This is a genomic window from Vibrio sp. SALL6, assembly GCF_002002385.1.
Classification (GTDB): Bacteria; Pseudomonadota; Gammaproteobacteria; order Enterobacterales; family Vibrionaceae; genus Vibrio; species Vibrio parahaemolyticus.
The window spans coordinates 1-57,671 of sequence record NZ_MQVK01000013.1; the positions used below are offsets into that span (position 1 = coordinate 1).

Sequence of the window (57,671 nt, forward strand, 5' to 3'; positions counted from 1 at the left end):
TTACTCACCCGTCCGCCGCTCGACGCCGTTATCGTCCCCCGAAGGTTCAGATAACTCGTTTCCGCTCGACTTGCATGTGTTAGGCCTGCCGCCAGCGTTCAATCTGAGCCATGATCAAACTCTTCAATTTAAGATTTTGTTCGGCTCAATGAATACTGAACATTACATAAAGTAATGTTTGAATTGACTGTGCTGAATCCGAAGATTCAATGGTCACTTCGTTTCATTGAAACCTAATTTGATACCGAGGTATCGAATTGGATTATCATCAACGAGTGCCCACACAGATTGATAGGTTTATATTGTTAAAGAGCTTTGCTTTTCGAGAAGTTTTTCTCTCAAAGCGGAGGTGCATTCTAGCGATTTGGTTGTTAGTGTCAAACACTTTTTCAACTAATTTTCGTAGAAGCTTTTTACCTCTCCGACCCTGCTGAAGCCTTATCGCGTCTGCCGTGTCGATGGATGCGCATTATAGGGAGAAGAATTTCTTTGGCAATACTAAAAATGCATTTTTTCTAAAAAAACATGCCAAATGGACACTTTCCACTCAACATCTAAATTCACCCAAATTAACACCCAGCATTTCTACAGAATACTCACAAAAACCTGTGGATAACTACTCATCACTGTCAAAGAAATAGGATATTCGCGAGCGTGGGTTTAGGTACTCTTTTATCTTATCTGGCAATTTAGATGGATGAATCGCATTTACGATCCTCAAATCTTTCGATGCAAGCTCAATGATGGGAGCTTGAGTTCTTGGCACTGATGGGTCGTAAACCAGAACATTTGGAAATAGCAGGTTTGAAGCGTTCACTGAGATGACCAATCCCACCATATTATTAGATAACTGAACAACCGTGCCAGGAGGGAAGACGCCCATGAACTTGATCAGGATATTAAGGTTTTCTTCTTTATATAGGTGTTTACAGTTTTTATATAAATGAGAAAGGGCGGTGTATGGGATTTTCTGTTCTGAAGCGATCGGTGTATGGCACAAATTATCAAATGCATTTGCCACTATGACAATTTGAGCCAATTCATCAATTTCATCCCCTTTAAGACCCTCAGGATAACCGGAGCCATCTCTTAACTCATGATGCTGAGCAATCACGGTTTTAGCTGGTTCAGGAAAACCTTCGATCTGATTCGCGAGATCCAAACCATATTTAGTATGTAACTTTAGGTAGTTGGTTTCTGGCTCGGTTAATGGCACTTGCTTTCTTAATATAGCGGTAGGGATTTTGATCTTACCCATATCATGAAACAGAGCAGCGAAAGAGAGCTCTTTTAGTTGCTTGGCAGAATACCCTTTCGCACGCCCAATCATCATGGCAATAACCGCAACGTTTAGAGAATGGAAATAGATATCTTCAAATTCGTTTTTGCCGTTCATTAGATGAAGCGTGACATTATCATCGCACATCAACTTCTCAACAATGTCTTCTATTAACAGTTGAGCTTCATCAACAGCGGCAGTTGGGCGGTTACGAATTTTCGTCATGACTGATCGCATCCGCGCAAGTGAGCGCTCAAACTCTTTCTCACACTGAATCACTCGTCGACGATATGCACTGAGCTTTTCAATTCGTTTCTGTTTTTCTTGCCACAGTTTTTGCGTTTCTAGATCCAACGATTCATTGCTTGTTGTGCTGTCCGTTTGGATTTGATTGACGGGCAATGGTGCGGTGTCGCTTTGTTCGGGATTAAAGTACACGAACTTCACACCGAGATGACGAATCATCTCGATCTGTTCCTGGTCTTTAATTTTAAAGCTATTGAGTAGGAAGGGGTGATCGTTCCACTTTAGCGGAAGGCGGATATGTAATCCCGGCTGAATACGATCCACTGTAAGTTTAATTGCTGCCACTTTTTCACTACTATTAAGTTTTCACGATAAACCAAGAATAGTAGTAGATTCTGTAAATAAATTCATCAATAAGAACTCACAAGTGCGAGTCATTCGCGTTAAGAACCAATGTGTTGTTCATAATTTGAATCAAGCTCATACCTGAGTATCAATCAGAGTCTTGTTTTAAGACTCGATCCGCATGACGCAATTTCAGCTTGGCTTCGAAGACAGGTTTTTCTATGTGCTCCTGTTTTTTTACTAACCCCATTAACGTTTGCACAGCCGCTCGCGCCATATCACTAATAGGAAAATGCACCGCAGATACCGTCGGGTACAAACTTTCACATAGGTCTACACTGTCAAAACTGGTTAAAGAGATTTGCTCCGGCACCGAAATTTTATGCTCATGAAGATATTGCATCGCCCCAACCGTCATTTCTTCGCTGCATGAAAATACAGCAGTTACCTCTGGGTGACGTTTTAAAATGGAAGCCATCGCATCATAACCGCTTTGTCTGCCGTAATTCCCTTCTTCACACCAACTTTCATCAATGTCGATACCAGCTGTTTTCATTGCATCAACATAGCCAAGCTTTCTGAGCAAACTATTGTGACGTAGGGATGGCCCGGTAATACAGGCAATGTTTTTATGGCCACCAGCGATTAAGTGCTCAACAGCGATACGACTTGCATGGTGGTGATTAAACGTAATGCAGCGCTCTTCAATACCTTCGACATAACGATCGAGAAGCACAAAAGGCGTAGGAAGTTTTGCTAACTCACGTAGATCATCATCGGATAAATAGCGACTATGCAGAACATAGCCATCGCAACGAAGATCGTTGAAACGCTGAATCGCTTCTTTCTCTCCTTCAGCAGAATGATGGCCTTGCGCAGTGATGAGAAACTTCTTATGAATGTCTAATTCTGTTTGCACTTGCTCCATCATTTCACCGAAAAATCCACCGGTGTAATAAGTCACCAACAAACCGACCATATTACTTGACGATGTTGCAAGAGAACGGGCGATCGCACTTGGACGGTAATTCAATTGCGCCATAGCTTGTTCTACTTTTTTTCTAGTTTCTTCACGAAACTTTCCTTCCCCATTAATAATGCGAGAAACGGTAGAACGATTTACACCGGCGAGTTCGGCGACATCTTTAATCCTTGCCATAATGCTAATGAATCCGACTGCTAATAAATAATGAATGTTTTTATTCGAAAAATGGCTGCCAGCAATTCGTAAGGTGACTATAGGGGTCGAATCTGGCAGCCTTAATCATACACCTACAACTTGGTTGGTAGAAACGAGTGCGGAGTAATCCGTGACGGCTATACCATGCTGCGCCAATTGCTCTTTTAGAATGGGAGATGTGAGCACTTGTAGCTCTAACTCTCTTTGCAGTGCATAGCCACTTTTCATAATAAGGGGCTGGTCGGCATAAGCAGGATGACACATCACCTCTACCACATCGTAATTCTCTTTTAAGCTCAAAAGGTGTTGCATTAATCCGTCCAAACTTACCTTTTGATCGTAAAACTCATCGGTAAAGAAATAGCTTGTCGTCATTGGTTGGTGACAGATACCACTCCCGCGAAGTGGCACGCGGTGCTCTTTCGCGAGTTTCTGAACAATAGGAAGAATCTGGGGATGCGTATGAGCATGATGATGACTATCAAGGTGGCTGAGCGTTAGTCCAAGTGACAAGAAGTGATCAATTTGAGCTTTAGCTTCATCGTAAACCGCTTGAGCTTCAAAATCTTGCTTGTTCCACAATTCACTGTATTTGACGAAATGCGTTCTACCATTGGTTAAGTTTGGGTGCTCCGTGAGAGGAGCACCTGCTGTAAACCGTAGATGTACGCCAATTTTTAAGTCTGGATTTTGATGAGCTAACTCGATTGCATTCTGCTCGGCATCCATCCCTACCATCATAGTAGTCGATTTCACGACACCATCTTGATGGGACTTTACAATGCCGTTATTAACACCTTGAGTCAGACCAAAATCGTCCGCATTAAAAATGACTTTCATTGACGCTCTTCCTTAGTATTACAACGCTGTAAGTTTAAATTGAGGCAAATAAGGCGCATTAACCGCTAACAGCTCATCCAATATCGCTTTCGCTCGACCAATGTCTGGCACCAAAGGATTATTCGTTAATGCCATCAATGCTTTGTCGTAGTTACCTTCAACAGCGGCTTCTATCGTCAACTGCTCATAAGCTTTCACTTGATGCAGTAGTCCTTTGATGTTGTTTGATAGCTCACCAACAGCAAGTGGTTTTGCTCCCCAACTACCAATCACTGCACTGCATTCAATCACGGCGTCATCCGGTAGACCATTGATCGCGCCGTTGTTTAAGACGTTTACGACATGAATGCTGTTACGGTTGTTATAAATAGAGTCGACGAGATTGAGTGACGCATCTGAGTAATACGCTCCCCCTCGCTCTTCCAACTCTTTCGGTTTGTGGTCTAAGTTCGGATCTTGATAGAGCTTAAACAATGCGTTTTCGGTTTCCATGACTTGCTCTGCGCGAGTCCCTTTTTCACTTGCGCTCTGCTTTTCTTCTGCCAACATAGCGTCTGTTTGGTAAAAATAGCGATGATAAGGACAAGGAATCGCACCAAGCGCTTTTAGAAATGCCGGATCCCACGGCTCTTCCCAAATGTTCTTCATACTGAAGTTAGCGCCATCTCCAACTTTCTCTAAGACGGTTTGAGTGATGTCTTCGCCTTTCAGCCACGCTTTGTGTACCCAGACCAGATGATTTAGACCTGCAAACTCCAACTGTAGCTCTTTGGGCTCGCAATCCATCATCTCTGCAATCATCATTTCCATTGAGACGGGTACATTACATAAGCCGATACTTTTGACTTTAGTATGTTTACTCACCGCTTCTGAGACGAGACCGGCAGGGTTCGTAAAGTTGAGCATCCAAGCGTTTGACGCCAACTCTTCAATGTCTTTACAGATATCAAGAATGACCGGAATGGTTCTCAGTGCTTTAGCAAATCCGCCAGGGCCAGTGGTTTCTTGTCCGATCACATCGTATTTAATAGGAATTCTTTCATCGTTTGCTCGAGCAGCAAGCCCGCCAACACGGAATTGAGTCATGACAAAGTCAGCGCCTTTGATCGCAGCACGGCGGTCAAAATCCGCTTTAATTTCAATATCCGCGCCCGCTTTATCGACCATCCGCTGAGCCAAGCCTCTGATGATTTCTAGCTTTTCCGCGCCGGATTCTATGTCCACAAAGTGAATCTGTTTAACTGGCAAGTAATCCAAGCGTTTGATTACCCCTTCAACCAATTCCGGGGTATAGCTACTGCCACCACCAATAATGGCAAGTTTGATCGCCTCTCTAGACATAATGATTTCCTTACTTATTCGCGAGTTGCTTGTTCAAAGCGACAATCTCAACAGCCATTTCTTGCGCTAGAATCGTTGTCATTAAATGATCTTGAGCGTGCACCATAACCAGAGTCATCGGCACTTTGCCTTCCCCCTGATCTTCTTCGATCAATTGCGTCTGAATTAAATGCGCCTTATTAATGCACTCTCTGGCTTGCAACAATTTCTCTTCTGCTGCTTCAAATTTTTGCTCTCTCGCCAAACGGAGTGCTTCATAACTTAAACTTCTGGCTTCACCCGCATTACAGATGATTTCCATTACAACCAGTTCTTGTTCCATTTTCTCTCTCCAAAAATATGGGCTGCTTGGTAAAACAGCCCATTCATAATTAAGCGGTTACGCCTTCACCAGCAGGTTGTTCTGCCTGTTTCGTTTCTTTGGTTGTTGGTAGTTCTTGCTCAAGCATTTGCTTCTCAAACATTTTGAAGAATGGGAAGTAGATAAGAAGGTCAAGAATCAACAGACCCACTACGAGCAGTACCGGAGAAAACGTCCAGCCGCTTCCCCAAGACGCACCAATAATTGCCGGCGTCGTCCATGGTGTAGTAGCCACCCCCATACCTACGAAGCCAAGATGCACAGCAAAGTAAGCAATCGTTGCGTTAATTACTGGAGCAAAAACAAATGGGATGAACAATGTTGGGTTCATTACGATTGGGCTACCAAAAATCACTGGTTCATTAATTTGGAAGAAGCCAGGAACCGCACTCATTCGGCCGATACTTTTTAGGTGAACAGAGCGGCTAAATGACATCAGTAGAACCAACGCTAACGTCGCACCAGAACCACCAATGAAGATATAGAAGTCCCAGAACGGCTGAGTGAAGATATTCGGAACAGGTTGCCCAGCAACAAATGCGTCGATGTTTCCACTGATGTTTGTTAGAAAGATTGGCGATAGAAGGCCAACCACAATCGCGGCACCATGAATCCCTGCAAACCAAAGTAATTGACACATGAGTAGTGCACCAATGATGGCAGGCAAAGTATTTGATGCGCTGATTAATGGCTTGAACATCGCCATAACTGCATCAGGAATCAACATGTCGTATTGGGTTTGAACGAAGATGCTTAATGGATAAAGCGTGACAAACACAGCTAGAACAGGCAGTAACACCTCGAAAGAACGCGCGATCGCAGGTGGCACCTGCTCTGGCATGCGAATCGTGATGTTGTGCTTTTTCATAAATCGATACAGCTCAACAGCAAAGAAGGCACACATTACTGCAGTGAAGATCCCTGTACCGCCCATGTGTTTCATCGCTAACGTGCCATCTTGAGCTGGTGCGGCCACCAGCAAGAAACACATTAAAGATAAAACCGCGCTAGTGATCCCATCCATTTTGTACGCTTTCGCCAAACTGTAGGCGACACCAAGCGACACGAAGATGGTCATGATCCCCATCGACATATTGAAAGGCATCATAATGGTGTCAAAGTGAGTGGTAGCAAAGTCAAGCCAAAGACGACCAAAGGTAAACGTCGTATCTTCAGCAAATGGTGGAAATGCAAAAATCAAAATGAAACTGCCCACGATGATAAACGGCATAGCGACAATAAAACCATCTCTCATTGCGCGAACGTGGGGTTGATTACCCACTTTTGCAGCGATAGGGGCTATATGCTTTTCGACTGTTCCTATAATCGCGTCATAAAGCTTCATAGAGTCCATCCTTATTTCAGACAAAATAATCCCGCATCAAATATTTATATTTGATGAACAATTTTCTTTTATTTCAAATTATTGGCTTAGTTAATTAATTCTAATGCTTGTTCTAGTACTTCGTCCCCTTTCATCATTCCATATGCTTGGGGAGATATCGCATCGATATTTTTTCCGTACTCTTGCGCTGTTTTTCTTAACTCTTCCAGTTGAAAGCGTACCTGAGGACCTAGTAAACAAACGTCATACTCTTTAATCGCCTCTTCAAATGCATTCACTGACATCGCATCAATTTTGCATTCAATTCCTTTAATTTCAGCAGCTTGCTCCATTTTTTTAACAAGCATACTGGTCGACATCCCTGCGCTACAGCATAAAAGGATCTTTTTCATAGCCTTACTCCCGTTGTGTAAATTTCAACCTGCAAAAACTGTAGCAAAAATAATCAGCACAAAAAAGCGCAACCGGTTGCGTTATTCGTGAACAGAATCTCACTTTAGAAAATAAGGTCTATTTTTTAATAATTATTTAGGTCTAGGATAAAAGTCAGAGAATTAAGGAAGATTACGAATTTACATTTACAACTATCAATATATTACTACTGACAACGTCATTATTAATTTCGAAAAGGAATCGAAAATGAAATTAAATAAACTGGCTATTGCAACGCTTGTAAGTGCCGCTCTATCTCAATATGCATTTGCCCAAACTGACACCAAAGGAACCATTTATCTGACGTTTGATGATGGCCCAATCAACGCCTCAATTGACGTCATTAATGTGCTAAATCAAGAAGAAGTAAAAGCGACGTTTTACTTTAATGCGTGGCACCTAGATGGTATCGGTGATGAAAACGAAGACAGAGCGTTAGAGGCACTAAAACTGGCGTTGGATAGCGGCCACATCGTCGCAAACCACAGTTATGACCATATGGTTCACAACTGTGTTGAAGAATTTGGCCCAAACAGTGCGGCAGAATGTAATGCAACGGGTGATCACCAGATCAACTCTTATCAAGATCCTGCCTACGATGCCTCGATGTTTGCAGAAAACTTGTCAGTACTAGAAAAATATTTGCCGAACATTACGAGCTACCCAAACTATAAAGCGAATGAGTTTGCTCGTTTGCCTTATACCAATGGTTGGCGCGTTACGAAAGACTTCAAAGCGGACGGCTTATGTGCCACGTCCGATGATCTTAAACCTTGGGAGCCTGGCTATGCATGTGATACGGCAAACCCATCTAACAGTGTAAAAGCAGCCATCGCGGTTCAAAATATCCTAGCGAATAATGGCTATCAAACTCACGGTTGGGATGTGGATTGGGCCCCTGAAAACTGGGGCATTGCGATGCCAGCAAACAGCCTTACAGAAGCTGAACCATTCCTTGGGTATGTCGATTCCGCGCTAAATACTTGTGCGCCTACGACAATTAACCCTATCAACTCCAAAGCACAAGAGTTCCCATGTGGTACACCTTTGCATGCCGATAAAGTTATTGTACTAACTCACGAGTTCCTGTTTGAAGACGGTAAACGTGGCATGGGTGCAACTCAAAACCTACCGAAGCTCGCGAAGTTTATCCAGCTAGCCAAACAGGCTGGTTATGTCTTCGATACCATGGATAACTACACGCCGAACTGGCAAGTTGGTAACAACTACAGCGCCGGCGACTACGTTCTACACCTCGGTACGGTATATCAAGCAGTAACAAGCCATACAGCGCAACAAGATTGGGCTCCATCACCAACATCTAGCTTGTGGACGAATGCGGATCCAGCAACTAATTGGACTCAGAATGTTTCATACAAACAAGGCGATGTGGTGACTTATCAAGGTTTGCGTTACCTAGTTAATGTACCGCACGTATCTCAAGCAGACTGGACTCCAAACTCACAGAACACCTTGTTCACAGCTCTATAAGCTGTTCCCTACTATCATCATGTAGTAGTTTGCGCGAGGCATACCCCTCGCGCTTTTTTCTTTTGAAACGCGGAAAATCGGTATTCAACTCGAATCTCCAAACACACGTAAATCTAAGCACATAAACACCCCAAACGACGAAAGGCCGCTATAAAAGCGACCTTTCTATGTATGGTACTGATAAGTGAGGTGACAAGGCTTGCATCCAACTGGGCAGGCACTCCTGACGCCACGCTGGATTTGAATTCACAAACGCCAGATACAACAAAGCCCCGACTTTCGTCGAGGCTCTGCCTTAGAATATGGTACCGGTGGACGGACTGATTGGACAGGCATTCCTGCCGCCACCGCGAAGGCAACGTTAACTTTCTTTTGATATTTACAAGCACCTAAAACGACGAGAGGCGGCTACAAAAGCGATCTTTCTATGTATGGTATTGATAAGTGAGGTGACTGGACTTGCATCCAACTGGGCAGACACTCCTGACGCCACGCTGGATTTGAATTCACAAATGCCAGAAACAACAAAGCCCCGACTTACGTCGAGGCTCTGTCTTGGAATATGGTACCGGTGGGCGGACTTGAACCGCCACGCCCGAAGGCAACGGATTTTGAATCCGTCGTGTATACCAATTTCACCACACCGGCATCTCTGGGCTATTGCCCTTTGATGGTTGGCATTATACGGAAGCTTTTGACCTGCGCAAGCAGAAAAACCTTAAATAACTATCGTTTGCTGATAATTTCGCCACAAAGTGTGACAAAGCTAAGCTCGGAGGAGAAAATCAAATTCATCTTCACAAAAAACCGTGCAAAATTCTCTCGTTTAGAAAAGATTTACAGTCGATTCACTGTAATATCAGAAACGTAGCCATTGCCAATGTTAGCTAGCGAACCATGTATCATTAATGCTGCATCTTCTGCGCTCATAAAGCTACTCGTATCCAAGCTCTTACCACTGGTTTCCCAAAACTCCGTCGCCATTCCTCCCGGATACACGGCAATAATCTTCATTGGCTTACCTTTCAGCTCCAGACGAACCGATTCAATCAATCCTTTGACTGCCCATTTCACAGCGCAGTATGTGGATTCTTGAGCTTTGGGCTGCTGAGCCGCAGTAGACATGATCATCACTACATTAACAGGCTGATCCTTGTATCGCTTAACCAACTCCCGAAGCACGTTAATCGCTGAGCTGAGATTATTCTCTATTAAGGTTTGAATCTGCTCTGGATCTTGCTCTTGTAACAACCCAAAGTACCCACTGCCTGCACTGTGAACCACCGTGCTCGGAATAGAATCTAATTGTTCAAACAATTGTTCCACTTCTTGATGGGATGCGAGATCACAAGCTCGATAGCCAACATTGTTCGATAAGCAGTTTGTGACTGTAGAGAGCTTACTCTCACTTCGTCCAGTCAGATAAGTGGCTTTCCCTTCCGCATCATAAAGCTTGGCCAACTCCGCCCCTAGGCCGCTACTTGCACCTGTGATGACAATCATTTTCTACCTCGTTCGTAAAAGTGCTTTCTAATGTGTGTACCAATTAAGGTAACGGAATATAGGCTGATTCACATCTTACGAACGCCATTCTTTGAAGCAGCATGACTTTCTGATTTTAACGCTCGTTAACTTCTAAATGTGCCCAATAGTTTTCAAAACTATCCAATGGTTCGGATACCAGTACCTTGATCACGAAGCCCATCAAGCACAAAGAGAACCCGGAAATTTCACCTATGCTTAAACAAAGAATAATGTTTTGAATTTCCTATCGACTTTCTCACTAAAGATAAGAGGCACATGAGAATGACCGGCTCCAAATGGCAGTGGCTGCTTAAACAAATGACACGCAAACTGTGGGTTCGTACATCACTTTTCGCCTTACTTGCTGTTGTAACCGCCCTGATCTCTATTGTTTTAAATAAATTCATTACCCTGCCTCCCACCATCAATGTCAGTAATGAGCTGCTGAATAACATATTGAATATTCTCGCGACGTCGATGCTGGCGGTGACGACGTTTTCACTCAACATTATGGTTTCAGCGTACAGCGCGGCCAGTGCAGGGGTCACTCCTAGAGCTACCAAGCTATTGATGGAAGACAGCACAACGCAAAATGCTCTGGCGACTTTTCTTGGCTCATTCTTGTTTAGTTTGGTAGGTATCATCGCACTTGGCATCGGCGCCTATCACGAGCAGGCACAGATCTATTTGTTCATCGTAACCATGGTGGTGATCATTATGATCATCCTGACTCTACTTCGCTGGATTCAGCACCTATCTGTACTTGGTAGAGTCTCGGAAACCACCTCAAATGTGGAACAAGCGCTATTAAGTGCGATTCGAAAACGAGGCTGTGAGCCTTGGCTGGGCGCATTTCCTTGGAGTCATCCAGAGCACAAGCCGAGAGGAAGCAAACCGATTGTCAGCAAAGAAATTGGTTACTTACAACATATTGATATGCACCATCTAGATAGTATTGCTAAAGCCTCTCAATCCACAATCTATATTGAGAGACAGCCAGGGAGTTTTGTTTATCTTGGTCAACCATTGGCTTGGGTCTGTGGCGAATTAGCAGAAGAAAGTGAGGTAACGGCAGCGTTCACGATCCGAACTGAGCGATCCTATGACCAAGATCCTCGCTTTGGCTTAGTTGTACTTGCAGAAATAGCCTCTAGGGCCCTCTCTCCTGCCGTTAATGATAATGGTACTGCGATTGATGTTCTGGGACGTTCGATTCGGGCGCTTTCACTTTGGGGAGAACTTATTAGCCAACAGCCGACCAAAACTCGCTTCCCAAGATTGTTTGTGCCCTCGCTAAACTGCCAAGATTTATTCGATGATGTCTTTTTGCCGATAGCGCATGATGGGGCAGCTCAACTGCAAGTTCAGGTTCGCCTGCAAAAGGCATTACTAGCTTTGTCTAGTATGCATCCCAAGCTGTTTAGCGCTCCAGCAACCAAACTGTCAGAGAAAGCTTTAGAACTCACGTTGACCCAACATTTTACTGAAGATGAAAAGCATCAACTTGCGCAACTTTCGAACCAGGTAACTGACCCAAAAACACGGCGCTGACGATCCATTCAATCAGCATCGTTTTAAGCATACGCCTCAAACATGCGTATGCGCAGCCATCATCCTTCGTGAAAAGCTCTTAGATTTGGTCGTAATTGGAGAGTCTGTGCGTCAGCTCTCTTTTCACAGACTGGCGGAATCTATATCCTGACGCACAATTTTTAAGGTAAGTGATGGAATTATGACTACTTCTACAACTCTTCCACCAGCGGGATTTTTCCGTCGATTGGCCGCTTTGTTTTATGACACTCTAATTGTCTTAGCCATTGAGATGATGGCGGCGGGTGTCGTAATAGCAGTGGTGTTTGCTTTGAATGCAGCAGGCTTGCTGAGCTACGGAGAATATGTGGATGCCGCAGATATGTTAGGGAAACACCCGGTGTTGAGTCCGATATTCACACTTTATCTGGCGGTAGTCTGGATTTACTTCTTCGTCTTTTTCTGGACGCGAGCAGGTCAAACCCTTGGCATGCGCGCTTGGAAAATGCAAATTCGAAACGCGAAAGACGGCGCTCCAATTACGGCGACCCAAGCATTAATCCGCCTTGCGACATCAGGCTTTGGTCTTGCGAACTTAACCGTGCCAATTGACCCGAAAAAACGTGGTTTCCATGATATCTGGGCAAAAACTGAAGTGGTGGTTTTGCCAAAAGCAAAATAAATCGCCTAGAAACAAAAAAGGAAGGCATAGCGCCTTCCTTTTTCTTTGATTATAGCTTTCTTCTCAGCAACGCTACCGCAATCGCCAAAAAAGCTAAGCTCGGGGCTAAGGCACCAAATATCGGCGGTATGCCATACACCAGAGTCAATGGCCCGAAGAATTCACTGGAGATATAGAAAGTGAAACCAGCCACAACGCCAGATAAAACTCTCGCCCCCATTGTTACACTTCGCAACGGACCAAAGACGAAAGACAACGCCATCAGCATCATTACGGCAATCGACAAAGGCTGCGTCAGCTTACGCCAAAATGCGAGTTCGTAACGTGAAGCATCTTGCTCTGATGCTTTCAAATACGTCACGTAATCATACAAACCGCTCAGAGAGAGCTCTTCTGGTTTTACTGTCACCACTGCTAGCTTGTCAGGAGCCAACGACGTGTGCCATTCCATTTGATCCATCTCTTGTTTGGAAATCACGTTTTCGTCTTGCATGTTGGTGATTTGCACGTCACGCATCAACCAATTGTTATCTTGTTGGTAATCCACTTCTTCAGCGAAGATAACTTTTTCTAAGTTCTTGTCATCATCAAAGCGCCACATGTTCAACGCATACAACTTGTCATCTTCCACTTTACCGATGAAGATGAAGTCGTTAGCATCACGAGCCCAAACCCCAGCACGAACCGAAACGATGCTGCCGCCAGACAATGCAAAAGATCGCAAATCACGCGCCATTTTCTGAGCTTCTGGAGCCCCCCATTGACCTAACGTCATCACGATAAGCATCAATGGAACGGCCGTTTTTAGCACGGACAAACCGATATCCAGCTTGGAGAAACCCGCCGCTTGCATGACCACAAGCTCAGAGCTCGACGCCAGCATACCCAAACCAATCAGTGCACCCAGCAATGCTGCCATTGGGAAAAACATTTCAACGTCACGAGGCACGCTCAACAAAACGAAATACAAAGCGTGCGTCAGGTCATACACACCACGCCCCACTTTTCGTAGCTGTTCCACGTATTTTATGATACCCGATAGGCCAACAAACGTTGCCAGAACCAAGGCTGTGGTAGAGATGATGGTTCTACCGATGTAAAGGTCTAAGATTTTGAACACAGCTTACGCGAGCCTCTTCTTACGGAATTTTTCTTTCATTCGTCGAGCTGGAACACTGTCCATCATATTGGCCATGATCGCGACAATCAGCAACATCGCATTAATAGGCCACATGCCAATCGCGGCAGGAATCGCACCATCTTCCAATGCCGATTTTGTCGCACTAATCGCAAGGAAGTATGCCAAGTAAATCAGAATCGCCGGGCCCATTTTGGCAAAGCGCCCTTGACGAGGGTTCACCGCAGACAAAGGAATCACAAGCATCGTGAGCAATGGAATACATACAAACAGAGAAATACGCCATTGCAGCTCCGCTTGCGCTTCAGGATCCGGGTGGCCAATCAAATCCGCCGTTGGGTAAGCTTCCCAGTCACGACCTTTCTGTTTGACTTCACGCTGCCCGATCACCCCTTCATATTCATCAAATTTGGTGATCATATACTCCACGCGAGTTGGCACACCTTCATAGCGTGTACCTTCTTGCATCGTAATAACCTGACGGCCATCTGACAGTTCTTTTACTTCACCAGAAGAAGAGAACATCACGCTAGGTAGAACCGAATCTCGTGGACGCATTTGCGCGACAAACACGTTACTAAGCGTGCTGTCCTTAATATCGTCAATGAACACCACGGATGAACCGTCTGGCGTACCTTGGAACTGACCCTTTTTAAGTAAGTCGACGCTATTTTCCGCCGCGACTTGTTCGTAAAGGTGCTCCACTCGGTCTTGAGACCAAGGTGATAACCAAAGTGCATTAAACGCAGCCACACCAGAGGTGATCAACGCCAAGTAAAGTGCAGCTTGCACTAGGAACTTGTTGCCGATCCCCGTCGCATTCATCACGACAATTTCGCTTTCTGCATAGAGACGACCAAAAGTGATCAATATGCCGATGTACAAACTCAATGGCAGCATCAATAAACCCATTGCTGGCATGTTCAAACCAACAATAGAGAAAATCAATCCAGCAGGAATATCCCCGTCAGAAGCATCAGCGAGAACACTGATGAACTTCTGGCTCACAAACACCAAAAAAAGTACGAAAAAAATCGCAAATTGACTCTTGAGTGTTTCGCGGATCAAATATCTAACAATAATCACGCTGAAATTACCTATACAAAACTTGTTTTTTTGGTCGAATCACTATAGTTTCCCGTTGAACCATTTATTTTTTTAAAAATTATAAACTAAATGTTAGTCGCTTAAATCAGCTCTAAATGTAAGCTCGGAGCTAAAATTCAACAAGTAAGCGATCATTATCTAACATTTAGAGCAATTTGTCTTCAGGATGTAGGAGTACGCATGGAGTTCAGTGTTAAAAGTGGCAGTCCAGAGAAACAACGTAGCGCATGTATCGTTGTTGGTGTGTTTGAACCACGTCGCCTTTCTCCAGTAGCCGAGCAACTTGATAAAATCAGTGACGGTTACATCAGTTCACTACTTCGCCGTGGTGATCTAGAAGGTAAACCTGGTCAGATGCTGCTACTGCATCAAGTACCAGGTGTTTTGTCAGAGCGCGTTTTACTTGTCGGTTGCGGTAAAGAACGTGAGCTTGGCGAACGCCAGTACAAGGAAATCATTCAAAAGACGATCAGCACACTTAACGAAACAGGTTCAATGGAAGCTGTATGTTTCCTAACAGAACTGCACGTTAAAGGTCGCGATACTTACTGGAAAGTTCGCCAGGCAGTAGAAGCGACGAAAGATGGTCTATACACATTCAACCAATTCAAGAGCGTTAAACCTGAAACTCGCCGCCCACTGCGTAAACTTGTTTTCAACGTACCAACGCGTCGTGAATTGAGCCTAGGTGAAAAAGCAATCACCCACGGTCTAGCCATTGCGTCTGGTGTAAAAGCATCGAAAGACCTTGGCAACATGCCACCAAACGTAGCCAACCCAGCTTACCTTGCCTCTCAAGCTCGTCGTCTAGCGGACGATTACGAAAGCGTAACCACCAAGATCATCGGTGAGCAAGAGATGGAAAAACTGGGCATGACATCTTACCTAGCGGTAGGTCGTGGTTCTAAGAACGAATCTATGATGTCTATCATCGAGTACAAGGGTAACCCTGACTCAGATGCAAAACCTATCGTGCTTGTAGGTAAAGGTCTAACCTTCGATTCAGGCGGTATCTCATTGAAACCGGGCGAAGGTATGGATGAGATGAAGTACGACATGTGTGGTGCGGCATCGGTATTCGGTACAATGAAAGCGCTAGCGAAGCTAAACCTACCAATCAATGTAATTGGTGTTTTAGCAGGCTGTGAAAACATGCCAGGCAGCAACGCTTACCGTCCAGGAGACATCCTGACCACAATGTCAGGTCAAACTGTTGAAGTACTAAATACTGACGCAGAGGGCCGTTTGGTTTTGTGTGATGCACTGACTTACGTAGAGCGTTTCGAACCAGACTGTGTTGTTGACGTAGCAACGCTAACAGGCGCTTGTGTTATCGCACTTGGTCACCACATCAGTGGCGTTCTATCGAACCACAACCCACTGGCGCACGAACTTGTAAACGCATCTGAGCAATCAAGTGACCGCGCATGGCGTCTACCAATGGCGGACGAATACCACGAACAGTTGAAGAGCCCATTTGCTGATATGGCAAACATTGGTGGCCGCCCTGGTGGCACTATCACTGCGGGTTGTTTCCTGTCTAAGTTTGCGAAAAAGTACAACTGGGCACACATTGATATCGCAGGAACTGCGTGGAAGTCAGGCGCAGCGAAAGGCTCAACGGGCCGTCCTGTCTCAATGCTTGTCCAATTCCTTTTGAACCGCAGCGGCCAAGAGACAGAAGAGTAATTTCTGAACAAAATCGAAAAGGGCCGCAAGGCCCTTTTTTATTACCCCCGATTTTCTTCATTGAAAATGGGCTTTAAGATGGTCTTAGGATGAGACCAAGGCAAGTGAGAGAATGATGCAAACTGCGACCTTCTACATCATTAACGAAGAGAGCCCGCAAGCAACGACGGCTGGCTTTGAAGCGTACATCGTTTTTTTGGCGCAGCATTTCGCACGCCAAGGCGCTAAAGTGTACCTAAACTGCCAAGATAAACCGCATGCCGAACAGCTTGCTGAAGCTTTCTGGCAAATTGATGCAGACCAGTTCATGGCACATAATCTCGTTGGCGAAGGACCGAAATACGCCACCAATATTGAAATCGGCCACGATGGCGTGAAACCATCTTGGAATCGTCAACTGGTAATTAATTTGGCGGAAAATGAGACAACCTTTGCGAACAAGTTTGCTCAAGTGGTAGACTTCGTGCCTTGCGAAGAAAAAGCTAAACAGCTCGCAAGGGAAAGATATAAAATTTACCGACAAGCAGGCTACCAGCTGCAAACGATCGAAATTCAATATCCTTAGCGGTCAATCCTTATAGTTAAGCTCTCTCTTTAGAGAGTTCACTTATAGAGATTGACTAAGATTCAACCATCAACGTATCCATTTAAAGAGCGCTATGGAAAAGACATACAACCCAACTTCAATCGAACAAGCTCTGTATCAGACTTGGGAAGAGAAAGGCTACTTTAAGCCACACGGTGACACTACTAAAGAATCATACAGCATCATGATCCCGCCACCGAACGTCACTGGTAGCCTACATATGGGCCACGCGTTCCAAGATACGATCATGGATACGCTTATCCGTTGTGAACGTATGAAGGGTAAAAACACCCTTTGGCAAGTAGGTACTGACCACGCAGGTATCGCTACTCAGATGGTTGTTGAGCGTAAGATCGCAGCAGAAGAAGGCAAAACTAAGCACGATTACGGTCGTGATGCTTTCATCGACAAAATCTGGGAATGGAAAGGCGAATCAGGCGGCACAATCACTAAGCAGCTTCGTCGTCTTGGCGCATCGGTAGACTGGGATCGTGAACGCTTCACGATGGACGATGGTCTGTCTAACGCCGTTCAAGAAGTTTTCGTTCGTCTATACGAAGATGACCTAATCTACCGCGGTAAGCGCCTAGTTAACTGGGATCCAAAGCTACACACCGCTATCTCAGATCTAGAAGTAGAGAACAAAGACACTAAAGGCCACATGTGGCACTTCCGCTACCCGCTAGCAGATGGCGTTAAAACAGCAGATGGCAAAGACTACATCGTTGTTGCGACCACTCGTCCAGAGACCATGCTAGGCGATACTGGTGTTGCGGTTAACCCTGAAGATCCACGTTACAAAGATCTTATCGGTAAAGAAATCATCCTTCCTATCGTTGACCGTCGCATCCCAATCGTGGGCGATGAGCACGCTGATATGGAAAAAGGTACTGGCTGTGTGAAAATCACACCTGCGCACGACTTCAACGACTACGAAGTTGGTAAGCGCCACCAGCTACCAATGATCAACATTCTGACGTTTGACGCAAACATTCGCGGTGCGGCTGAAGTATTCAACACAAACGGCGAGCCAAGCGACGCTTACTCAACAGAACTTCCTGCTAAGTACCACGGCATGGAACGTTTTGCTGCACGTAAAGCTATCGTTGCTGAGTTTGACGAGCTAGGCCTGCTTGAAGAAGTGAAAGATCACGATCTACAAGTTCCTTACGGCGACCGTGGTGGCGTGGTTATCGAACCAATGCTAACTGACCAATGGTACGTACGTACTGCGCCTCTAGCGAAAACAGCGGTTGAAGCAGTAGAAAACGGCGACATCCAATTCGTACCTAAGCAATACGAAAACATGTACTTCTCTTGGATGCGTGACGTTCAGGATTGGTGTATCTCTCGTCAGCTATGGTGGGGTCACCGCATCCCAGCTTGGTACGACAACCAAGGCAATGTTTACGTAGGTCGCACTGAAGAAGAAGTTCGCAAGAACAACAACCTAGAGTCAGTCATTGAACTACACCAAGACGAAGACGTACTGGATACGTGGTTCTCTTCTGCACTATGGACGTTCGGCACTCAAGGTTGGCCAGAGCAAACTGACGATCTGAAAGTATTCCACCCTTCAGACGTGCTAGTGACTGGTTTCGACATCATCTTCTTCTGGGTTGCGCGCATGATCATGATGACCATGCACTTCGTGAAAGACGAAAACGGCAAGCCACAAGTACCATTTAAAACGGTTTACGTTACCGGCCTAATTCGTGACGAAAACGGCGACAAGATGTCTAAGTCGAAAGGTAACGTGCTTGACCCAATCGACATGATCGATGGTATCGACCTAGAGTCTTTAGTAGAGAAGCGCACTGGCAACATGATGCAACCTCAGCTAGCGAAGAAGATCGAGAAGAATACTCGTAAGACGTTTGAAAACGGTATCGAAGCATACGGTACAGACGCACTGCGTTTCACGCTTGCAGCAATGGCATCAACAGGTCGCGATATCAACTGGGATATGAAGCGCCTTGAAGGTTACCGTAACTTCTGTAACAAACTATGGAACGCAAGCCGTTACGTAATGATGAACACAGAAGAGCAAGATTGTGGCTTCAACGGTGGTGAGATCGAATACTCACTAGCGGACAAGTGGATCGAGTCTCAGTTTGAACTAGCAGCGAAAGCGTTCAACAACCATATCGACAACTTCCGTCTAGATATGGCATCTAACACGCTGTACGAATTCATCTGGAACCAATTCTGTGACTGGTACCTAGAGCTAACTAAACCAGTTCTATGGAAAGGTACAGAAGCGCAACAGCGTGGTACTCGCCGTACACTAATCACAGTTCTTGAGAAGACGCTACGTCTGGCTCACCCAGTGATTCCTTACATCACTGAAACTATCTGGCAAAGCATCAAGCCACTAGTTGAAGGTGTAGAAGGCGAGACAATCATGCTGCAAGCACTGCCTCAATTCGACGAAGCAAACTTCAACCAAGAAGCGCTAGACGATATTGAATGGGTGAAAGCGTTCATTACCAGCATCCGTAACCTACGTGCGGAATACGACATCAACCCAGGTAAGCCGCTTGACGTTATGTTGAAAGCAGCAAACGCAGAAGACGCAGCTCGTCTAGAAGCAAACAAACAAGTACTGATGTCTCTAGCGAAACTAGAATCTGTACGCGTACTTGCTGCTGACGAAGAAACGCCAGCGTGTGCGACAGCATTGGTTGCTAAGTCTGAGCTGATGATCCCAATGGCGGGTCTGATCGACAAAGATGCAGAACTTGCTCGTCTTGATGGCGAAATCAAGAAGACTCACGGCGAAATCAAGCGTATTGAAGGCAAACTAGGTAACGAAGGCTTCGTTGCGAAAGCACCTGAAGCAGTTGTTGCTAAAGAGCGTGAGAAGCTTGAAGGCTACAAAGAAACACTAGCGAAGCTGGAAGAGCAAAAGAAAACCATCGCAGCTCTTTAATCGTTAGCGTTGGACTAGAAGCGAAACGCTTCTGCTCTTAAAATCAGAAAGGTTGGTCATCATGGCCAACCTTTTTTGTATCAGTCCATTCAGTAAAAACTTCCTATCGATAGTTTTTACCTATCAAATTAATATCCATCACCCATTAGCGTTAATGAGAAGTATTATCGATAATGTATTCATCGAAACAAACACGATTGAGTAATTATCATGAAAAAGACACTAACATTCGCAACGCTGCATTTTACTATCGCATTTAGTGTCGCTTACGTGCTTACTGGCGACATTCTAATTGGTAGTTTAATTGCCATGATTGAGCCATCAGTAAACACCGTCGCTTTTTACTTTCATGAAAAAGCTTGGGCAAGTGTTCCCGCTTTAAAAGCTCGTCAATTCATGACCAAGCTAAAAACCGCGAGTTTCGCAACGGTACACTTTAGCGTAGCGTTTACGGTGGTTTACTTGTTAACGGGTGATGCATTTATCGGTGGCGTTATGGCAATGCTAGAGCCATCATTAAATACCGTAGCCTACTACTTCCACGAAAAAGTTTGGTTACGGAAATCGTCTGATCAGAGTTCAGCGCCGCATTTTTGCTTCCACAAACACGCGTAAGAGCGGGTCGAAACCGAAGCAACAGCGAGCTCAAACCGATTCATCATTGACAATGTTGCGCACCGCAATTAAATTAATTGCGGTGCGCAACTTATTATAGGTAACTTAAGATGAATCCTCGTCAGCTCAGACATTACTCCCGACAGACCGTCCGCTTGTTAGGTATGCTTGATAAACAATGTGGCGAGGTTACCCTCACCCCAGTACAAGCTCATGCCTTGGGCGAGATCCAATTACAGCCACTGACTATCAATCAACTGGCGCAGCAGCTTAACGTAGATAAATCCAATGCCAGCCGCACCGTAACTGCTCTCATCAAGCAGAGCCTGGTTGAGAGCATCGAAAATCCAAAAGACAAGCGCAGCCAGTTCATAGCTTTGACCGAGCAAGGCCAACACGCGCTATCTCAACTCGACCAACAACAAAATACTTTCTTCGAATCATTGCTATCCCATCTGGACGAAAACGAGCAGCAACAGCTCAAACAAGGGCTTGAAGTGTATCTAAAAGGCTTAACCAAAGTATGCCAAGCAAACCAATTTGTTCTTCGCCCACTCAGCAAGGCCGATAACCCACAAGTCGCCGACGTGATTCGTCAGGTTTCCGCGGAATATGGTCTAACCGCAGACAAAGGATACGGCGTCGCAGACCCAACACTTGATGACATGTATTCTGTGTATAACCAACAAGGTGCCGCTTATTGGGTGATTGAGTACAATGGCGTCATCGTCGGTGGTGGTGGTTTTGCTCCACTAGCAGGCGAACCTAACGTGTGCGAACTACAAAAAATGTACTTTTTACCCCAAACTCGTGGACACGGCTTGGCAAAACGTATTGTCGCGCTGAGTCTGCAATTGGCTAAGCAACTTGGCTATCAAAAGTGTTATTTAGAAACGACAGAATGCTTAAAAGAAGCGATAGGTTTGTATGAGAAGTTAGGCTTTGAGCATTTACATGCCCCACTTGGACAAACAGGGCATGATGCATGTGAAGTAGTGATGCTTAAAACACTGTAATAAAGAGCATTACTAAGAATTAAAGCACAACATGGGTAACGCAAAGCTCTTGGCTAAGCGCAACTGAAAATGCTTGGCGCTGCCCATCTAATTCCACCGCAAGTTGGTAGAGATCTTTCGGATCGGGATTATTCAAATCAGCGTACTTAGGCGCTTCGATCTGAAATAACGCACTGGCATGATCGGCGCGCACATCAATTGGAATATGGTAAGTCATACCATCAAACTTCACTGATGCCGAGACCAAACCCGGCACAAAAGTCTGATAGTAAAGATCCACTTTAAACTCACAACCACCACCGTGATACCAAATTTGTTCGGTCGCGACACGCTCTAAACGTACGTTGCGAATAAATTGCAGGTAAGGCACTTGCCACACGCCTAAGCGGTCATCGCTTTTTCTATATTCATGATCGGACAGCGAACACAACTCAGGTTTATCTTCATCAAACAGAAGATCTTCGTCTTCCTCTAAGAACAAGATTTCAAAGCGGTTGCGCCCCATTTGCATGTAAGGGCGAATGTCTTTCTTGTAGACATTCTGAGAGCCATCGCAGTCAAACAATGCAACGCCATTCAAACGCACCTCAGCGTGGTAGTCCACCCCACCCAGCACCATTTCAACCGCTGGGAACGCCATCATGGATTCATCCACCTCAATGTCGTGCATCAAGTGCCATTCTTGTTGGCGAATGGCCGATTCCGTCAATTCAGCAGGCAGCACCTGACTCAGAGGAGCAGGGAAAGTGATGTCATCCTGTGGGATAGAAAGGTCCGTCAGTGGAGAGACTTGCCATAATCCGGCGAGTGAGAGTTGCATATTTACCTTGAGCTAGATCAATTTTCACGCATTATAGGGAGAAATCCCCCATAAACTCAACGTGAATTGTTTATCGTTACCCAGCGTTGTCATTTTCTAGGCATAAAAAAACCAGCGATAAACGCTGGTTTTTCGAAAACATTAAATTACTCGTCTTCATCATCTTCGTCAGAGTAAAGCGCATCTTCGCCTTCGTAGTACGTACCCCAGCCATCGTAGATGATGTCGTATTTTTCAGCTAGGTGAACCAGCTTTTCAACTTGTGCGTCAATCGCCTCTGCATTTAGAGCCGATTCCATTGTCGCGTCACAACACAGCAGTTTGTTGCCGTCTTCGTCTTCTGTTTCTTCTGCTTCTAGAACTTCGAAGCCCATTTTGAACGCTTCAACAACCGCTTTTTCTAGCGTATCGAAATCTTCAGCAAAAAGGTGGTGCTCAATTTCGTATAGCGAATCTGGATCGCTGCCATCTTCTAGCAATGCTGCAATGATATCGCGAGTCTCTTCCTTTTGAATCTCAATTAATTCTTCTACTGATAGATATTCATCTTCGTGAGACATGTTTTTGGCTCCAGATTAGTTACTTGATGGAAACACTATACCCGATACTGAGTATGCTGATCCGGTGAAATATGGCATGGATTGCGATGAAAAGCCACAAACAAACGCCAAACCGCGATGATTCTTCCTGCCCAAATATTAAAACCCATCACAAAGAAACAAAAAGTTAACAAAAAACGGTATTTTTTAATATTCAGAAGATCCTAATTGAGCTCATTGTAGGATATTTGATGGTTTGTTGAGTGATTATGACGCCTGAGTGAATACAGCCACGCTACCAATTTGGAAGGATAACGAATAAAGAAAACTGAAAAACTGCATATTTTAGAATAGAAATGCACGTTTTATGCACTAAGCATGTAATCTTTCCTGCAAAATACAAAAAGAATAAAAACGCATTCATTTAAAAACCAGCAAAATGGAATTAAAAACCAAAAATCAAATACAAAAATGCCAACTAAAATAAAAACCACTAAAAATACAACCAATCACAACATTTAAACGAAGTTAACGAATTTGCATCTTTGCCGTAAGATTGTCATAACTAATGGCTGGAAAATTTGTAAGGATGCAAAATGAGTAAGCTGTACGTTGGATCAGAAGTTGGTCAACTTAGACGAGTACTTTTAAACCGCCCAGAGCGCGCCCTCACCCACCTCACGCCATCAAACTGTCATGAGCTATTGTTTGATGACGTACTTGCTGTAGAAGCCGCGGGTGAAGAGCATGATGCTTTTGCTCGAACCTTGAGAGAGCAAGATGTTGAAGTACTTCTGCTCCACGATTTACTGGTGGAAACCCTAGCCGTTCCAGAGGCAAAGCAGTGGCTGTTGAACACGCAGATTTCTGACTTCCGCTACGGGCCAACCTTCGCTCGCGATTTACGCCAATATCTTTTGGAAATGGACGACGAACACCTCGCGACTATTTTGCTTGGCGGCTTAGCCTATTCTGAGTTACCTATTCAATCTTCTTCGATGCTACCGAAGATGAAGCGCCCACTGGATTTCGTGATCGAACCACTACCAAACCATCTATTTACCCGCGACACCTCATGCTGGGTATATGGCGGTGTATCACTCAACCCAATGATGATGCCTGCGCGCCAGCGCGAAACAAACCATTTACGCGCTATCTATCGCTGGCACCCGATCTTTGCAGGCCAAGATTTCATTAAATATTTTGGTGATGATGATCTGCATTACGACAACGCAAACGTTGAAGGCGGAGACGTACTGGTGATCGGTAAAGGTGCGGTATTGATTGGCATGTCTGAGCGAACCACGCCACAAGGGGTAGAAAACTTAGCGGCAAGCCTGTTTAAAGCAGGGCAAGCGAGCGAAGTGATCGCCATTGACCTGCCTAAGCACCGCTCTTGTATGCACTTAGATACGGTCATGACACATATGGATGTGGATACTTTCTCAGTCTACCCAGAAATCATGCGCAAGGATCTGGATACATGGCGTCTGACCCCGAAAGGCACAGACGGTGAAATGCATGTCGAAGCGTCACACAACTACCTACACGCGATTGAATCCGCTCTTGGTCTTGATCAGCTTAAAATCATCACCACAGGCGGTGACAGCTACGAAGCAGAGCGCGAGCAATGGAATGACGCGAACAACGTGCTGACTGTAAAACCAGGCGTTGTGATTGGTTACGAGCGCAACGTCTACACCAACGAGAAGTACGACAAAGCTGGCATCCAAGTGTTGACCGTTCCTGGTAACGAATTGGGCCGTGGTCGTGGTGGTGCTCGCTGTATGAGCTGTCCAATAGAACGAGACGATATATAGCCGATTCACCTTTTACATTAAGTGAATAAAAACTAAGGTTGATGTGAATGCATCAACCTTTTTTAGTTTTATTTTAAAATAATTATTCACAAATAAAGCATTTATATGTTTTAATGCAATGACTCAATTCAATCACACGTACTAAGGGACGAGCTATGGCTTTCAATTTACGTAACCGCAACTTTTTGAAGCTATTGGATTTCTCAACCAAAGAAATCCAGTTCTTGCTCGAACTGTCTGCAGAGCTAAAAAAAGCAAAATATGCAGGAACAGAGCAGAAGACACTTCAAGGTAAAAACATTGCACTCATCTTTGAGAAATCTTCTACTCGAACCCGATGTGCGTTTGAAGTCGCCGCCTTCGATCAAGGCGCACAAGTCACCTATATCGGTCCTTCAGGATCTCAAATCGGCCATAAAGAATCGATGAAAGATACCGCACGCGTCTTAGGTCGCATGTATGACGGCATCGAATACCGCGGCTTTGGTCAATCCATTGTGGAAGAGCTTGGCGCTCATGCGGGCGTGCCGGTTTGGAACGGATTAACTGACGAGTTCCACCCAACGCAAATCCTCGCAGATTTCCTTACCATGCAAGAACATGGTCGTGGCAAACAGCTCCACGAAATGACCTTCGCGTACCTTGGCGACGCTCGCAACAACATGGGTAACTCATTGATGGTTGGCGCAGCGAAAATGGGCATGGACATTCGCCTAGTGGCACCAAAAGCGTTCTGGCCAGAAGAACATCTTGTCGCGACTTGCCAAGACATTGCTAAACAAACCGGCGCGAAAATAACCTTGACGGAAAACGTCGAAGAAGGCGTGAAAGGCTGTGATTTCCTCTACACTGATGTGTGGGTTTCAATGGGTGAAGCAGCAGAAGCATGGGATGAACGTGTCGCGCTTATGACGCCTTATCAAATCAATATGGATGTCATCAAGCAGACGGGTAATCCACACGTGAAATTTATGCATTGTCTACCTGCGTTCCATAATGATGAAACCACTGTCGGTAAAGAAATCGCAGAGAAATACGGCATGAAAGGCCTAGAAGTCACCGAAGATGTGTTTGAGTCAGAGTACTCTATCGTCTTTGATGAAGCAGAAAACCGCATGCACACAATCAAAGCCATTATGGTTGCAACGCTAGGAAGTTAGTGTTTTTTTGGAAAGCAAAAAGCATGATGTAATCGCTTGCGCTCGCAAAAGTTAGGCGTATAATGCTCGGCAATTTGTCTGAGGATTAAGAAATGACCAAGCTGATTGCTGACGTAAAAACGCGATTTGCTCTAACTAAGCGACTACGCTTACGTGGTGTTATTTTCGTTAATTCTATCGATTTTTAAACCTCCCCATTTGGGGAGGTTTTTTTATGTCCAAAATTCCTCAGCGGTCAATTTTGGAGATAGTCATCACTGTTATAGGGAAGAAGATCATGGCGAACTCGCTTTACCAGAAGCACATCATCTCTATTCCAGAGCTTTCTCGTGAAGAGCTGGAACTTATCGTCGAAACTGCAGGTAATCTGAAAAAGGAACCTCGACCAGAACTGATTAAAAACAAAGTCGTTGCGAGCTGTTTCTTTGAGCCATCAACGCGTACTCGCTTGTCGTTTGAGACCGCGATTCAACGCATTGGTGGTGATGTCATTGGTTTTGATAACGATGGTAATACGTCTCTGGCGAAGAAAGGGGAAACGCTTTCTGATTCTGTACAAGTTATCTCTTCATACGTCGATGCATTTGTGATGCGCCACCCTCAAGAAGGTGCAGCGCGCCTTGCTTCCGAGTTTTCGAATGGCGTTCCAGTGATTAACGCGGGCGACGGTGCTAACCAACACCCAACACAAACTCTGCTTGACCTCTACACCATCGCGGAAACGCAAGGTCGCTTAGACAACCTAAACGTGGCATTTGTCGGCGATTTAAAATACGGCCGCACCGTTCACTCACTGACTCAAGCACTGGCGAAGTTCAATAACATCCGCTTCAACTTTGTCGCTCCAGACGCATTGGCGATGCCAGAGTACATCTGCGAAGAACTCGATGAAGCTGGCATTGAATACAGCCTACACACAGAGATGGAAGCGGTAATTCCTGAGCTCGATATTCTTTACATGACTCGCGTTCAAAAAGAGCGTTTCGACGAGTCTGAATATGCGCACATCAAGTCAGCTTACATTCTGACGGCGGCTCTATTGGAAGGCGCGCGTGAAAATCTAAAAGTACTGCACCCGCTACCTCGTGTTGATGAAATCACGACAGACGTAGATAAAACCCCACACGCGTACTACTTCCAGCAGGCACAAAATGGCGTGTACGCTCGCCAAGCGCTGTTGGCTTTGGTTCTAAACGAAACACTGTAATCGAGGAGATAAAAACATGGCTAAAGAAACTCAATTGCAGGTAGAAGCAATCAAAAACGGCACCGTCATCGACCACATTCCAGCACAAATTGGTATCAAAGTGCTGAAATTGTTCGATATGCACAATTCTTCTCAACGTGTAACGATTGGTCTGAACTTGCCATCTTCAGCTCTGGGTCACAAAGACTTGCTGAAGATTGAGAACGTGTTCATCAATGAAGAACAAGCAAGCAAACTGGCGCTGTACGCACCGCACGCAACAGTAAACCAAATCGAAAACTACGAAGTCGTGAAAAAACTGGCTCTAGAGTTGCCAGAGAAAATCAACAACGTGTTTGAGTGTCCAAACTCAAACTGTATATCTCACAACGAGCCAGTAGAAAGCAGTTTTAAAGTTTTCGAGAAGAAAGAAGAGATTCGTTTGAAGTGCAAATACTGTGAGAAAGTATTCTCACGTGAGATTGTGACTGAGCGATAATCTCGCCAACGTCCCGAACTCTCATACACATTAAATACCCTGTCTCGGCAGGGTATTTTGCTCTTTACCTGCTGCAGGTTTAAAGGCAAACTGATTACCTTCAAGCATATTAATAAGGCTTGGGTATACTCTTTCTTCCCCTAAAACAGATGGAAAAATCAAATGACGAAAGTACTTCACACTGAGTCTGCACCAGCAGCAATCGGTCCTTACGTTCAAGGCGTAGATCTAGGCAACATGGTTCTAACTTCTGGTCAAATTCCAGTAAACCCAGCGACAGGTGAAGTGTCTGCTGACATCGCAGAACAAGCTCGTCAATCTCTAGACAACGTAAAAGCGGTTGTTGAAGCATCTGGTCTTAAAGTGTCAGACATCGTAAAAATGACGGTTTTCGTTAAAGATCTAAATGACTTCGGTACAGTAAACGAAGTGTACGGCAAATTCTTTGATGAGCACGAAGTAGCAAACTACCCAGCTCGCTCTTGTGTTGAAGTTGCACGTCTACCAAAAGATGTGGGTATCGAAATTGAAGCAATCGCGGTTCGCAAATAATTGCGATATCAGATTGAATGAATAAAAAATGGGTAGCCTTAGCTACCCATTTTTGTGCTCGGTGTTTAACCCGTTCAAGCGGCGTTACGCTGTTTTACTTCTTCATCCAGCGCTTCTAGCTTTTCCTTCATCTGCTCGCGGCATACATTTGCGAGTTCACGAATGCCATCTTTACCGTAACCTTCAGTGCTCACCGGTGGCAACATTTCAACAATCACATGACCATTGTTCCAGCGGTTAAGTTTAATGTGGTCAGTGGAGCTGCATACGATTGGAATAATTGGCACTTCAGCGCCGATTGCCGCATGGAACGCACCCGTTTTAAACGGCAGCAAACCACGGCCACGTGAGCGTGTACCTTCTGGGAACATCCAAACCGACACATCACTTTCTTTCATGCTGTTAACCACTTGGTCGATGGTACCTTTGGCTTTTGAACGGTTTGCACGGTCAATCAGAATATTGCCCGTCAACCAGTAAAGCTGACCAAACAGTGGCATCCACGCTAGGCTTTTCTTACCGACGGTCACCACTTTTGGTGTCACTGCCGCAGACACAGTAAACATGTCCCAGTTGTTTTGGTGGTTAGCGATGTAAACGTGCTGACCACGAGAGTACGCATCTTCAGGAATACGTAATTCTAGCTTTACCCCAAATACGCGAGACATCTTGGCAAACAAGCGGCCAAATGTGAAAACGTGTTTAGGATTTCGAGGGCTTAATAGGCAGTAACCACAACCACCAATAAACATCACAATTGCGAAAATTGCGACAGCAAATACACGTAACAGTGCAATCATTCTTGTTCTCCAGGAACCGGCTTTTGCCAGATACAGCTATTAATATCGCTTTTTACATAGTCAGAAACTATGACAGAAAGCGCGATATAAAAAAGCCGAAACCTGAGTTTCGGCTCTCTTCATATCCAAGTCACCTGCTGTGCAGTTTAACTTGACTAGCTCACTCGCTCAATATTTGCGCCGAGTGCAGCCAGTTTATTTTCAATTTTGTCATAACCGCGATCGATGTGATAAATACGATCTACGATGGTTTCGCCTTTCGCGATACAACCAGCAATCACCAAACTTGCCGAAGCACGTAAATCCGTTGCCATCACTTGTGCACCACTTAGAGATTCAACGTCACCACAAATAACCGTATTACCTTCAATCTCCGCTTTCGCACCCATACGCATCAGCTCAGGCACGTGCATAAAGCGGTTTTCAAAGATAGTTTCAGTGATCACGCCGCCGCCTTTCGCCATCATGTTCAATAGCGTAAATTGCGCTTGCATATCTGTCGGGAAACCAGGGTGAGGCGCAGTACGGATACTTACTGCTTTTAACTCGCGGTCTGTCATATCAACAGAGATCCAGTCTTCGCCTGTCTCCACCAATGCGCCCGCTTCTTCTAGCTTCGCTAGAACCGCTTCAAGCAAGTGACCGTTGGTATTACGACAAACCACTTTACCGCCAGATACCGCTGCAGCTACTAGGAATGTCCCAGTTTCAATACGGTCTGCTACGACACTGTGCTTGCCGCCACCTAAGCGCTCAACACCTTCGATAGTGATGGTGTCTGTACCCGCGCCAGAGATTTTCGCGCCAAGTTTATTTAGGAAATCCGCCGTATCGACGATTTCAGGTTCGCGCGCTGCGTTGTCTAACGTTGTGGTACCTTCAGCCAGAGCTGCTGCACACATGATGGTAATGGTCGCGCCAACGCTCACTTTGTCCATCACGATGTGCGCGCCTTTCAGACGCCCATCAACTTCAGCTTTCACGTAACCATCTTCAAGTGTGATGGTTGCGCCTAGTTGTTCCAGGCCAGTAATGTGCAAGTCAACTGGACGTGCGCCGATAGCACAACCACCAGGTAGAGAAACTTGACCTTGACCAAAACGAGCCACAAGTGGGCCTAACGCCCAGATAGAAGCACGCATGGTTTTAACTAAATCATAAGGAGCGCAATATTCATTGATGCTGCTTGGATCGACGTGAACAGAACCGTTACGGCTTACTTTAGCGCCAAGGCGTTTTAGTAGCTCCATGGTTGTGTCGATATCGCGAAGATGTGGTACGTTTGCCACTTCTACAGGCTCTTCAGCCAAGATAGACGCAAATAAAATAGGCAGTGCTGCGTTTTTTGCACCAGAAATGGTCACTTCACCAACTAGTGGTTTATCTGACCCAATAACTCGAAACTTTTCCATCAATAAACCTTAAAGCGACATCAGTTTCTTATCACGAGCCCACTCTTCCGGTGTGAACGCTTTGATCGATAATGCGTGAATGTCGTTACGCTGGATGTATTCCATCAGAGGACCATAAATCAATTGCTGCTTCTTAACGCGGCTCATTCCCTCGAAACAAGCATCAACAGCAACCACTTCATAGTGGCTACCTTCACCTTTTACATGCACTTCTTGAAGGTTTAGTGCTTCTTCTAATAACTGTTGTACTTTTGCGCTGTCCACAATTTACCCCTGATAATTCTTTATGTGTTTGGCCACTAAAGATTCAACGTTGCTAAGTTGAAACAAAGTGCGCAGTTGCGCCGGCACGAAACTGAGCATTATATGACAGTTTTGCTTTTTTGCATGCTCTAATAAGTGGATTAACATCACCATTCCTGCAGAGTCGACTCGTTCGATCTCTTCTAGTGAGCATTCCAGTTCTTTTTGCGACGGTTTCCACTGCTGGGCAAAGGCCCACAATGACGGCACTGAGTCTCTATCCAGCGCCCCCGTTAGTGTTAACGTATCTTGTTGCAACTGCCACTGTGCGTGAGACTGAGCCATTACTTTTTCGCCTCAAAGCGAATTGGCTCCGCTGCAAGTTTTTCAAGGTCTTGCGCTACCGCAAGAATACCGTCTTGGCGAATTTTGGTGTTCCACTCAGATTGCTTGCTTGAAAGCAAACTAATGCCTTCTGCAACCATGTCGAACGCTTCCCATTCGTCAGTTTTGTTGTCTTTACGCAGTTTAAATTCTAGTTTGATGTTTGGACGAGGTGCATCAATGATCTCAACTTTGATGCTGGCAATACGCTTAGAGTCGTCTAATTTCGGCTCTGGACCAAACTCAATTTGTTGATCGCTGTATTGCGTCAAGACTTGTGCGTAAGACGCAATCAAGTAAGCACGGAACGCATCGACAAACTCTAGCACGTCTTCACGTTTTGCCCCTTTCAAGTTAGGGCCAAGCAGTTTCAGTGCTGCGTAACGGTCGTTGACGTAAGGCATCAGCTCTTGCTCAACAATCACCTTTAATAGATTAGGATCTTGTTTGATTTTTGGCTGTTCTGCTTTTAGTCGAGCAAATGTCACTTCAGCCACTTGCTTCATCATTTGATATGGCTGAGTTTTATCCACTTCTGCCGCGCCAACACCAAAAGCGGTAAGCACCACTGAAAATGAAAGTAATAGTCTAGCTAACATAGTTATTCCTTACTTGAACCGTCTGAACCACCAACGCTGTATAGTACCTGACCAATTAAGTCTTCAAGCACTAACGCAGATTTAGTGTCTTCGATGGTATCTCCGTCTACCAGCATAGCTTCGTCATCAAAAACAAACCCTGGTACTAAACCAATGTACTGCTCACCGATCAACCCTGACGTCAGAATTTGTACGCTGGATGTTTCTGGAAATTGATTGTACTGGCTGTTAATTGACAAGCTGACCACTGGCAATAAGTTATCTGGATTCAGAGTAATGTTACTTACACGACCGATAACCACGCCTCCAACTTTCACCGGAGAGCGTACTTTCAAGCTGCCAATATTATCGAACTCGGCTTTGAGGGTGTAAGTATCACCAGAGCCAATGCTTTTTACGTCAGCAACTTGAAAAATCATCACAAGAATCGCGCAAATTCCCGCTAATACAAAGCTGCCAACCCATAATTCTGTTTTACGTGTTTGTTGCATGATTAATTCCCAAACATCAATGCGGTCAGTACAAAGTCTAGTCCCAGTACTGCTAAAGAAGAATGCACAACAGTGCGCGTAGTTGCTCGGCTGATCCCTTCCGAGGTAGGAATCGCATCGTAGCCATTAAATAGAGCAATCCAAGTTACCGTAATGGCAAACACAAAGCATTTGATCATGCTGTTGCCGATATCTTGTCCCAACTCAACAGAAGATTGCATGGCTGCCCAAAAGCTGCCGTGATCCACACCTTTCCAATCCACACCGACGAGCTGTGCCCCCCAGATGCCAACAGCCATGAAGATCATCGCAAGTAGTGGCATTGAGATAGCCCCAGCCCAAAAACGTGGTGCAATCACTCGTTTCAGTGGGTCAACTGCCATCATTTCTAAGCTTGAAAGCTGCTCAGTAGCTTTCATCAAACCAATTTCTGCCGTCAGCGCAGAGCCTGCACGTCCAGCGAAAAGAAGCGCAGTAACCACCGGCCCAAGTTCACGCAGTAGTGACAACGCGACCATCTGACCAAGACTGCCTTCCGCGCCGTAATCCACCAGCACTACATAGCCTTGCAAGCTAAGAACCATGCCGATGAACAAACCAGATACGACGATGATAGCCAGTGATTGCACGCCAACGGAATACAACTGTTTGATGAGTAGAGGAAAACTTTTAGAGGGTTGAGGCTTAGAGAAGATAGCGCCAACAAGCATCAAGGTTGCACGGCCAAAAGCTTCACAGATGGCGAGCGTGCGTCTTCCTAATGAAGCGACAAATTGAATAAAGCTAGCGACCATCAAATAGATCCTTTTCGATACTTTGCGCAGGAAAACGAAACGGCACAGGGCCATCTGCATCACCTTGTAAGAACTGCTGCACTCGCGGGTCTGGGTTTTGACTCAACTCCTCTGGCGTGCCAAACGCGATGATCTTGCCATCAGCTAGTAGGTAAACCCAATCAGCAATACTCATGACCTCCGGTACATCGTGTGATACCACAATAGACGTAAGACCTAGAGCTTGGTTTAAGTCTTTGATCAACTCAACCAAAACCCCCATGGTAATTGGGTCTTGTCCCACAAATGGTTCATCGAACATGATTAAATCAGGGTCAAGTGCGATAGCACGAGCCAATGCGGCGCGCCTCGCCATACCTCCCGAAAGCTCACTTGGCATTAATTGCGCAGCTCCGCGCAGACCAACCGCTTCGAGCTTAAGCAGCACCATAGTACGAATCAAATCTTCTGAAAGATTGGTGTGTTCACGCAGTGGAAAGGCCACATTGTCAAACACATTCAAATCCGTGAACAGAGCTCCGGATTGAAACAGCATGCTCATTTTCTTACGAGCGTTGTAGAGTTTTTTGCGAGAAAGAGTCGGAATGTTGTCACCATCAAACCAAATCTCTCCTTGTTCGGGATACAACTGACCGCCAATTAAACGGAGCAGTGTCGTTTTACCAATTCCCGATGGTCCCATAATCGCCGTCACTTTACCTTCAGGAACATGCAGATCAATACCATCAAAGATCGTGCGATTTCCTCGTGAAAAAGTGAGGTTGTTCACGGTGACTAAATCGTTGTTCGACATATCATCTCTTCTACTGTCAGAGCATTAACGCTCGCAGAGTTGTCAAGTCAATCCACTTCCGAATAGCGCTAAGGGTTCCCTTATCGCCACTTCGGTACATTTATTAGGCTGCAATCATAAGCACATTGGCTTGGAATTTAAAGCACTGTTCGATTAAATAAAGCCGACCAAATTCAAGCTATTCTCCATAAATTATGGCCTGATTGTCACCAAGTGTTTAAATCCTAGACCAGAATCATCACTTTATTTGCAATGATTGAATGAGTGACAATTACATACATTTTCGTTACTAACCTTTAATTTATTCGTTGTTTATCTTCCATTTTAAGCTGCAAAAGGTCAAAATTAGCGGTTACTCATTTCACTCATTTAATACTTAGGAATTCTCATGCTCGAAGCCGTAGCGTTGCTTATCGTCGGTCTTGTTTTACTTGTTTGGAGCGCAGATAAACTTGTTTTTGGTTCTGCAGCAATAGCCCGCAACGTCGGTATTTCACCTTTAGTGATCGGTATGACCATTCTTGCAATGGGCTCATCAGCACCAGAAATGATGGTGTCAGCAACAGCCGCTTGGGACGGTAAAACCGATACCGCTGTCGGTAACGTTTTGGGCTCAAACATTGCTAACATTGCCCTAATCCTAGGTATTACTGCGCTGATCAAACCTCTTTCTATTAGCTCTGCAGTTATCCGTCGCGAATTACCATTAATGATCGCAGTAACCGTACTAGCCGGGATTTTACTGTGGAACAGCCACCTTGGTTTTTATGAAGGTGTCTTACTATTTGTTCTGTTTGGTGCTTTTTTATTTGCTATGTTGCAAATTAGCCGCAAAGAACAAAAATCTGGCGATGCGTTTCTTGAAGATCAAGAATCAGAAATCCCACAAGGCGTTAGCAACCCTAAGGCCATCATGTGGGTGGTTATCGGTTTAATATTGCTTCCTTTGGCAGCAAGCCTGCTGGTCGACAATGCGGTTATTATTGCTAAGCATTTCGGCATGAGCGACCTAGTGATCGGTCTGACAATTATTGCCATCGGTACGAGTCTTCCTGAGCTTGCAGCATCACTTGCTGGTGTATTGAAAGGCGAAGACGACATGGCAGTTGGTAACATCATCGGCTCGAACGTTTTCAATATTTTGGCGGTAATGGGCCTTCCTGGCATCATTAACCCATCCACACTAAGTGAATACGCAATGGGACGTGACTTCTGGGTCATGCTTGGCGTGTCACTGTTGTTAGTAGCAATGTGTTTAGGTAAATCACGCAGCATCAACCGCCTCGAAGGGGCGATTCTGTTTACGTGTTTCTTGGGTTACCAAGTGTACCTATTTGCCAACATGGCCGCTTAATCCCATTAATAAGTAGAGACAAATTGGAGCCCTGATATGTCCAATCCATTTGATTTTCGCGCTGCAGCTAAACAAGTTCTTGATATCGAAGTCGCGGCTCTGCAAGAGCTAGACAAATACTTTGATGAGCAGTTTGAACAAGCTTGCGAATTGATCCTTTCCAATAGCGGCAAAGTTGTCGTGATGGGTATGGGCAAATCAGGCCACATTGGCAACAAGATTGCAGCAACGCTTGCCAGCACAGGTACATCAGCGTTTTTCGTTCACCCGGGTGAAGCAGCGCATGGTGACTTGGGTATGATCAGCGCGGGTGACATTGTTATCGCTATTTCTAACTCTGGCGAGTCCCATGAAATCTTGTCTCTCTTCCCTGTTCTAAAGCGTTTAAACATTAAAATCATTAGCATGACGGGCAAGCCAGAATCCAACATGGCAAAACTGGCTGACTTGCACTTGCAAATCACTGTCCCTCAAGAAGCTTGTCCACTTGGTCTTGCACCAACCAGCAGTACCACAGCAACTTTAGTAATGGGCGATGCGCTAGCAGTTGCCCTACTTCAAGCGCGTGGATTCTCAGCAGAAGACTTCGCTCTCTCACATCCTGGTGGTGCTTTAGGAAGAAAATTGCTACTTAAGCTGTCTGATATTATGCACTTCGGAAATGCATTACCGAAAGTGTCTCCAGATGCGTTGATTCGCGATGCACTTTTGGAGATTTCAGAGAAAGGTTTGGGAATGACCGCAATCGTGGACGAACACGATGCTATGCTTGGTATATTCACCGATGGTGACTTACGCCGCACTTTGGATAAGCGCATTGATATTCATACCACGGCTATTGGCGAAGTCATGACGAAAAATCCAACCACGGCACATCCAGAAATGTTAGCAGTGGAAGGATTGAACTTAATGCAGAACAAAAACATCAACGCACTTATCCTATGCAAAGAAGATAAAATCGTTGGCGCATTAAATATGCATGATTTACTAAAAGCTGGTGTGATGTAATATCGGCAACACGAAACATTCAAACGATTGATTACACAGATTAAGGCAATAGTCAGGGAAGTACTGAGCTAAACAAAAGGCCTTTAATATATGAGTTTTACTCGCCTTATTTATTTGCTCTTGGTGTTCGTCGTCGCATGGTGTGGTTATTACCTACTCACACCAAAAGGTAACGATGCAATTCAAGTAGCCCCAGACACCGAACTGCCATTGTTCAGTGGAACTGGTTTAGAAAACATCACCTATGGTGAAGATGGTGTACGTAGTTACATCATCCGCTCCAACAACTTAGATTACTATGCTAAGAGTGGAGAAACGATTTTTAACAGCCCTACCTTGATGGTTTACCGAGAAGGTAGCGTCGTCGAGTGGAAGGTAACAGCCACAAGAGCTGTTTTAGATGAAGACCAAGTGCTAACTTTGTACGACAAAGTCTTAATGCAAAACCTATTACCGGGTGCCAGTTTCGATACGATGGCGACCGATAAGTTGGTCATCAATCTAACCAATCGTGATTTTAAAGCCGATCAACAAGTAATGTTGGTTGGACCGCAATTTGAAACTACTGGAGGCGCGATGCAAGGAAACTTAAAACAGCACACCGCGACTCTAACGAATGAAGTTCAAGGTCGATATGAAACCGTTACACCTTAGTCTACTGGCACTAGTATTAGCAGCGCCTCAAGCGTTTGCACTTAAGTCGGATACTCAACAGCCGGTTTACATTAACTCTGACACCCAACAGGTGGACATGAAGAGTAACCAGGTCATTTTTAAAGGTGATGTCTCGCTTAAGCAAGGCAGCATCAATATCGATGCAGATAGAATTGTCGTCACTCGCGATCCAAAAACGGAAGCAATCAAACAAATTCAAGCATTTGGTAAGCCTGCGACATTTTCGCAGCTGATGGACGATGGTAAAACGTTAAGTGGTCAAGCAACCGAGCTCGATTACCGCATCTCGACTGACGAACTGACCATGAAAGGCCAAGCGCAGCTCGCTCAAGATGGTAACACCATCAAAGGCTCGTCGATTCGTTACCAAATCGGTCAACAGAAGTTGGTGGCTGACAGCTCTAAAAACGAGCGTGTAACCACGATTTTGCAACCCAATCAGATAGAGAACTAATATGGCGGTACTGAGTGCAAAAAATCTCGCCAAGAGCTACAAAAAGCGCAAAGTCGTCACCGATGTTAGCTTAGAAGTAGAGTCTGGTCAGATTGTCGGTTTACTTGGTCCTAACGGTGCTGGTAAAACCACCTCGTTTTACATGATTGTTGGTCTGGTGCCTCGCGATGAAGGCACCATCACCATCGACGACAAAGACATCAGTATTTTGCCAATGCACAGCCGCTCTCGCATGGGTATTGGCTATCTACCGCAGGAAGCGTCGATTTTCCGCAAACTGTCCGTGGAAGATAACATCATGGCCGTATTGGAAACTCGCCAAGAAATGACCCGCGAAGAGCGTCAGGACAAGCTGGAAGATTTGTTGGAAGAATTCCACATACAGCACATAAGAACCAGTGCGGGTATGGCACTATCGGGTGGTGAACGTCGCCGAGTCGAAATCGCTCGAGCTCTTGCGGCAAACCCACAATTCATTTTGTTGGATGAACCTTTCGCAGGTGTCGACCCTATTTCGGTTAATGACATCAAGAAAATCATCGAGCACCTACGCGATCGTGGCCTTGGTGTATTAATCACAGACCATAACGTACGTGAAACACTGGACGTATGTGAAAAAGCCTATATCGTAAGCCAAGGGCACCTCATTGCATCGGGAACTCCGGAAGAAGTTCTGAACAATGAACAGGTGAAACAAGTTTATCTCGGCGAACAATTCCGTCTATGATTACATTAGGAACGGTAAGATTCTGAGCATTACAAGGTAAGTAACACTGAATGAAACCTTCATTACAACTCAAGCTAGGTCAACAGTTAGCCATGACGCCACAGTTGCAACAAGCGATTCGCTTGCTGCAGTTGTCGACTCTCGATCTTCAACAAGAAATCCAAGAAGCGTTGGACTCAAACCCACTATTGGAAGTTGAAGAAGGCCACGAAGAACCTCAAGCAAATGGTGAAGACAAATCAGCACTCGAAACTGCTGACAACAGTGCCAACGAGCCAACAGAAATCGAAGTTCCTGATAGTTCTGACGTCATCGAAAAGTCCGAAATCAGCTCAGAGCTTGAAATCGACACAACTTGGGATGATGTCTACAGCGCAAATACGGGCAGTACCGGTTTAGCGTTAGACGATGATATGCCGGTCTACCAAGGCGAAACCACAGAATCGCTACACGATTACTTAATGTGGCAACTCGACTTAACGCCTTTCAGTGAGACCGACCGTACGATTGCCATTGCCATCATTGATGCGATTGACGATTACGGCTACCTGACCCTATCTCCTGAAGAAATTCACGAAAGCTTCAACAACGAAGATATTGAGTTGGATGAAGTCGAAGCCGTGCGCAAACGCATCCAACAGTTTGACCCGCTTGGTGTGGCATCGCAGAACCTGCAAGAATGCTTACTACTGCAACTTGCAACCTTCCCAGAAGACACGCCTTGGCTTGCGGAAGCCAAAATGATTCTTGCCGATCACATCGATCACCTTGGTAATCGCGATTACAAACTGGTCATCAAAGAAACTAAGCTAAAAGAAGCGGATCTACGCGAAGTATTAAAACTGATCCAACAGTTAGATCCTCGTCCGGGCAGCCGCATTACCCCAGACGACACAGAATACGTCATTCCGGACGTATCGGTATTTAAAGATCATGGGAAATGGACCGTTTCCATCAACCCTGACAGCATTCCAAAGTTAAAAGTTAACCAACAATACGCTCAATTAGGCAAAGGCAACAGTGCGGATAGCCAGTACATTCGCAGCAATTTGCAAGAGGCAAAATGGTTAATTAAGAGCTTAGAGAGCAGAAACGAGACGCTACTCAAAGTTGCAAGATGTATTGTTGAACATCAACAAGATTTCTTCGAGTATGGTGAAGAAGCCATGAAGCCAATGGTACTCAATGATGTAGCCTTGGCGGTGGACATGCATGAATCCACAATATCTCGTGTTACGACACAAAAGTTCATGCATACGCCACGTGGCATTTTTGAATTGAAGTACTTCTTCTCCAGCCACGTCAGTACAGACAATGGCGGAGAATGTTCGTCAACAGCAATCCGCGCACTCATTAAGAAACTGGTCGCGGCAGAGAATACTGCTAAACCACTTAGTGACAGTAAGATTGCTGCTCTTCTGGCTGACCAAGGGATTCAGGTCGCAAGACGTACGATAGCTAAATATCGCGAATCCTTGGGTATTGCCCCTTCAAGTCAGCGTAAACGCCTACTTTAAGGCACTAACTGAAAAGGAAAGTCTATGCAAATCAATATTCAAGGCCATCACGTTGATCTTACCGATTCAATGCAAGACTATGTTCAATCTAAGTTTCAGAAGCTCGAAAGGTTCTTCGACCATATCAATCAAGTACAAGTTGTACTAAAAGTTGAAAAAATTAACCAAATCGCGGAAGCTACACTCCACGTAAATCATGGCGAAATCCACGCATCAGCCGATGACGAGAATATGTATGCCGCGATCGATTCGCTGGTAGATAAATTGGTTCGCCAACTTAATAAGCACAAAGAAAAATTAAACAGTCATTAATCATGCAACTGAGCGAAATACTGTCATTGGACTGCACGAAAAGTGCAGTCCATTGTACGAGTAAAAAACGCGCCCTCGAAATGATCAGCCAAATCGTCGCTGAACACACGGGCCAAGATTCTACCGAGCTGTTTGAGTGCATGCTCAACAGAGAGAAAATGGGCAGTACTGGTATCGGAAACGGTATTGCAATCCCACACGCACGAATGCAATCTAGCGACAAAGCCATTGCGGTACTTCTGCAATGCGATGAAGCAATTGAATTTGATGCGATTGACAATCGACCTGTCGACCTTTTGTTTGCACTCCTTGTACCAGAAGAACAGTGCAAAGAGCACCTCAAGACTCTATCCTCTATGGCAGAACGTCTGAGCGACAAGCAAGTACTGAAATTGCTACGCAATGCTCAGAGTGATGAAGAACTCTACGACATCATGATTCACCAATAAGCAGGACGATCACCATGCGATTAATTGTTGTTAGCGGGCACTCTGGTGCAGGCAAAAGTATTGCGTTGCGCGTGCTAGAGGACTTAGGGTACTACTGTGTCGACAACCTACCAGTAAACCTATTGGATGCGTTTGTGCATTCCATCGCTGACAGCAAGCAAAATGTTGCGGTGAGCATTGATATCCGCAACATCCCCAAAAAGCTCAAAGAATTGACTGGCACGTTAGAGCAGCTAAAAACTGAACTCGATGTAACCGTACTTTTCTTAGACGCCAATAAGGAAACCTTGCTCAAACGCTACAGCGAAACTCGTCGTATCCACCCGCTATCATTAGGCGGTCAGTCTCTATCGCTCGATCAAGCTATCGAGCGAGAAAAAGAGATCCTGACACCACTAAAAGCGCATGCGGATTTAATCCTCAACAGTAGCGGTCAGTCTTTGCATGAACTGAGTGAAACAGTTCGCATGCGAGTAGAAGGACGTGATCGCAAAGGCTTGGTGATGGTGTTTGAATCATTCGGCTTTAAATACGGCCTCCCGTCTGATGCGGATTACGTATTTGATGTTCGATTCCTACCGAACCCACACTGGGAACCTGCACTGCGCCCACTGACGGGTTTAGATGCACCTATCGCTGCGTTTTTGGAACAGCACCAGTCGGTATTGAGCCTCAAGTACCAGATAGAAAGTTTTATTGAAACTTGGCTACCTTTGCTCGAAAAAAATAATCGCAGCTATCTCACCGTAGCCATTGGCTGTACTGGCGGCAAACACCGCTCAGTGTATTTAACCCAACAGATTGGCGAGTACTTTGCGGATAAAGGGCATCAAGTTCAGATTCGTCACACCTCGCTCGAGAAAAATGCTAAGGAGTAGCAGTGGAGTTAAGTCGTAAAGTATTGATTCAAAATCGTCTTGGGTTACACGCGCGCGCCGCAGTTAAGTTGGTAGAACTTGCGCAAAGCTTTGATGCTGTAGTAACCATCGACAACGAAGAAGACAAAACTGCCACCGCAGACAGCGTTATGGGGCTGCTGATGTTGGAATCGGCTCAAGGACAATACGTAACGATTCATGCCACAGGCGATCAAGCAGAGTTGGCACTCGACGCTGTATGTCACCTGATTGAAGACAAGTTTGACGAAGGCGAGTAATTTACTCGCTTTTATAGTTCCAACCTCTAGCCTCCAAACTGAATAGAGCGCAATCACCTTTCCTAGCTAAAAAGTACAGCGATATCTCTCCCAAATCTTTGCGACTGCTCTGGCCACTCAGCAAATAATTTTGTCCTGTTTCACAAGTTGTTATTAAAAGGTGCCTAGAATTAAGTTATTATTCAAAGCATTGTAAATATCAGGAATTGGGAGGAACGAATGGCAGAGCAAATAGAATTCGACCAAGCTCACCAAGCCCTCCAAGAAGTCACAGAAGCGCTGGAAAACGGCCGCTTCGTCCATGTTCGTCGTCAACTGCAGGACATGGAACCTGAGGATATTGCTCACCTTTTAGAAGCATCCCCACGTAAAAGCCGTGAAGTTCTTTGGCAACTTACCGACCCCGAAGATTACGGTGAAATTCTTGACGAACTAAACGAAGACGTTAAAGACAGTCTCGTATCAAAAATGGCTCCCGAAGACCTTGCAGAGGCGACGGAAGGCATGGATACCGATGACGTTGCGTACGTCCTACGTAGCTTGCCAGATGATCTTTCTCGTGAAGTTCTCTCCCAAATGGATTCAGCAGATCGTGCTCGCGTCGAGACGGCACTGTCTTATCCTGAAGACACCGCTGGTGGGTTGATGAACACGGACGTTATCACGATTCGTGGTGACGTTGATGTCGACGTAGTCCTGCGTTATCTGCGTATGAAGGGCGAGCTGCCTGAAGCCACCGATGCGCTCTACGTGATTGATGACGAAAGCAAACTGATTGGCGAACTCCCAATCACGACACTTATCACGACCCAACCCGACGTAAAAATTATCGACGTCATGGAAGATGCTGACGATGCGATTACCGTTGACACCAGTGACTCAGACGTTGCTAGCCTGTTTGAACGTCGTAATTGGGTGTCAGCACCCGTAGTGGATGAAAACCAGCACCTTGTTGGTCGTATCACCATCGATGACGTGGTTGACGTTATTCGTGAAGACGCCGAACACTCAATGATGAGTATGGCGGGTATGGATGATGACGAAGATACCTTCGCTCCCGTCTTCAAATCCGCGCGTAAACGCAGTGTTTGGCTCGGAGCCAATGTCCTAGCTGCATTAGCTGCTGCTTCGGTTTCCAACATGTTTGAAGCCACTCTGGACCAAATGGCGGCAATTGCGGTCTTGATGACCATCGTGCCATCCATGGGTGGTGTTGCAGGTAACCAAACCGTTGCACTGGTTATTCGTGGCCTTGCTTTAGGTCATATCGGTGACTCAAACAAACGTGAACTGTTGATGAAAGAAGCCGCGATCGGTTTGCTTAACGGCATCATGTGGGCGTTGATCATCGGTGGTATCGTTGTGGTTTGGAAAGGCAACTGGATGCTCGGAGGTATCATCTCTGCCGCCATGTTGACCAACCTGTTCGTGGCCGGGGTTGCAGGGGTAACCATCCCTGTCCTTCTGAAGAAGATGAATATCGATCCTGCCCTTGCTGGCGGTATGGCACTGACGACTGTCACTGATGTGATTGGCTTGTCTGTTTTCCTCGGTCTCGCAACCTTGCTGATCTAAGCCAGTAACCAACAATGAACATTAAAAAAGCCTGATGAACACATCAGGCTTTTTGGTATTTCCGCGCTAGTAACTATTATTCACCTGCGACTTTCATTGTGTCGAGCAAGATAGAACCGGTTTGGATTTGTGAGCGTGTTTCAATATCACTACCAACTGCCACAATCTTGGTGAACATGTCTTTTAGATTACCGGCGATGGTAATTTCAGAGACTGGGTATTGGATTTCACCGTTCTCAACCCAGAAGCCTGCCGCACCGCGAGAGTAATCACCCGTTACCACGTTCACACCTTGGCCCATCACTTCTGTTACCAAAAGGCCTGTGCCTAATTCCTTCAGCATTTGCTCAAAGTTTTGACCTGTCGACTTCACGTACCAGTTGTGAATACCACCAGCGTGACCGGTTGGATCCATCTTCATCTTGCGTGCGGCATAACTGGTCAGTAGATAGGTCGCCAACACACCATCGGTAATGATTTCACGATCTTGCGTATAAACGCCTTCGCTATCGAATGGGCTGGAAGCCAAACCGCGCAATACATGCGGACGCTCTGAAATATTGAACCATTCAGGCAAGACTTGTTTACCCAAATGATCCAGTAAGAAAGAAGATTTGCGGTACAGGTTGCCACCGCTGATCGCCATCACTAGGTGACCAATCAAGCCAGTTGCCACATCTGCCGCAAACATAATTGGGTATTGGCCCGTTTTCAATCGTTGAGCATCCAGTCGGCTTACAGTATTTTCCGCCGCTTTGCGGCCGACGGTTTCTGGCGTCCACAAATCATCACGATGGCGGGCAACGGTATAGCTGTAATCACGTTCCATTTCGCCATTTTTGCCTACGCCAATAACGCAGCAGCTTGTGCTGTGGCGGCTAGACGCGTAGCTTGCTAACAAACCATGGCTGTTTCCGTAGACTTTGACGCCATAGTGGCTATCGTAGCTTGCACCGTCACTTTGCTTGATTGCATCGCTGTAGCTTAGCGCTTCTTTCTCAGCGGCAATCGCCACTTGTGCTGCGTAGTCTGGGTCTGGAGAGTCTGGGTGGAAAAGGTCAAGATCTGGCACCTCTTTCACCATAAATTCTTTCGGCGCTGGGCCTGCGAATGGGTCTTCAGATGTGTAATGAGCGATATCAAGCGCGGCATTCACTGTCTGTTCAATCGCCGCATCACTCAAATCAGATGTGGAAGCGCTGCCCTTACGTTGGCCTCGGTAAACGGTAATGCCAAGCGCACCATCACTGTTGAACTCGACATTTTCTACATCACCCATTCGAGTGGAAACACTCAAACCTGTGCTTTTAGTAATTGCGACTTCTGCTGCATCCGACTTCGCCGACGCGAGCTCCAATGCTCGTGCCACGGCTTGCTCTAGCTCGGTACGTTGCTCAGCAACCTGCTGTTTAATATCCATTGTCTTTCACATCTTGTATTCAATACGCAATAGAATAACAAGAATTTCGCTTTCTCCCCACGATTCTTGTTAAAATAGTCATAATATTAATCAAAACACAGGCAACTGAAATGGCACGTAAGAATCAAAAAGCGCCATGGGAACCAGAAGAAGAGATCATCTGGGTAAGTAAATCCGAGATGAAGCGAGACATGGAAGAGCTGCAAAAGCTTGGCGAAGAGCTTGTCGGCCTAAAGCCAGCAGTTCTCGAAAAGTTTCCATTGAGCGAAGACCTGCGAGAAGCAATTGCCGATGCACAGCGCTTTAAGAACGAAGCGCGTCGTCGTCAGCTACAACGTATCGGTAAATTGATGCGTTATGAAGACCCAGAACCAATCCAAGCGGCATTGGACAAAGTACGCAACAAACACTCACAAGCAACAGCAGCGCTGCATAAACTGGAAATGCTGCGTGATCGCGTTGTGGAAGAAGGCGACAAAGCCATTGATGACGTCATGGAATTGTACCCAGAAGCGGATCGTCAGCGTCTACGTCAACTTGCACGCCAAGCAGCGAAAGAGAAAAAAGCCGGTAAACCAGCAAAATCTTACCGTGAAATTTTCCAAATCCTGAAAGCGTTAAACGAAGAAGAAATCTAATCTTCCTTCGTAAACCATAAAGACAAAGCAGGCCACTAGGTCTGCTTTTTTAATGCGGATAATCAATGCCCATTAAGCGAGGCGATTGAGGAGGTCTCCGCGCTGAAACGCGTTAATGTTCTCAATCAGGATGTCGGCCAAGCGTTGAATCGACGAATCACTTCCCCACGCAACATGAGGCGTTAACAGCAAATTCGGTAAGTGAATATTAGCGATCAGAGGGTTGCTCTCATCGGCAGGCTCCTGAGTAAATACATCAAAACCTGCTGCTGCGATCTCCCCCTGTTTTAGCGCATCCACCAACGCTTGCTCATCAACCAAACCGCCTCGACCGGTGTTGATTAGAATCGCGTTTGGTTTCATTTGCTGTAACTCGGCTTTGCCAATCAAATTCTGCGTATGCTCGTTAAGCGGACAGTGCAACGTCAACGCGTCAGAGTGTTTCAACACTTCCTCAAATGGCACATAACCTGGTCGACATTCTGCCGCTCCTTTACGCTCCGCAAATAAAACGGTCATTCCTAGCGCTTGAGCCAGATTTGCCGTGGCTTGCCCCAATGCACCACTACCGACGACACCTAGTGTACTGCCGCCAACATCCCCGATGGAATGAGTAAAAAAGCAGAACTGCTTATTTCGCTGCCATTCACCAGCCGCAATGTCTTGATGGTACCCAAGCAAGTTTCGACGCAAAGCAAACAACATCGCGATCACATGCTCAGGCACAGATCGAGTGGCATAACCACGTACGTTCGCGACTGCAATGCCATGTTCAGCACAATAGTTCACGTCGACATTGTTAAACCCTGTCGCCGCAACGGCAATCATCTTGAGCTGAGGCAGCTGCGAAAGTACCGATTGCTCCAACACCACTTTATTGCTGATGACGATATCGGCATCAGCCAAGCGTTCAACCACGAACTCAGGCGGTGTCAGTGCATACTCCATCCAATGATGAGGAAACTCAGGGCGCGGAACTTGAATGTGATTGGGAATAGTGGCGCGGTCGAGAAAGACCACTTTAGGCAGTGACATAACGGCTCCTTGTTCACTGCCTAATGAAATCTATTTATGGGCGTGGCAGTGTTTTGTAATCAGGTAATTTACGCTCTGGATCGAAATAGTCAAAGATCATCTCTTCGGCTTCCGGGTAAAAGTCACACGGAACAAAAATACTGCGGAGCCAGTGACTTTTCGGATGGTAGAAGCTCAGTTCAGAAGCGTGCAGTTCCAAACGCTCAGAGAAGGCTTTGGCTTCTTCGGTAGCATAGAACTCATCACCAACAATAGGGTGACCCAACGCTTGCATGTGCACACGCAATTGATGTGAGCGGCCAGTAATAGGCAGTAAACGTACGATGGTCGTCTTTGTGCCGTCTTCATGTTCTTCTCGCTTCGCGACTTGGAAGAGAGTTTTTGATGGCTTACCATCTTCAAAACACACTTTTTGCAGCGGACGGTTTGGCCAGTCACAGATCAATGGCAGATCGATTTCGCCCTCTTCCTGCTCGACATGACCCCAAACGCGTGCGTAGTAAATTTTATGCGTTAAGCGGAACTGGAACTGCTTTTTCAACGCACTTTCTGCTCGCTTGTTTTTAGCCAGTACCATCAATCCCGACGTCGACATATCTAAGCGATGCACGACTTGGATATCTGGGTACTCTTCCTGTAAACGACTCCACATGCTGTCATGGTGCTCTGCAAGACGTCCCGGAACTGACAACAAACCAGATGGCTTATTCACAGCCAAGATATGGTCGTCCTCAAAAACGATGTCGATCCAAGGATCAGTCGGTGGGTTGTACTCAAGCATTGCCATGGGTGGGATCTCTAGAAAATAAAAACGCCGCGATTATAACGAGGGCTCAGTCAAAACGCATTTTAATTTCGCGACCAATGAAAACACCAAAACCAACAGGGTCAATCAAGTCAATAAATTCGAAAAATAAAATAAAAACTGATTTGTAAATATAGTTTGACAAGTACTGCGGGAGTGATATTTATAGAGTGGTTACCCAAATAACTTTATTCCGTTCGGAAAAGCACCCCATAACATTAAATAAGGTTTCACGCCGTTTGAATTCCCGCGAACCGTTCTCGCGGGGAAGGTTATGCCGCTATACACAACATCAAAGGACAATAAGAAATGGAATCCGCCGTACCAGATCAACCCCAATCCAGAATATCGCTATTTTTCCGCTCACTTGGCCCAGGCATCCTAATGGCTTCTGCGGCGGTGGGTGGCTCTCACCTTGTAGCCTCAACCAAAGCGGGCGCCATCTATGGCTGGCAACTTGCCGCACTCATCCTGCTCGTAAACCTGTTTAAATACCCATTTTTCCGAGCTGGCGTGCAATACACGATGGGCACTGGGCTTACGTTAGTCGAAGGCTACGCGAGACTGGGTCGCCCTTACCTTTGGCTGTTTCTGTTCTTAAGTGTGGTGTCGGCGGTGATCAACACCGCAGCATTGTTGATGTTTAGTGCGAGCTTGCTGGGTTACTTCATACCGTTTTCACTGTCGATGGCATCGCTGAGCATCATCGTTTTGGTCACGTGTTTGATCATTTTATTCGCCGGCCATTACAAAGCACTCGACACACTTTCGAAAGTGATCATGTCCGTGCTCACCATTGCAACGCTGCTTGCTGTTGCAATTGCGTTTGGTAACCCAGTGGAACCCGTCGCGAACTTTGAATCGCCTTCCCCTTGGTCAATTGCGGCAATTGGTTTCATCGTGGTTACGATGGGGTGGATGCCAGCACCAATTGAGATTTCGTGTTTAACCTCAGCGTGGCTAAAGCGCCAGTCGAGTCAGCAAGAAGTAACACCACGCTCTGCTCTGTTTGACTTCAACGTTGGCTACATCGGTACAGCCGTTTTGGCGCTAGTGTTTGTTTCGCTCGGTGCATTAATGCTGCACGGTTCTGGAATTGAACTGAAGAGCTCAGGGGTTGGCTTCTCGCATCAGTTGGTTGGCTTGTACGCTTCGACCATCGGGGAATGGTCACGTTACTTAATCGCGGTGATCGCTTTCTTCTGTATTTTCGGCAGCACGATTACTGTTATTGACGGTTACTCGCGCGTAATTGCCGACTCACAACGCCTGTTGCGCTCTCAAGCGGAAACCGATCCAAAAGCAACGTCAGCGATTATGTTGGCGGTATCATTGCTGGCGCTGGGTATTGTCGTATTCTGGGCATCGGCACTGCTGCCTATGCTCGACTTCGCGATGGTTCTGGCGTTTATGACGACACCATTCTTCGCGCTACTGAACTACATCTTAGTGAGCAAAACGGACTTGCCGGAACCGCTGGCGGTGGGACGCAAACTGAAATGGCTATCGATTGCTGGGCTGATTTACTTGTTTGGCTTCTTAGCTTTGTTTATTTGGTGGAAGTGGTTGATGTAATCCGCAGGCAAACCATAGATAAAGAAAAAGGTCTTCGATTGAAGACCTTTTTTAATGCGTTTAATGCGTTTTACGCGATTAGTTGTGGCTCACCACGATCAGACGGAGCGAGTCGAGCTGCACTTGAGCTTGATTGATGTAACCCGTCAGCTCTTTGATTTGTGCTTCAATCGCTTCAATCTCTTCATCACGAATGTTTGGGTTCACCGCTTTCAAGGCTTGTAAACGCTCTAGCTCCGCATTCAAGCTTTGCTGCATATCTTGCTGTGCTTGCTTACGAACGGCTTCCACTTTCTCTTCAACCAGCACATCACCCGCTTCAATCAAACGGTGCACGTCTTTTTGCACAGACGTCACCAGCTTGCTGCCAAGATGACGGTTTACTGGGCTAAGTTGACGGTTGAAACCTTCAAACTCCACTTGAGCCGATAGATCGTTACCACGTGAGTCCATCATCAGACGGATTGGCGTTTTCGGTAAGAAGCGAGTGATACCGCTGCGTTTTGGTGCTTGCGCATCTACCGCGTAAATCAGTTCAAGCAGAATCGTACCAACTGGCAACGCCTTGTTTTTCAACAAAGATACCGCAGAAGTACCCACACCTTCACTCATCAGAAGATCGATACCACCTTGGATCATTGGGTGTTCCCAACTGATGAAGTGCATGTCTTCACGAGAAAGCGCGGTATCGCGATCAAAAGTGATCGTCGCACCTTCGTATGGCAAACCAGGGTAGCTTGGCACCATCATGTGCTCTGATGGTGTCACCACCAGTGCATTTTCGCCTTTGTCGTCTTGGTTCAAACCAATCGTATCAAACAGAGAAAGCGCAAACGTGACTAGGTTTGTATCACCATCGGTTGATTCAATTTTCTCAACGATTTGCTGAGCTTTTTCGCCGCCATTAGAGTGCATTTCTAGCAAGCGGTCACGACCTTGCTCTAGTTGCGATTTCAATTCTTTGTTCAGCTTCGCTGATTCTTCGATGATCTCATCCAGAGTGCTGGTATCTCCTGACGCCAGAATCTCAATCAGGGCGTCTGAGTACTTGTCATAAACCGCACGACCTGTCGGGCAGGTTTCTGCAAAGGCGTTCAAACCTTCATCGAACCAACGCGCTAGGATCGCTTGCGATGTACCTTTCAGGTAAGGAACATGAATGTCGATATCGCGATTTTGACCGATACGGTCCAAACGACCAATACGTTGCTCAAGCAAGTCTGGGTTGAATGGCAAGTCGAACATCACCAATTGGTTGGCAAATTGGAAGTTACGACCTTCAGAACCGATTTCGCTACAGATCAGAACCTGTGCACCGCCTTCTTCTTGCGCAAAGTAAGCCGCAGCTTTGTCGCGCTCAAGAATCGACATGCCTTCGTGGAAGACCGTCGCACGGATGCCTTCGCGTTCACGCAGCGCTTGCTCCAATTGCAATGCCGTGCTCGCACGAGAAGCAATCACGAGAATTTTCTCGCCGCGTTTCTCTTTTACTTTTTCAAGTAGCCAGTTTACACGTGAGTCAAACTGCCACCAGCTTGCATCATCGCCTTCAAATTCTTGGAAAATTTCTTCCGGGTACAGGTTCTTCATCGCACGCGCTTCAGAACTCATCTTACCGCCAATCATCCCTGCCACACGCATTGACGTGGTGTACTGCTGTGGGATATCCATCGGCATAAGATGCACATTACGCGTTGGGAAACCTTTGATTGCCGCACGCGTGTTACGGAACAAAACACGCCCCGTACCGTGACGGTCCATTAGGTTATCGATAAGCTCTTGGCGCGCTGATGCTTTCGCCTCTTCATCGCTGTTGCTTTCGATAATGCGGAAAAGTGGTTCTACGTCTTGTTCAGACAACAGCTCTGTGATCTGGTTTTTCGCTTCATCAGGCAGCTTTTCGCCTGAGAATAGTGAAGTAATCGCATCCGCTACAGGCGCGTATTGCTCTTCTTCCTCGACGAACGCTTCATAATCATAGAAACGATCGGGATCCAGCAGGCGTAGACGAGCAAAGTGGCTTTCACGACCAAGCTGTTCTGGCGTTGCTGTCAGTAGCAACACGCCAGGAGTACGTTCAGCCAAGCCTTCTACCACTTGGTATTCACGGCTTGGTTTGTCTTGGCTCCACTCAAGGTGATGCGCTTCATCGACAACAAGTAGATCCCATTCGCCTTCTAGCGCTTGTTCAAAACGCTTGCGGCTCTTACGTAGGAAATCGAGTGAACACAGCACGTATTGCTGAGTATCAAATGGGTTTTCAGCGTCCGCGAATGCTTCAATACAACGCTCTTCGTCGAAGATCGAGAAATGCAGGTTGAAACGACGCATCATCTCTACTAGCCATTGGTGTTGCAGTGTTTCAGGCACCACAATCAAAATGCGTTCAGCACGACCAGACAGCACTTGCTGGTGAATGATCATGCCCGCTTCGATGGTCTTACCCAAACCTACTTCATCCGCCAACAAAACGCGTGGCGCGTGACGGCGACCGACTTCGTGCGCGATGTAAAGCTGATGAGGGATCAAACCTGCTCGCATACCACACAAGCCACGCATTGGGCTCTTGTGCTGTTCAAACTGGTTGGCTAGCGCACGGTAACGAAGAACGAAGTTGTCCATGCGGTCGATTTGACCCGCATACAACTTATCTTGAGGTTTGTTGAAACGAATTTGGTTGCTAAGGAAAATCTCACGCAGAACAACTGCGGTTTCTTGCGTGTCTTCACGAGTACCGAAATAGGTGTACAGACCTTCATCTTCCAGTACTTCTTCAACTTTCAGAGACCAACCTTCTTGGCAATCGATGACATCACCGACGTTAAACGTTACTCGGGTAACAGGTGCATCGTTACGTGCGTAAACTCGGTTTTCCTCTGACGCTGCAAACATCAATGTCACAGTACGAGCATCCATTGCTACTACGGTACCTAAACCTAAATCGCTTTCCGTATCGCTAATCCAGCGCTGCCCCAAAGCAAATGTCATGAATTGACTACCTCGTTATTAGTTCTTGATTCGTATTTCTTGTTGGTCTACTCACACCCGAGGGCATGGATAATAGTTTAGATCTGATTCTGGCTTCTGCTATGCACATTGAGCTCGTCATGCGAGTGTGGACTGAACATTTTTAAGCCAGCTCAACATGATAAATCGGACGTAGCCTATGCGCAGAAAAAGGTCGCTAATCTTACTTGAAGCTGTGATTTAGGTCACGTCGAAACCGCACCAAGCGGAAACTTTTTTTCCCAAATTACAAATGCAATCAAATTGTAAAAAACTCATGCCAATTATTAAGTTGTTGGAAGTAAATATTACGTATACTTCTAATGAGGGGCGCTTAAATACATTGCATATAATTTGAGCGCATTAGTACACGATTAGGATCAACACGGGTTTGCAGTAAGTTGTCTTGCTACTCGGTTGCTAACTAACCGACGATAGCCCGATAACCTCTATTGCAAGCAATCAGAGTTAGGTCATTTCTTATGTTGAATTTGGCTTAACCACTCGCAAGCAAAGCCGCGCTGCGGCAAGGAGACGCTATGGGCGATACCGATCGGAAACTGTTTGTACTTGATACCAACATCCTTCTTCATGAACCCTTCGCCATCTTCTCTTTCCAAGAACACGATGTCGTCATCCCTATGACCGTGTTGGAAGAACTCGACCGAATTAAAGACAGCAAACGCGATGTCGCAAGAGACGCACGCGTAGCTATTCGCGCTTTGGAAGATCTCTTTAAAGACGCAACACCAGATGAAATTTCAGAAGGCATTCCCGTATCGAAAGAAAAACCAGACCAAGGCTCTATTTCCATTTTGGCGGATTTTGAATTGCAGGAAACCGTCAAAGCTTTCGCCGACAAAGCCGGTGACAACCGTATTCTCAACGCGGTGCTTTATCTGCAAAACAAACGAGCACCACGAGAAGTCGTGCTTATCACAAAAGACATCAACATGCGTCTGCGCGCGAAAGGAGCTGGAGTTCGCTTTGTTGAAGACTACCGAACCGACCAACTCATCGACGACATTCAATACCTCACTAAAGGCTTCCAGCAACGAGAAGGCGATTTCTGGAGCAGTATTGATGAAGTTGAAAGCTACGCGTTGGGGGGAAAAACCTACCACAAACTCAGTCGTGAGCCCTTTGACCCAACGTTCATCAACCAATACGTCATTGATGAAGACAGCGATTTTGCAGGCCGCGTTGAAACCATCAATGAAGACAAGCTAACCCTACTCGACCTAAGCCGAGAACGCATGATGCACCGCCGAGCTTGGGACATCACACCAAAAAACATTTATCAGGCCATGGCACTCGATGCCCTGCTCGACCCTGACATTGATTTGGTGATCCTCACTGGTGCGGCGGGTAGTGGTAAAACGCTATTGGCCATGGCAGCTGCGCTCGAGCAAACTATTGAAAAAGGCATGTTTGATAAAATCATCGTCACGCGTAACACGCCAGACATTGGTGAGTCGATTGGCTTCTTACCAGGCTCAGAAGAGGAAAAAATGATGCCTTGGCTGGCGGCGGTAACCGATACTTTGGAGGCGCTGCATAAGCACGATCACTGCACCGAAGGCTCGTTGAAATACATCTGCGATAAAGCCAACATTCAGTTTAAGTCGATCAACTTTATGCGTGGCCGTTCGATTCAAAATGCGTTTGTGTTGCTTGATGAGTGTCAAAACCTCACAGCATCACAAATCAAAACCATCATCACCCGCTGCGGTGAAGGAACCAAAATCGTCTGCTCCGGTAACTTGGCGCAGATTGACTCACATTACCTCACCCCAGTGACGTCAGGTTTGACCTACATGGTCGAACGCTTCAAGAACTTTGAAGGCAGTGCGAACATTCACCTCAACGGCGTGGTTCGTAGCCGCTTGGCAGAGTTTGCAGAAGAGAACCTCTAACCCACATCGGTTCACGCACAAAGTAAAAGAGCGCTCCAATGAGCGCTCTTTTTGTCAAGATTCGAGTGATTTACTCGGTGCCACCAACAGTCAGTGAATCAAGCTTCAACGTTGGCTGACCAACGCCTACTGGCACGCTTTGCCCTGCTTTACCACAAACGCCAACACCTTTATCGATGCTTAAGTCGTTACCGACCATCGACACTTGCTGCATCGCTTCAATGCCTGAACCGATTAGAGTTGCCCCTTTGACGGGACGAGTCACTTTACCATCCTCAATCAAGTACGCTTCTGATGCAGAGAACACGAACTTACCTGAGGTGATATCCACCTGACCACCACCGAAGTTAGGCGCGTAGATGCCTTTCTTCACGGTCGAGATGATTTCTTCTGGTGTGTGTTCACCTGGCAGCATGTAGGTATTGGTCATGCGTGGCATCGGTAAGTGCGCGTAAGATTCGCGGCGACCGTTACCCGTTGGGTTTACCCCCATTAGGCGCGCGTTCAGCTTGTCTTGCATGTAGCCTTTCAATACGCCATTTTCGATCAGCGTGTTGTACTGACCATTCACACCTTCGTCGTCCACATTGAGTGAACCACGTAGATCTTTCAGCGTACCATCATCCACAATCGTACATAGCGATGACGTCACCTGCTGACCCATTTTGCCAGAGAATACCGACGACTCTTTGCGGTTGAAGTCCCCTTCTAAACCGTGACCTACCGCTTCATGCAGCAATACGCCCGGCCAACCAGAACCCAGAACTACAGGCATCATACCTGCAGGTGCAGCTTCTGCTTCTAGGTTAACTAACGCCATACGGATGGCTTCGTCCGCGAAGTGGAAGGCTTGCTTCACACCATCTGTTTCAGACAAGAAGAAATCGTAGCCAAAACGACCACCACCACCAGCACTGCCACGCTCGCGACGGTCACCTTTCTGTGCAAGTACACTGATGGATAGTCGAACAAGAGGACGAGTATCACCAGCGAAAGTGCCATCTGTAGCGGCAACTAGCATTTGCTCGTGCACGCCACTGATGCTGATAGAAACTTCTTTGATCAGAGGCTCTTTAGTGCGAATGTACGCATCCAAAGACATCAGTAACTCGGTTTTTTGTTGTTTTTCCCAGCTTGCTAGCGGGTTAACCGCATCATAGTAAGCTTGATTTTCCGAACGTTTGAATGCTTGAACTTTGCCATTTTGGCCCTGCTGCGCAATGCCTCGCGCCGCAATAGCACTTTGCTTCAAACCTTCCGGATTGATTTGATCTGAGTAGGCGAAACCGGTTTTTTCGCCCGTCACCGCACGCACACCGACACCACAATCAATGTTAAAAGAGCCATCTTTGATGATGCTGTCTTCTAGAACCAGAGACTCGTGCCAGCTGGACTGAAAGTAGATGTCCGCATAATCGATCTGGCGCGTAGCAATGCTGGCAAGCGTGTCAGCAATGTCCTGCTCTGTCAGACCATTTGGGGCAAGGAGTGCCTGTTCTATTTGGTTTGTGCTCATAGTTAGCTCTTTTATTTCCGTCTCAATTCATTTTGAAAGCGACTGTGTTGAGTCAGCGGCATATTCTGCCTTACTTGCTGGGTTTGTGACAAATCTATCTCTGCCACCAGCAAACCCACTTGGTCTTGAAGTTGTTTGTGAATGCGTCCCCAGGGGTCAATCACCATGGAATGCCCCCACGTTTTACGGCCGCAAGGGTGTGTTCCCGTTTGTCCACTGGCTAAAATCCAACATTGCGTTTCAATTGCTCGAGCTCGCAGCAACACTTCCCAGTGAGCTTGCCCAGTAACCGCAGTAAACGCGGCGGGAACAACAATGATATCCGCCCCCGCTAAACGCAGTGCTTTGTACAATTCGGGGAAACGAACGTCGTAACAAATGCTCAAGCCGACGCTGCCGATATCCGTTTCTGCCACCACAATTTGGTTGCCCGCGGTGAAAGTATCTGACTCTCGGTAGCTGCCATGGCCATCTTCTACATCGACATCAAACATATGCAGCTTGTCATAATGGGCAATGCATTTTCCGTGAGGAGGTAAAACGAGCGTCGTCGTTGTCACACCTCGAGCGGTTTGAATCGGCATGCTACCAACGACAAGCGTCAGTTGATGACTCTTCGCGATATTGGCTAAACGCTCTTGAATAGCACCGCTACCTAACGGCTCTGCATGTTGATGGTACTCTTCTCGACTGGCAAACAACACCGCATTTTCCGGTGTGAGCACCAGCTTCACTCCTTGATTGGCCGCCAAAGTACATTGCTGGTCAATAAAGTCCAAATTCGCCTGAATATCAGGCCCCGATGTCATTTGAATGATGCCAACACGTTCCATGTGTTCTCTTCCTTCTACCACTTAGTCGGGCGATCTATTTAGCCTGCTCACGCAGTTTTTCTGGCAGCTTGTATTCGCCTTTACTACGTGAAATCTCTTTTACGGTTGGTGAATCTAACGGGCCTTTGACCTCGTAATTCACTTGGGTGAACACCTCTACAACAGGAGAAATTACCGTAGAAATCGCCAGCACGTACAGAGCAGTTTGAGGGGCTACCGCAAACGCCGTCAACATTGGCAACCCTGACGTAATATCCGGCGTAAACTTCACTTCCGCATCCACCATTCTGGTGGTCATGTTTGCAATACCACGAATTTGCATTTCACCAGCTAGCGCATCCATCACAATGTCATTGGTGATGAACACACCATCTTGGATTTTGCCTGTACCCGTGATGGAGTTGAACGCCATGCCTTTGTCGAATACGTCGGTAAAATCGAGCTGCATCTTACGAATGATGGAGTCCAAGCTAAATAGGCCAAGCAAACGCGCCGCGCCGCTGACTTCACTCACAACCCCTTTGCCAAACTCCGTCGAGACATTCCCCTGCAAGGTTGGTGTCTTCATCGACCAAGGCGCACCATCCCAATTCATATTGGCGTTGATCTCAAATGGCGCTTGCTGGATCCCAGACGTGATACCAAAACGCTCCATCAGATCCGTATTGTTATCGCCTTTCATTTTTAACGTCAGATTGGAATGGCTACGATCTTTGGTCAGCTCCCACCAACCATTCATATCGATGCGGTTTTTGCCGCTACTGAAGGTAATGTTTTTCCACTCCAAACGATCATCTTGACGCTGTAAGTCGACATTCACTTTGCCAACCTTGTAACCTTGCAGCCAAAAATCGTCGATGTTCAACGTTAAGTTTGGCATCTCTGCGTGAAACTTGCGGTCAAAGTTGGTAATAAGTGGCGCATTCTGATCTTCACTAGCGAAAATCGAACTGCGCTCTTTGGTCATTTCCTCAAAGTCTGGCAAGTACAAATGCAGATGGTCTAGAGACACCGATAAATCGTACGGTTTGAGGTACGTTGCTTTGCCTTTCACCTCTTGGCTACTCACGTCCAACTGCCAACTTAGGTTCTTTTTACTGGCGTTCAATGCCACATCGTGAAACTCAATGCCGCCCAGCAACAAGTTCGGCGTTTCGACTTCAATACGCGTTGGTAAAGGAATCGTAGGCGTCTTCATGTTTGCCAGCACCGATTGCGCTTTACTCTCTGGCGTATCCAGTAACGTCGCCCACTTATCTAGGTTTACCTCATCTAGACGAATCGAAGCATCGTGCCCAACGACAGGGCTAATTTTAAAACCGCCTTTGCCTAACACTAAGTTGGTCGCGGTTAACACTGGCACATCGCCCGAGATATCAATTTCAGTCTGATATTTCGCATTTGGGATTTGCAAACGAGCCGAAATGCTCTCCTGATTCCCCGATGCTTGGAGTTTTGCCTGACCAACTTCTCCGACCTTTTTCGTCAATGGGTATGGGTATTCACTGGCTAATCGGCCGAGCTGCGCCAGCACATCTACTTGGTAAGTAAAACCCACGTCGTTGAGCTGCAAGTCAATGTCCATTTGCCAAGGCGCATGACCGGAAACCAAGCTCAACCAACGTTCACCCAAATAAGGCTTGAGAGGCTCTACATCCCAATCACCTAAAGTATTGATGGTCACGTTGTAGCCTTGGTCCGCACTTTCGCCGTGGAAATCGAGTGAAATAGGCTGCGAGAGTAACTCTGCTGACAAGCCAGATGTCGTCACCACATCGTTGTCGAACTGAATGCGGCCTGTGGCTTTTTCTAGCGTCATTGGCGGCGCATCAATGTCAACACGGTTGTCTTTCAAATCCGCATAACCCCAAGCTCGCGCGTCTTTTTCCATATCAAAAGGAATGTTGAGCTGGAACTCGGAATACACCG

At 46.1% G+C, this 57,671-nt stretch carries 55 protein-coding genes, 1 tRNA gene and 1 rRNA gene (1 of these 57 running past the window's edge); 28 read left to right on the forward strand and 29 right to left on the reverse strand.

The features are described from left to right. From BIW15_RS07460 to BIW15_RS07500, 8 genes are all read right to left on the reverse strand, one after another. Positions 1-130, reverse strand: a 16S ribosomal RNA gene (locus tag BIW15_RS07460); the annotation flags it as partial. A 486-nt stretch (positions 131-616) separates the two neighbouring features. Continuing rightward, a complete protein-coding gene (locus BIW15_RS07470) occupies positions 617-1,870 on the reverse strand; it encodes an HD-GYP domain-containing protein (RefSeq protein WP_005497344.1) in 1,254 nt (417 codons plus the stop codon). Positions 1,871-2,018: 148 nt separating this feature from the next. After that, a complete protein-coding gene (locus tag BIW15_RS07475; RefSeq protein WP_005461087.1) occupies positions 2,019-3,029 on the reverse strand; it encodes a LacI family DNA-binding transcriptional regulator in 1,011 nt (336 codons plus the stop codon). A 105-nt stretch (positions 3,030-3,134) separates the two neighbouring features. Further along, positions 3,135-3,890 (reverse strand): chitin disaccharide deacetylase, encoded by a 756-nt coding sequence (gene chbG, locus BIW15_RS07480; protein ID WP_077280755.1) that lies wholly within the window; start codon positions 3,888-3,890, stop codon positions 3,135-3,137. Between the two features lie 18 nt (positions 3,891-3,908). Next, positions 3,909-5,231, reverse strand: a complete 1,323-nt coding sequence (locus tag BIW15_RS07485) for a 6-phospho-beta-glucosidase (RefSeq protein ID WP_077280756.1) — start codon at positions 5,229-5,231, stop codon at positions 3,909-3,911. A gap of 10 nt (positions 5,232-5,241) precedes the next feature. Next, positions 5,242-5,553, reverse strand: a complete 312-nt coding sequence (locus BIW15_RS07490) for a PTS lactose/cellobiose transporter subunit IIA (protein WP_005461092.1) — start codon at positions 5,551-5,553, stop codon at positions 5,242-5,244. Between the two features lie 49 nt (positions 5,554-5,602). Beyond that, on the reverse strand, positions 5,603-6,937 hold the full coding sequence (locus BIW15_RS07495; RefSeq protein ID WP_015297303.1) for a PTS sugar transporter subunit IIC: 1,335 nt from the start codon (positions 6,935-6,937) through the stop codon (positions 5,603-5,605). Positions 6,938-7,023: 86 nt separating this feature from the next. Further along, positions 7,024-7,329: a PTS sugar transporter subunit IIB gene (locus tag BIW15_RS07500; protein WP_005478850.1), complete on the reverse strand. Its 306-nt coding sequence runs from the start codon at positions 7,327-7,329 to the stop codon at positions 7,024-7,026. Positions 7,330-7,576: 247 nt separating this feature from the next. On the opposite strand from BIW15_RS07500, the gene cod reads away from it, so the two are divergent. Beyond that, positions 7,577-8,860: a chitin oligosaccharide deacetylase gene (gene cod, locus BIW15_RS07505; protein WP_005478836.1), complete on the forward strand. Its 1,284-nt coding sequence runs from the start codon at positions 7,577-7,579 to the stop codon at positions 8,858-8,860. Between the two features lie 563 nt (positions 8,861-9,423). Here the strand turns inward: cod and BIW15_RS07510 are convergent. Beyond that, positions 9,424-9,508 (reverse strand) — tRNA-Leu (locus BIW15_RS07510). Between the two features lie 189 nt (positions 9,509-9,697). After that, on the reverse strand, positions 9,698-10,363 hold the full coding sequence (locus BIW15_RS07515) for an SDR family oxidoreductase (protein ID WP_031430493.1): 666 nt from the start codon (positions 10,361-10,363) through the stop codon (positions 9,698-9,700). 303 nt (positions 10,364-10,666) lie between these two features. On the opposite strand from BIW15_RS07515, the gene BIW15_RS07520 reads away from it, so the two are divergent. Next, positions 10,667-11,935 (forward strand): DUF2254 domain-containing protein, encoded by a 1,269-nt coding sequence (locus tag BIW15_RS07520; protein WP_023585691.1) that lies wholly within the window; start codon positions 10,667-10,669, stop codon positions 11,933-11,935. A gap of 181 nt (positions 11,936-12,116) precedes the next feature. Further along, positions 12,117-12,596: an RDD family protein gene (locus tag BIW15_RS07525; RefSeq protein WP_025505825.1), complete on the forward strand. Its 480-nt coding sequence runs from the start codon at positions 12,117-12,119 to the stop codon at positions 12,594-12,596. A gap of 49 nt (positions 12,597-12,645) precedes the next feature. On the opposite strand, the gene lptG is transcribed toward BIW15_RS07525, so the two are convergent. Together lptG and lptF are read right to left on the reverse strand one after the other, a co-directional pair. Further along, the gene (lptG, locus tag BIW15_RS07530; protein ID WP_005461103.1) at positions 12,646-13,716 is read right to left on the reverse strand and encodes an LPS export ABC transporter permease LptG; all 1,071 of its coding nucleotides are present in this window, start codon (positions 13,714-13,716) and stop codon (positions 12,646-12,648) included. 3 nt (positions 13,717-13,719) lie between these two features. Continuing rightward, complete coding sequence (gene lptF, locus BIW15_RS07535; RefSeq protein WP_005461105.1) at positions 13,720-14,820, reverse strand: LPS export ABC transporter permease LptF; 1,101 nt, start codon at positions 14,818-14,820, stop codon at positions 13,720-13,722. A 201-nt stretch (positions 14,821-15,021) separates the two neighbouring features. On the opposite strand from lptF, the gene pepA reads away from it, so the two are divergent. From pepA to BIW15_RS07560, 5 genes are all read left to right on the forward strand, one after another. Continuing rightward, entirely contained in the window at positions 15,022-16,530 is a 1,509-nt protein-coding gene (gene pepA, locus BIW15_RS07540; protein ID WP_005461107.1) for a leucyl aminopeptidase, read from the forward strand. Positions 16,531-16,645: 115 nt separating this feature from the next. Then, on the forward strand, positions 16,646-17,095 hold the full coding sequence (locus tag BIW15_RS07545; protein ID WP_077280769.1) for a DNA polymerase III subunit chi: 450 nt from the start codon (positions 16,646-16,648) through the stop codon (positions 17,093-17,095). Between the two features lie 94 nt (positions 17,096-17,189). Continuing rightward, positions 17,190-20,048, forward strand: coding sequence for a valine--tRNA ligase (locus tag BIW15_RS07550; RefSeq protein WP_005478852.1), 2,859 nt, complete (start codon positions 17,190-17,192; stop codon positions 20,046-20,048). A 210-nt stretch (positions 20,049-20,258) separates the two neighbouring features. Then, positions 20,259-20,663, forward strand: a complete 405-nt coding sequence (locus tag BIW15_RS07555; protein ID WP_015297309.1) for a DUF2061 domain-containing protein — start codon at positions 20,259-20,261, stop codon at positions 20,661-20,663. A 110-nt stretch (positions 20,664-20,773) separates the two neighbouring features. After that, positions 20,774-21,679: a bifunctional helix-turn-helix transcriptional regulator/GNAT family N-acetyltransferase gene (locus tag BIW15_RS07560; RefSeq protein WP_077280757.1), complete on the forward strand. Its 906-nt coding sequence runs from the start codon at positions 20,774-20,776 to the stop codon at positions 21,677-21,679. A gap of 19 nt (positions 21,680-21,698) precedes the next feature. On the opposite strand, the gene BIW15_RS07565 is transcribed toward BIW15_RS07560, so the two are convergent. Continuing rightward, positions 21,699-22,499, reverse strand: coding sequence for a beta-galactosidase (locus tag BIW15_RS07565; protein WP_077280758.1), 801 nt, complete (start codon positions 22,497-22,499; stop codon positions 21,699-21,701). A gap of 146 nt (positions 22,500-22,645) precedes the next feature. Beyond that, the gene (gene rraB, locus BIW15_RS07570) at positions 22,646-23,059 is read right to left on the reverse strand and encodes a ribonuclease E inhibitor RraB (RefSeq protein WP_005455099.1); all 414 of its coding nucleotides are present in this window, start codon (positions 23,057-23,059) and stop codon (positions 22,646-22,648) included. A gap of 575 nt (positions 23,060-23,634) precedes the next feature. Between rraB and arcA the strand changes: the two genes are divergently transcribed. The 6 genes from arcA (at position 23,635) to BIW15_RS07605 (ending at position 28,255) form a co-directional block, all read left to right on the forward strand. Continuing rightward, entirely contained in the window at positions 23,635-24,858 is a 1,224-nt protein-coding gene (gene arcA / locus BIW15_RS07580; protein WP_005455102.1) for an arginine deiminase, read from the forward strand. Between the two features lie 155 nt (positions 24,859-25,013). Next, positions 25,014-26,018 (forward strand): ornithine carbamoyltransferase, encoded by a 1,005-nt coding sequence (locus tag BIW15_RS07585; RefSeq protein WP_005497313.1) that lies wholly within the window; start codon positions 25,014-25,016, stop codon positions 26,016-26,018. A 92-nt stretch (positions 26,019-26,110) separates the two neighbouring features. After that, entirely contained in the window at positions 26,111-26,206 is a 96-nt protein-coding gene (locus BIW15_RS07590) for a hypothetical protein (protein ID WP_005497312.1), read from the forward strand. 89 nt (positions 26,207-26,295) lie between these two features. Beyond that, on the forward strand, positions 26,296-27,225 hold the full coding sequence (gene pyrB / locus BIW15_RS07595; protein WP_077280759.1) for an aspartate carbamoyltransferase: 930 nt from the start codon (positions 26,296-26,298) through the stop codon (positions 27,223-27,225). A 16-nt stretch (positions 27,226-27,241) separates the two neighbouring features. After that, a complete protein-coding gene (gene pyrI, locus BIW15_RS07600) occupies positions 27,242-27,703 on the forward strand; it encodes an aspartate carbamoyltransferase regulatory subunit (protein ID WP_005455107.1) in 462 nt (153 codons plus the stop codon). A 162-nt stretch (positions 27,704-27,865) separates the two neighbouring features. Further along, on the forward strand, positions 27,866-28,255 hold the full coding sequence (locus BIW15_RS07605) for a RidA family protein (RefSeq protein ID WP_005455108.1): 390 nt from the start codon (positions 27,866-27,868) through the stop codon (positions 28,253-28,255). Positions 28,256-28,329: 74 nt separating this feature from the next. Here the strand turns inward: BIW15_RS07605 and BIW15_RS07610 are convergent, their stop codons facing one another. The 8 genes from BIW15_RS07610 to mlaF form a co-directional block, all read right to left on the reverse strand. Next, positions 28,330-29,055 carry a 1-acylglycerol-3-phosphate O-acyltransferase gene (locus BIW15_RS07610; RefSeq protein WP_005455109.1) on the reverse strand — a complete coding sequence of 242 codons (726 nt, stop codon included), beginning with the start codon at positions 29,053-29,055 and terminating at the stop codon, positions 28,330-28,332. A gap of 155 nt (positions 29,056-29,210) precedes the next feature. Beyond that, positions 29,211-30,467 (reverse strand): UDP-N-acetylglucosamine 1-carboxyvinyltransferase, encoded by a 1,257-nt coding sequence (murA, locus tag BIW15_RS07615; protein WP_005455110.1) that lies wholly within the window; start codon positions 30,465-30,467, stop codon positions 29,211-29,213. Positions 30,468-30,476: 9 nt separating this feature from the next. Further along, the gene (gene ibaG, locus BIW15_RS07620; protein ID WP_005484869.1) at positions 30,477-30,731 is read right to left on the reverse strand and encodes a BolA family iron metabolism protein IbaG; all 255 of its coding nucleotides are present in this window, start codon (positions 30,729-30,731) and stop codon (positions 30,477-30,479) included. Between the two features lie 3 nt (positions 30,732-30,734). Continuing rightward, positions 30,735-31,055, reverse strand: coding sequence for a lipid asymmetry maintenance protein MlaB (locus BIW15_RS07625; protein ID WP_005455113.1), 321 nt, complete (start codon positions 31,053-31,055; stop codon positions 30,735-30,737). Beyond that, entirely contained in the window at positions 31,055-31,693 is a 639-nt protein-coding gene (locus BIW15_RS07630) for a phospholipid-binding protein MlaC (RefSeq protein WP_077280760.1), read from the reverse strand. Before BIW15_RS07630 ends, BIW15_RS07625 begins: the two co-directional genes overlap by 1 nt. A 2-nt stretch (positions 31,694-31,695) precedes the next feature. After that, positions 31,696-32,184: an outer membrane lipid asymmetry maintenance protein MlaD gene (mlaD, locus tag BIW15_RS07635; RefSeq protein ID WP_005455116.1), complete on the reverse strand. Its 489-nt coding sequence runs from the start codon at positions 32,182-32,184 to the stop codon at positions 31,696-31,698. A gap of 2 nt (positions 32,185-32,186) precedes the next feature. Continuing rightward, positions 32,187-32,978: a lipid asymmetry maintenance ABC transporter permease subunit MlaE gene (mlaE, locus tag BIW15_RS07640; protein WP_005455118.1), complete on the reverse strand. Its 792-nt coding sequence runs from the start codon at positions 32,976-32,978 to the stop codon at positions 32,187-32,189. Then, a complete protein-coding gene (mlaF, locus tag BIW15_RS07645) occupies positions 32,968-33,771 on the reverse strand; it encodes a phospholipid ABC transporter ATP-binding protein MlaF (RefSeq protein WP_005455119.1) in 804 nt (267 codons plus the stop codon). The genes mlaE and mlaF overlap by 11 nt, the downstream gene beginning before the upstream one ends. Positions 33,772-34,159: 388 nt before the next feature. Here mlaF and BIW15_RS07650 point away from each other — a divergent pair, with 388 nt between their 5' ends. The 11 genes from BIW15_RS07650 (at position 34,160) to mgtE (ending at position 42,998) form a co-directional block, all read left to right on the forward strand. Continuing rightward, positions 34,160-35,125 (forward strand): calcium/sodium antiporter, encoded by a 966-nt coding sequence (locus tag BIW15_RS07650; RefSeq protein ID WP_005455122.1) that lies wholly within the window; start codon positions 34,160-34,162, stop codon positions 35,123-35,125. Positions 35,126-35,161: 36 nt separating this feature from the next. Then, the gene (gene kdsD / locus BIW15_RS07655; protein ID WP_005484881.1) at positions 35,162-36,133 is read left to right on the forward strand and encodes an arabinose-5-phosphate isomerase KdsD; all 972 of its coding nucleotides are present in this window, start codon (positions 35,162-35,164) and stop codon (positions 36,131-36,133) included. Between the two features lie 90 nt (positions 36,134-36,223). Further along, positions 36,224-36,787 carry an LPS export ABC transporter periplasmic protein LptC gene (gene lptC, locus BIW15_RS07660; RefSeq protein WP_005467805.1) on the forward strand — a complete coding sequence of 188 codons (564 nt, stop codon included), beginning with the start codon at positions 36,224-36,226 and terminating at the stop codon, positions 36,785-36,787. Beyond that, a complete protein-coding gene (gene lptA, locus BIW15_RS07665) occupies positions 36,768-37,262 on the forward strand; it encodes a lipopolysaccharide transport periplasmic protein LptA (RefSeq protein ID WP_005467803.1) in 495 nt (164 codons plus the stop codon). The genes lptC and lptA overlap by 20 nt, the downstream gene beginning before the upstream one ends. Before the next feature lies 1 nt (position 37,263). After that, a complete protein-coding gene (gene lptB / locus BIW15_RS07670) occupies positions 37,264-37,989 on the forward strand; it encodes an LPS export ABC transporter ATP-binding protein (protein ID WP_005467801.1) in 726 nt (241 codons plus the stop codon). Between the two features lie 50 nt (positions 37,990-38,039). Then, complete coding sequence (locus BIW15_RS07675; protein WP_005497310.1) at positions 38,040-39,506, forward strand: RNA polymerase factor sigma-54; 1,467 nt, start codon at positions 38,040-38,042, stop codon at positions 39,504-39,506. A gap of 24 nt (positions 39,507-39,530) precedes the next feature. Further along, positions 39,531-39,818 (forward strand): ribosome hibernation promoting factor, encoded by a 288-nt coding sequence (gene hpf, locus BIW15_RS07680; protein WP_005467451.1) that lies wholly within the window; start codon positions 39,531-39,533, stop codon positions 39,816-39,818. 2 nt (positions 39,819-39,820) lie between these two features. Beyond that, on the forward strand, positions 39,821-40,267 hold the full coding sequence (gene ptsN / locus BIW15_RS07685) for a PTS IIA-like nitrogen regulatory protein PtsN (protein WP_005467453.1): 447 nt from the start codon (positions 39,821-39,823) through the stop codon (positions 40,265-40,267). A gap of 14 nt (positions 40,268-40,281) precedes the next feature. Continuing rightward, on the forward strand, positions 40,282-41,145 hold the full coding sequence (rapZ, locus tag BIW15_RS07690) for an RNase adapter RapZ (RefSeq protein ID WP_005468663.1): 864 nt from the start codon (positions 40,282-40,284) through the stop codon (positions 41,143-41,145). 2 nt (positions 41,146-41,147) lie between these two features. Continuing rightward, positions 41,148-41,423 (forward strand): HPr family phosphocarrier protein, encoded by a 276-nt coding sequence (locus tag BIW15_RS07695; protein WP_005468661.1) that lies wholly within the window; start codon positions 41,148-41,150, stop codon positions 41,421-41,423. 219 nt (positions 41,424-41,642) lie between these two features. Continuing rightward, on the forward strand, positions 41,643-42,998 hold the full coding sequence (gene mgtE / locus BIW15_RS07700) for a magnesium transporter (protein ID WP_005468659.1): 1,356 nt from the start codon (positions 41,643-41,645) through the stop codon (positions 42,996-42,998). A gap of 76 nt (positions 42,999-43,074) precedes the next feature. Here the strand turns inward: mgtE and pmbA are convergent, their stop codons facing one another. Continuing rightward, positions 43,075-44,418, reverse strand: coding sequence for a metalloprotease PmbA (gene pmbA, locus BIW15_RS07705; RefSeq protein WP_077280761.1), 1,344 nt, complete (start codon positions 44,416-44,418; stop codon positions 43,075-43,077). A gap of 110 nt (positions 44,419-44,528) precedes the next feature. Between pmbA and yjgA the strand changes: the two genes are divergently transcribed. Beyond that, positions 44,529-45,056: a ribosome biogenesis factor YjgA gene (yjgA, locus tag BIW15_RS07710; protein WP_005457057.1), complete on the forward strand. Its 528-nt coding sequence runs from the start codon at positions 44,529-44,531 to the stop codon at positions 45,054-45,056. A 72-nt stretch (positions 45,057-45,128) separates the two neighbouring features. Here yjgA and BIW15_RS07715 read toward each other — a convergent pair whose 3' ends face one another. Then, positions 45,129-46,091: a D-2-hydroxyacid dehydrogenase gene (locus BIW15_RS07715; RefSeq protein WP_077280762.1), complete on the reverse strand. Its 963-nt coding sequence runs from the start codon at positions 46,089-46,091 to the stop codon at positions 45,129-45,131. A 34-nt stretch (positions 46,092-46,125) separates the two neighbouring features. Next, positions 46,126-46,878, reverse strand: a complete 753-nt coding sequence (gene rluA / locus BIW15_RS07720) for a bifunctional tRNA pseudouridine(32) synthase/23S rRNA pseudouridine(746) synthase RluA (protein WP_005461846.1) — start codon at positions 46,876-46,878, stop codon at positions 46,126-46,128. 327 nt (positions 46,879-47,205) lie between these two features. Here rluA and BIW15_RS07730 point away from each other — a divergent pair, with 327 nt between their 5' ends. Then, positions 47,206-48,471 (forward strand): NRAMP family divalent metal transporter, encoded by a 1,266-nt coding sequence (locus BIW15_RS07730; RefSeq protein WP_017449433.1) that lies wholly within the window; start codon positions 47,206-47,208, stop codon positions 48,469-48,471. A gap of 78 nt (positions 48,472-48,549) precedes the next feature. Here the strand turns inward: BIW15_RS07730 and rapA are convergent, their stop codons facing one another. Continuing rightward, a complete protein-coding gene (rapA, locus tag BIW15_RS07735) occupies positions 48,550-51,459 on the reverse strand; it encodes an RNA polymerase-associated protein RapA (RefSeq protein ID WP_077280763.1) in 2,910 nt (969 codons plus the stop codon). 557 nt (positions 51,460-52,016) lie between these two features. On the opposite strand from rapA, the gene BIW15_RS07740 reads away from it, so the two are divergent. Continuing rightward, positions 52,017-53,393, forward strand: a complete 1,377-nt coding sequence (locus BIW15_RS07740) for a PhoH family protein (RefSeq protein ID WP_042765167.1) — start codon at positions 52,017-52,019, stop codon at positions 53,391-53,393. A gap of 70 nt (positions 53,394-53,463) precedes the next feature. On the opposite strand, the gene tldD is transcribed toward BIW15_RS07740, so the two are convergent. The 3 genes in view from tldD to BIW15_RS07755 are tightly spaced (at most 34 nt apart) and all read right to left on the reverse strand, a layout consistent with a single transcriptional unit that may run on beyond the window. Continuing rightward, positions 53,464-54,909, reverse strand: coding sequence for a metalloprotease TldD (gene tldD / locus BIW15_RS07745; protein ID WP_020835343.1), 1,446 nt, complete (start codon positions 54,907-54,909; stop codon positions 53,464-53,466). A gap of 11 nt (positions 54,910-54,920) precedes the next feature. Continuing rightward, entirely contained in the window at positions 54,921-55,742 is an 822-nt protein-coding gene (locus BIW15_RS07750; protein ID WP_020835342.1) for a carbon-nitrogen hydrolase family protein, read from the reverse strand. Positions 55,743-55,776: 34 nt separating this feature from the next. Beyond that, positions 55,777-57,671: the 3' portion of a YhdP family protein gene (locus BIW15_RS07755; protein ID WP_077280764.1), read on the reverse strand. Its footprint extends 1,984 nt past the window's final position; 1,895 of the gene's 3,879 nt are visible here — the last part of the coding sequence; its start codon lies off the right edge, out of view; it ends in the stop codon at positions 55,777-55,779.

Excerpts from the sequence above, each read along its gene's own strand:
- BIW15_RS07475 (WP_005461087.1), bottom strand. The coding sequence starts at position 3,029 with ATGGCAAGGATTAAAGATGTCGCCGAACTCGCCGGTGTAAATCGTTCT.
- chbG (WP_077280755.1), bottom strand. The coding sequence starts at position 3,890 with ATGAAAGTCATTTTTAATGCGGACGATTTTGGTCTGACTCAAGGTGTT.
- BIW15_RS07485 (WP_077280756.1), bottom strand. The coding sequence starts at position 5,231 with ATGTCTAGAGAGGCGATCAAACTTGCCATTATTGGTGGTGGCAGTAGC.
- BIW15_RS07490 (WP_005461092.1), bottom strand. The coding sequence starts at position 5,553 with ATGGAACAAGAACTGGTTGTAATGGAAATCATCTGTAATGCGGGTGAA.
- BIW15_RS07495 (WP_015297303.1), bottom strand. The coding sequence starts at position 6,937 with ATGAAGCTTTATGACGCGATTATAGGAACAGTCGAAAAGCATATAGCC.
- BIW15_RS07500 (WP_005478850.1), bottom strand. The coding sequence starts at position 7,329 with ATGAAAAAGATCCTTTTATGCTGTAGCGCAGGGATGTCGACCAGTATG.
- cod (WP_005478836.1), top strand. The coding sequence starts at position 7,577 with ATGAAATTAAATAAACTGGCTATTGCAACGCTTGTAAGTGCCGCTCTA.
- BIW15_RS07515 (WP_031430493.1), bottom strand. The coding sequence starts at position 10,363 with ATGATTGTCATCACAGGTGCAAGTAGCGGCCTAGGGGCGGAGTTGGCC.
- BIW15_RS07520 (WP_023585691.1), top strand. The coding sequence starts at position 10,667 with ATGACCGGCTCCAAATGGCAGTGGCTGCTTAAACAAATGACACGCAAA.
- BIW15_RS07525 (WP_025505825.1), top strand. The coding sequence starts at position 12,117 with ATGACTACTTCTACAACTCTTCCACCAGCGGGATTTTTCCGTCGATTG.
- pepA (WP_005461107.1), top strand. The coding sequence starts at position 15,022 with ATGGAGTTCAGTGTTAAAAGTGGCAGTCCAGAGAAACAACGTAGCGCA.
- BIW15_RS07545 (WP_077280769.1), top strand. The coding sequence starts at position 16,646 with ATGCAAACTGCGACCTTCTACATCATTAACGAAGAGAGCCCGCAAGCA.
- BIW15_RS07550 (WP_005478852.1), top strand. The coding sequence starts at position 17,190 with ATGGAAAAGACATACAACCCAACTTCAATCGAACAAGCTCTGTATCAG.
- BIW15_RS07555 (WP_015297309.1), top strand. The coding sequence starts at position 20,259 with ATGAAAAAGACACTAACATTCGCAACGCTGCATTTTACTATCGCATTT.
- BIW15_RS07560 (WP_077280757.1), top strand. The coding sequence starts at position 20,774 with ATGAATCCTCGTCAGCTCAGACATTACTCCCGACAGACCGTCCGCTTG.
- BIW15_RS07565 (WP_077280758.1), bottom strand. The coding sequence starts at position 22,499 with ATGCAACTCTCACTCGCCGGATTATGGCAAGTCTCTCCACTGACGGAC.
- rraB (WP_005455099.1), bottom strand. The coding sequence starts at position 23,059 with ATGTCTCACGAAGATGAATATCTATCAGTAGAAGAATTAATTGAGATT.
- arcA (WP_005455102.1), top strand. The coding sequence starts at position 23,635 with ATGAGTAAGCTGTACGTTGGATCAGAAGTTGGTCAACTTAGACGAGTA.
- BIW15_RS07585 (WP_005497313.1), top strand. The coding sequence starts at position 25,014 with ATGGCTTTCAATTTACGTAACCGCAACTTTTTGAAGCTATTGGATTTC.
- BIW15_RS07590 (WP_005497312.1), top strand. The coding sequence starts at position 26,111 with ATGACCAAGCTGATTGCTGACGTAAAAACGCGATTTGCTCTAACTAAG.
- pyrB (WP_077280759.1), top strand. The coding sequence starts at position 26,296 with ATGGCGAACTCGCTTTACCAGAAGCACATCATCTCTATTCCAGAGCTT.
- pyrI (WP_005455107.1), top strand. The coding sequence starts at position 27,242 with ATGGCTAAAGAAACTCAATTGCAGGTAGAAGCAATCAAAAACGGCACC.
- BIW15_RS07605 (WP_005455108.1), top strand. The coding sequence starts at position 27,866 with ATGACGAAAGTACTTCACACTGAGTCTGCACCAGCAGCAATCGGTCCT.
- BIW15_RS07610 (WP_005455109.1), bottom strand. The coding sequence starts at position 29,055 with ATGATTGCACTGTTACGTGTATTTGCTGTCGCAATTTTCGCAATTGTG.
- murA (WP_005455110.1), bottom strand. The coding sequence starts at position 30,467 with ATGGAAAAGTTTCGAGTTATTGGGTCAGATAAACCACTAGTTGGTGAA.
- BIW15_RS07625 (WP_005455113.1), bottom strand. The coding sequence starts at position 31,055 with ATGGCTCAGTCTCACGCACAGTGGCAGTTGCAACAAGATACGTTAACA.
- BIW15_RS07630 (WP_077280760.1), bottom strand. The coding sequence starts at position 31,693 with ATGTTAGCTAGACTATTACTTTCATTTTCAGTGGTGCTTACCGCTTTT.
- mlaD (WP_005455116.1), bottom strand. The coding sequence starts at position 32,184 with ATGCAACAAACACGTAAAACAGAATTATGGGTTGGCAGCTTTGTATTA.
- mlaE (WP_005455118.1), bottom strand. The coding sequence starts at position 32,978 with ATGGTCGCTAGCTTTATTCAATTTGTCGCTTCATTAGGAAGACGCACG.
- mlaF (WP_005455119.1), bottom strand. The coding sequence starts at position 33,771 with ATGTCGAACAACGATTTAGTCACCGTGAACAACCTCACTTTTTCACGA.
- BIW15_RS07650 (WP_005455122.1), top strand. The coding sequence starts at position 34,160 with ATGCTCGAAGCCGTAGCGTTGCTTATCGTCGGTCTTGTTTTACTTGTT.
- kdsD (WP_005484881.1), top strand. The coding sequence starts at position 35,162 with ATGTCCAATCCATTTGATTTTCGCGCTGCAGCTAAACAAGTTCTTGAT.
- lptC (WP_005467805.1), top strand. The coding sequence starts at position 36,224 with ATGAGTTTTACTCGCCTTATTTATTTGCTCTTGGTGTTCGTCGTCGCA.
- lptA (WP_005467803.1), top strand. The coding sequence starts at position 36,768 with ATGAAACCGTTACACCTTAGTCTACTGGCACTAGTATTAGCAGCGCCT.
- lptB (WP_005467801.1), top strand. The coding sequence starts at position 37,264 with ATGGCGGTACTGAGTGCAAAAAATCTCGCCAAGAGCTACAAAAAGCGC.
- BIW15_RS07675 (WP_005497310.1), top strand. The coding sequence starts at position 38,040 with ATGAAACCTTCATTACAACTCAAGCTAGGTCAACAGTTAGCCATGACG.
- hpf (WP_005467451.1), top strand. The coding sequence starts at position 39,531 with ATGCAAATCAATATTCAAGGCCATCACGTTGATCTTACCGATTCAATG.
- ptsN (WP_005467453.1), top strand. The coding sequence starts at position 39,821 with ATGCAACTGAGCGAAATACTGTCATTGGACTGCACGAAAAGTGCAGTC.
- rapZ (WP_005468663.1), top strand. The coding sequence starts at position 40,282 with ATGCGATTAATTGTTGTTAGCGGGCACTCTGGTGCAGGCAAAAGTATT.
- mgtE (WP_005468659.1), top strand. The coding sequence starts at position 41,643 with ATGGCAGAGCAAATAGAATTCGACCAAGCTCACCAAGCCCTCCAAGAA.
- pmbA (WP_077280761.1), bottom strand. The coding sequence starts at position 44,418 with ATGGATATTAAACAGCAGGTTGCTGAGCAACGTACCGAGCTAGAGCAA.
- yjgA (WP_005457057.1), top strand. The coding sequence starts at position 44,529 with ATGGCACGTAAGAATCAAAAAGCGCCATGGGAACCAGAAGAAGAGATC.
- BIW15_RS07715 (WP_077280762.1), bottom strand. The coding sequence starts at position 46,091 with ATGTCACTGCCTAAAGTGGTCTTTCTCGACCGCGCCACTATTCCCAAT.
- rluA (WP_005461846.1), bottom strand. The coding sequence starts at position 46,878 with ATGGCAATGCTTGAGTACAACCCACCGACTGATCCTTGGATCGACATC.
- BIW15_RS07730 (WP_017449433.1), top strand. The coding sequence starts at position 47,206 with ATGGAATCCGCCGTACCAGATCAACCCCAATCCAGAATATCGCTATTT.
- rapA (WP_077280763.1), bottom strand. The coding sequence starts at position 51,459 with ATGACATTTGCTTTGGGGCAGCGCTGGATTAGCGATACGGAAAGCGAT.
- BIW15_RS07740 (WP_042765167.1), top strand. The coding sequence starts at position 52,017 with ATGGGCGATACCGATCGGAAACTGTTTGTACTTGATACCAACATCCTT.
- tldD (WP_020835343.1), bottom strand. The coding sequence starts at position 54,909 with ATGAGCACAAACCAAATAGAACAGGCACTCCTTGCCCCAAATGGTCTG.
- BIW15_RS07750 (WP_020835342.1), bottom strand. The coding sequence starts at position 55,742 with ATGGAACGTGTTGGCATCATTCAAATGACATCGGGGCCTGATATTCAG.